The organism is Cupriavidus sp. WGlv3, from assembly GCF_023952475.1.
GTDB lineage: Bacteria > Pseudomonadota > Gammaproteobacteria > Burkholderiales > Burkholderiaceae > Cupriavidus > Cupriavidus phytorum.
The window spans coordinates 1-54,658 of record NZ_JALHRX010000027.1; the positions used below are offsets into that span (position 1 = coordinate 1).

51 protein-coding genes are annotated in these 54,658 nt (G+C 68.8%); 23 read left to right on the forward strand and 28 right to left on the reverse strand.

Features of this window, described 5'->3' with window-relative positions; translation table 11 throughout:
- Nucleotides 1-349: 349 nt before the first annotated feature.
- The 3 genes from MKD38_RS27425 to MKD38_RS27435 form a co-directional block, all read right to left on the reverse strand.
- Entirely contained in the window at nt 350-1,051 is a 702-nt protein-coding gene (locus tag MKD38_RS27425) for a DUF899 family protein (protein WP_252682038.1), read from the reverse strand.
- Nucleotides 1,052-1,257: 206 nt separating this feature from the next.
- Nucleotides 1,258-1,698 carry a YciI family protein gene (locus MKD38_RS27430; RefSeq protein ID WP_252682120.1) on the reverse strand — a complete coding sequence of 147 codons (441 nt, stop codon included), beginning with the start codon at nt 1,696-1,698 and terminating at the stop codon, nt 1,258-1,260.
- A 130-nt stretch (nt 1,699-1,828) separates the two neighbouring features.
- Nucleotides 1,829-2,011, reverse strand: coding sequence for a hypothetical protein (locus MKD38_RS27435; RefSeq protein WP_147299332.1), 183 nt, complete (start codon nt 2,009-2,011; stop codon nt 1,829-1,831).
- Nucleotides 2,012-2,406: 395 nt separating this feature from the next.
- Between MKD38_RS27435 and MKD38_RS27440 the strand changes: the two genes are divergently transcribed.
- On the forward strand, nt 2,407-2,802 hold the full coding sequence (locus MKD38_RS27440; protein ID WP_252682040.1) for a hypothetical protein: 396 nt from the start codon (nt 2,407-2,409) through the stop codon (nt 2,800-2,802).
- A gap of 33 nt (nt 2,803-2,835) precedes the next feature.
- Here the strand turns inward: MKD38_RS27440 and MKD38_RS27445 are convergent, their stop codons facing one another.
- Nucleotides 2,836-3,807, reverse strand: coding sequence for a GlxA family transcriptional regulator (locus tag MKD38_RS27445; RefSeq protein WP_252682042.1), 972 nt, complete (start codon nt 3,805-3,807; stop codon nt 2,836-2,838).
- 220 nt (nt 3,808-4,027) lie between these two features.
- On the opposite strand from MKD38_RS27445, the gene MKD38_RS27450 reads away from it, so the two are divergent.
- Complete coding sequence (locus MKD38_RS27450; RefSeq protein WP_252682044.1) at nt 4,028-4,636, forward strand: cysteine hydrolase family protein; 609 nt, start codon at nt 4,028-4,030, stop codon at nt 4,634-4,636.
- A gap of 48 nt (nt 4,637-4,684) precedes the next feature.
- Here MKD38_RS27450 and MKD38_RS27455 read toward each other — a convergent pair whose 3' ends face one another.
- The 7 genes from MKD38_RS27455 to gtdA all read right to left on the reverse strand — a co-directional run bounded on the left by MKD38_RS27455 (nt 4,685) and on the right by gtdA (nt 12,732).
- A complete protein-coding gene (locus tag MKD38_RS27455) occupies nt 4,685-5,806 on the reverse strand; it encodes a porin (RefSeq protein ID WP_252682046.1) in 1,122 nt (373 codons plus the stop codon).
- Nucleotides 5,807-5,982: 176 nt separating this feature from the next.
- Nucleotides 5,983-7,359 carry a serine hydrolase domain-containing protein gene (locus MKD38_RS27460; RefSeq protein WP_252682048.1) on the reverse strand — a complete coding sequence of 459 codons (1,377 nt, stop codon included), beginning with the start codon at nt 7,357-7,359 and terminating at the stop codon, nt 5,983-5,985.
- 174 nt (nt 7,360-7,533) lie between these two features.
- The gene (locus MKD38_RS27465; RefSeq protein WP_252682052.1) at nt 7,534-8,874 is read right to left on the reverse strand and encodes an MFS transporter; all 1,341 of its coding nucleotides are present in this window, start codon (nt 8,872-8,874) and stop codon (nt 7,534-7,536) included.
- 110 nt (nt 8,875-8,984) lie between these two features.
- Nucleotides 8,985-10,211, reverse strand: a complete 1,227-nt coding sequence (locus MKD38_RS27470) for a 3-hydroxybenzoate 6-monooxygenase (protein ID WP_252682054.1) — start codon at nt 10,209-10,211, stop codon at nt 8,985-8,987.
- A gap of 28 nt (nt 10,212-10,239) precedes the next feature.
- Nucleotides 10,240-10,881, reverse strand: coding sequence for a maleylacetoacetate isomerase (gene maiA / locus MKD38_RS27475; RefSeq protein ID WP_252682056.1), 642 nt, complete (start codon nt 10,879-10,881; stop codon nt 10,240-10,242).
- A 17-nt stretch (nt 10,882-10,898) separates the two neighbouring features.
- Nucleotides 10,899-11,597, reverse strand: a complete 699-nt coding sequence (locus MKD38_RS27480) for a fumarylacetoacetate hydrolase family protein (RefSeq protein WP_252682058.1) — start codon at nt 11,595-11,597, stop codon at nt 10,899-10,901.
- An 88-nt stretch (nt 11,598-11,685) separates the two neighbouring features.
- The gene (gtdA, locus tag MKD38_RS27485) at nt 11,686-12,732 is read right to left on the reverse strand and encodes a gentisate 1,2-dioxygenase (protein WP_252682059.1); all 1,047 of its coding nucleotides are present in this window, start codon (nt 12,730-12,732) and stop codon (nt 11,686-11,688) included.
- Nucleotides 12,733-12,888: 156 nt separating this feature from the next.
- Between gtdA and MKD38_RS27490 the strand changes: the two genes are divergently transcribed.
- Nucleotides 12,889-13,827 (forward strand): LysR family transcriptional regulator, encoded by a 939-nt coding sequence (locus tag MKD38_RS27490; protein WP_252682060.1) that lies wholly within the window; start codon nt 12,889-12,891, stop codon nt 13,825-13,827.
- A gap of 42 nt (nt 13,828-13,869) precedes the next feature.
- Nucleotides 13,870-14,775, forward strand: a complete 906-nt coding sequence (locus tag MKD38_RS27495; protein WP_252682061.1) for a YihY/virulence factor BrkB family protein — start codon at nt 13,870-13,872, stop codon at nt 14,773-14,775.
- An 82-nt stretch (nt 14,776-14,857) separates the two neighbouring features.
- Here the strand turns inward: MKD38_RS27495 and MKD38_RS27500 are convergent, their stop codons facing one another.
- Nucleotides 14,858-15,760: a LysR family transcriptional regulator gene (locus MKD38_RS27500; protein ID WP_252682062.1), complete on the reverse strand. Its 903-nt coding sequence runs from the start codon at nt 15,758-15,760 to the stop codon at nt 14,858-14,860.
- A gap of 384 nt (nt 15,761-16,144) precedes the next feature.
- Here MKD38_RS27500 and MKD38_RS27505 point away from each other — a divergent pair, with 384 nt between their 5' ends.
- From MKD38_RS27505 to MKD38_RS27525, 5 genes are all read left to right on the forward strand, one after another.
- Complete coding sequence (locus tag MKD38_RS27505; protein ID WP_252682064.1) at nt 16,145-17,398, forward strand: aromatic ring-hydroxylating dioxygenase subunit alpha; 1,254 nt, start codon at nt 16,145-16,147, stop codon at nt 17,396-17,398.
- 3 nt (nt 17,399-17,401) lie between these two features.
- The gene (locus MKD38_RS27510; protein WP_252682066.1) at nt 17,402-17,872 is read left to right on the forward strand and encodes an aromatic-ring-hydroxylating dioxygenase subunit beta; all 471 of its coding nucleotides are present in this window, start codon (nt 17,402-17,404) and stop codon (nt 17,870-17,872) included.
- Between the two features lie 13 nt (nt 17,873-17,885).
- Entirely contained in the window at nt 17,886-18,200 is a 315-nt protein-coding gene (locus tag MKD38_RS27515; RefSeq protein WP_252682068.1) for a non-heme iron oxygenase ferredoxin subunit, read from the forward strand.
- A gap of 201 nt (nt 18,201-18,401) precedes the next feature.
- A complete protein-coding gene (locus MKD38_RS27520; RefSeq protein WP_252682070.1) occupies nt 18,402-19,655 on the forward strand; it encodes an NAD(P)/FAD-dependent oxidoreductase in 1,254 nt (417 codons plus the stop codon).
- 37 nt (nt 19,656-19,692) lie between these two features.
- Complete coding sequence (locus MKD38_RS27525; protein WP_252682072.1) at nt 19,693-21,057, forward strand: MFS transporter; 1,365 nt, start codon at nt 19,693-19,695, stop codon at nt 21,055-21,057.
- A 59-nt stretch (nt 21,058-21,116) separates the two neighbouring features.
- Here MKD38_RS27525 and MKD38_RS27530 read toward each other — a convergent pair whose 3' ends face one another.
- Genes MKD38_RS27530 through MKD38_RS27545 form a run of 4 tightly spaced genes read right to left on the reverse strand, consistent with a single transcriptional unit; the run spans nt 21,117 to nt 25,343 of the window.
- On the reverse strand, nt 21,117-22,067 hold the full coding sequence (locus MKD38_RS27530) for a CobW family GTP-binding protein (RefSeq protein ID WP_252682074.1): 951 nt from the start codon (nt 22,065-22,067) through the stop codon (nt 21,117-21,119).
- Nucleotides 22,064-23,728: an amidohydrolase gene (locus tag MKD38_RS27535; RefSeq protein WP_252682076.1), complete on the reverse strand. Its 1,665-nt coding sequence runs from the start codon at nt 23,726-23,728 to the stop codon at nt 22,064-22,066. The genes MKD38_RS27530 and MKD38_RS27535 overlap by 4 nt, the downstream gene beginning before the upstream one ends.
- A gap of 10 nt (nt 23,729-23,738) precedes the next feature.
- Complete coding sequence (locus tag MKD38_RS27540) at nt 23,739-25,121, reverse strand: sodium:solute symporter family protein (protein ID WP_252682078.1); 1,383 nt, start codon at nt 25,119-25,121, stop codon at nt 23,739-23,741.
- Between the two features lie 15 nt (nt 25,122-25,136).
- A complete protein-coding gene (locus MKD38_RS27545) occupies nt 25,137-25,343 on the reverse strand; it encodes a DUF3311 domain-containing protein (protein WP_062802732.1) in 207 nt (68 codons plus the stop codon).
- Nucleotides 25,344-25,488: 145 nt separating this feature from the next.
- On the opposite strand from MKD38_RS27545, the gene MKD38_RS27550 reads away from it, so the two are divergent.
- The gene (locus MKD38_RS27550; protein WP_252682079.1) at nt 25,489-26,424 is read left to right on the forward strand and encodes a LysR family transcriptional regulator; all 936 of its coding nucleotides are present in this window, start codon (nt 25,489-25,491) and stop codon (nt 26,422-26,424) included.
- 65 nt (nt 26,425-26,489) lie between these two features.
- On the forward strand, nt 26,490-27,527 hold the full coding sequence (locus tag MKD38_RS27555) for a LacI family DNA-binding transcriptional regulator (RefSeq protein WP_252682121.1): 1,038 nt from the start codon (nt 26,490-26,492) through the stop codon (nt 27,525-27,527).
- Here MKD38_RS27555 and MKD38_RS27560 read toward each other — a convergent pair.
- From MKD38_RS27560 to MKD38_RS27570, 3 genes are read right to left on the reverse strand one after another with little or no spacing between them, the layout of a single operon-like run.
- Complete coding sequence (locus MKD38_RS27560; protein WP_252682123.1) at nt 27,524-28,231, reverse strand: sulfite exporter TauE/SafE family protein; 708 nt, start codon at nt 28,229-28,231, stop codon at nt 27,524-27,526. The genes MKD38_RS27555 and MKD38_RS27560 overlap by 4 nt on opposite strands.
- A gap of 2 nt (nt 28,232-28,233) precedes the next feature.
- On the reverse strand, nt 28,234-29,682 hold the full coding sequence (locus MKD38_RS27565; RefSeq protein ID WP_252682081.1) for an amidohydrolase family protein: 1,449 nt from the start codon (nt 29,680-29,682) through the stop codon (nt 28,234-28,236).
- A 19-nt stretch (nt 29,683-29,701) separates the two neighbouring features.
- Nucleotides 29,702-31,057 (reverse strand): uracil-xanthine permease family protein, encoded by a 1,356-nt coding sequence (locus MKD38_RS27570; protein ID WP_252682083.1) that lies wholly within the window; start codon nt 31,055-31,057, stop codon nt 29,702-29,704.
- A gap of 303 nt (nt 31,058-31,360) precedes the next feature.
- Between MKD38_RS27570 and sorA the strand changes: the two genes are divergently transcribed.
- From sorA to MKD38_RS27590, 4 genes are all read left to right on the forward strand, one after another.
- On the forward strand, nt 31,361-32,623 hold the full coding sequence (gene sorA / locus MKD38_RS27575) for a SorA family sulfite dehydrogenase catalytic subunit (protein ID WP_252682085.1): 1,263 nt from the start codon (nt 31,361-31,363) through the stop codon (nt 32,621-32,623).
- Between the two features lie 10 nt (nt 32,624-32,633).
- Nucleotides 32,634-33,290 (forward strand): SorB family sulfite dehydrogenase c-type cytochrome subunit, encoded by a 657-nt coding sequence (gene sorB / locus MKD38_RS27580; RefSeq protein ID WP_252682087.1) that lies wholly within the window; start codon nt 32,634-32,636, stop codon nt 33,288-33,290.
- A 129-nt stretch (nt 33,291-33,419) separates the two neighbouring features.
- Nucleotides 33,420-33,776, forward strand: coding sequence for an ArsR/SmtB family transcription factor (locus MKD38_RS27585; RefSeq protein WP_026164026.1), 357 nt, complete (start codon nt 33,420-33,422; stop codon nt 33,774-33,776).
- Entirely contained in the window at nt 33,766-34,251 is a 486-nt protein-coding gene (locus tag MKD38_RS27590) for an SRPBCC family protein (RefSeq protein WP_115700013.1), read from the forward strand. Before MKD38_RS27585 ends, MKD38_RS27590 begins: the two co-directional genes overlap by 11 nt.
- 123 nt (nt 34,252-34,374) lie before the next feature.
- On the opposite strand, the gene MKD38_RS27595 is transcribed toward MKD38_RS27590, so the two are convergent.
- The 6 genes from MKD38_RS27595 to MKD38_RS27620 form a co-directional block, all read right to left on the reverse strand.
- Nucleotides 34,375-35,400 (reverse strand): porin, encoded by a 1,026-nt coding sequence (locus tag MKD38_RS27595; protein WP_252682125.1) that lies wholly within the window; start codon nt 35,398-35,400, stop codon nt 34,375-34,377.
- Between the two features lie 55 nt (nt 35,401-35,455).
- Entirely contained in the window at nt 35,456-36,460 is a 1,005-nt protein-coding gene (locus MKD38_RS27600) for a Bug family tripartite tricarboxylate transporter substrate binding protein (protein ID WP_252682089.1), read from the reverse strand.
- 102 nt (nt 36,461-36,562) lie between these two features.
- Complete coding sequence (locus tag MKD38_RS27605; protein ID WP_252682091.1) at nt 36,563-37,708, reverse strand: acyl-CoA dehydrogenase family protein; 1,146 nt, start codon at nt 37,706-37,708, stop codon at nt 36,563-36,565.
- Nucleotides 37,709-37,750: 42 nt separating this feature from the next.
- On the reverse strand, nt 37,751-38,986 hold the full coding sequence (locus MKD38_RS27610) for an acyl-CoA dehydrogenase family protein (RefSeq protein WP_252682093.1): 1,236 nt from the start codon (nt 38,984-38,986) through the stop codon (nt 37,751-37,753).
- A gap of 11 nt (nt 38,987-38,997) precedes the next feature.
- Entirely contained in the window at nt 38,998-39,672 is a 675-nt protein-coding gene (locus tag MKD38_RS27615; protein ID WP_252682095.1) for an enoyl-CoA hydratase/isomerase family protein, read from the reverse strand.
- A complete protein-coding gene (locus MKD38_RS27620) occupies nt 39,669-40,901 on the reverse strand; it encodes a CaiB/BaiF CoA transferase family protein (RefSeq protein ID WP_252682097.1) in 1,233 nt (410 codons plus the stop codon). The genes MKD38_RS27615 and MKD38_RS27620 overlap by 4 nt, the downstream gene beginning before the upstream one ends.
- 199 nt (nt 40,902-41,100) lie before the next feature.
- Here MKD38_RS27620 and MKD38_RS27625 point away from each other — a divergent pair, with 199 nt between their 5' ends.
- From MKD38_RS27625 to MKD38_RS27640, 4 genes are all read left to right on the forward strand, one after another.
- On the forward strand, nt 41,101-42,033 hold the full coding sequence (locus MKD38_RS27625; RefSeq protein WP_252682099.1) for a LysR family transcriptional regulator: 933 nt from the start codon (nt 41,101-41,103) through the stop codon (nt 42,031-42,033).
- Between the two features lie 231 nt (nt 42,034-42,264).
- Nucleotides 42,265-43,518: an alkyl sulfatase dimerization domain-containing protein gene (locus tag MKD38_RS27630; RefSeq protein WP_252682101.1), complete on the forward strand. Its 1,254-nt coding sequence runs from the start codon at nt 42,265-42,267 to the stop codon at nt 43,516-43,518.
- Nucleotides 43,519-43,543: 25 nt separating this feature from the next.
- On the forward strand, nt 43,544-44,578 hold the full coding sequence (locus MKD38_RS27635) for a Bug family tripartite tricarboxylate transporter substrate binding protein (protein ID WP_252682103.1): 1,035 nt from the start codon (nt 43,544-43,546) through the stop codon (nt 44,576-44,578).
- A gap of 229 nt (nt 44,579-44,807) precedes the next feature.
- A complete protein-coding gene (locus MKD38_RS27640; protein ID WP_252682105.1) occupies nt 44,808-46,823 on the forward strand; it encodes an alkaline phosphatase D family protein in 2,016 nt (671 codons plus the stop codon).
- Here the strand turns inward: MKD38_RS27640 and MKD38_RS27645 are convergent.
- The gene (locus MKD38_RS27645; protein ID WP_252682107.1) at nt 46,820-47,749 is read right to left on the reverse strand and encodes a 2-hydroxyacid dehydrogenase; all 930 of its coding nucleotides are present in this window, start codon (nt 47,747-47,749) and stop codon (nt 46,820-46,822) included. The two genes, MKD38_RS27640 and MKD38_RS27645, sit on opposite strands and share 4 nt — an antisense overlap.
- A 2-nt stretch (nt 47,750-47,751) precedes the next feature.
- Entirely contained in the window at nt 47,752-48,534 is a 783-nt protein-coding gene (locus tag MKD38_RS27650) for a class II aldolase/adducin family protein (protein ID WP_252682108.1), read from the reverse strand.
- Nucleotides 48,535-48,671: 137 nt separating this feature from the next.
- Between MKD38_RS27650 and MKD38_RS27655 the strand changes: the two genes are divergently transcribed.
- On the forward strand, nt 48,672-49,364 hold the full coding sequence (locus tag MKD38_RS27655) for a Crp/Fnr family transcriptional regulator (RefSeq protein WP_252682110.1): 693 nt from the start codon (nt 48,672-48,674) through the stop codon (nt 49,362-49,364).
- Between the two features lie 153 nt (nt 49,365-49,517).
- Nucleotides 49,518-49,928: a hypothetical protein gene (locus tag MKD38_RS27660; RefSeq protein ID WP_252682112.1), complete on the forward strand. Its 411-nt coding sequence runs from the start codon at nt 49,518-49,520 to the stop codon at nt 49,926-49,928.
- A gap of 88 nt (nt 49,929-50,016) precedes the next feature.
- On the opposite strand, the gene MKD38_RS27665 is transcribed toward MKD38_RS27660, so the two are convergent.
- Entirely contained in the window at nt 50,017-50,913 is an 897-nt protein-coding gene (locus tag MKD38_RS27665; RefSeq protein ID WP_252682114.1) for a LysR substrate-binding domain-containing protein, read from the reverse strand.
- Nucleotides 50,914-51,025: 112 nt separating this feature from the next.
- Between MKD38_RS27665 and phnA the strand changes: the two genes are divergently transcribed.
- Both phnA and MKD38_RS27675 read left to right on the forward strand, forming a co-directional pair.
- Complete coding sequence (phnA, locus tag MKD38_RS27670; RefSeq protein WP_252682116.1) at nt 51,026-52,246, forward strand: phosphonoacetate hydrolase; 1,221 nt, start codon at nt 51,026-51,028, stop codon at nt 52,244-52,246.
- A 42-nt stretch (nt 52,247-52,288) separates the two neighbouring features.
- Nucleotides 52,289-53,941 (forward strand): Na/Pi cotransporter family protein, encoded by a 1,653-nt coding sequence (locus MKD38_RS27675; protein ID WP_252682118.1) that lies wholly within the window; start codon nt 52,289-52,291, stop codon nt 53,939-53,941.
- Nucleotides 53,942-54,658: the final 717 nt, after the last annotated feature.

Below are 54,658 nucleotides of genomic sequence, written 5' to 3' on the forward strand. Positions count from 1 at the left end.
ACGCGTACCGTGCCAGGGCCCACGCCCCGCGATAGGGCCGGCGCAGCAGCCGTAGGCGCTCCTACGACACGCCCAGCAGCAGGAACCACTCCGCGCTCTGGGCTCGTTCAAACATCATTCCAACGCTCCTCCCACCGTAGTGCACCACCGCGGCAGGCAGTCCAGCTATGTGAGGAAGCCAAGCCCCGTACGAAAACCCCCAGGCACACTACGATAAGACATGCCGCCCGCAGGGCAGTAAACGCGCTTTTTGGTTACTTTTTGGCGCTTCGGCCAAAAAGTGACCCGCCCAGCAGGGCGGAACCAAGCGGTTCAACAGCCGACAGCATGTCACCAACAGCAACAACCCCTACTTCCCATATTCCAATTCCGGATACCAATCCCCCCTCCCCTCCGGCGTCGTATCCAGCAACGTCCATAACGGATCCAGATCCGGCGCCCCGCGCGGATCCTGCCCCGGATCGCACGTCAACGCATACATCTCACTACTCCAGAAATGCCGGACCTTGCCGTCGCGCCGCGAAAAGACCGTATATCCAGGCTCATCCGCATCCTCCGCACTCACGTAATCGCGAGTGAAATCGCCATCCACATCCGCATAGACCTTCAGCTGTGTCCATCCCCGCGCCCGCTTGGCAGCGACCAGGCGATCGATCGGCGAGCGCGCCACCATGGCCAGTGCCGTGCGCTGCTCGATATCCGCAACCTTGTGGTCCCAGCCGGCCATGATGGACGTGCACATCGGACACGGCTGCTGCCGCTGCGGCCCGAACATGTAGCTGTAGACCACCAGCGTATCCTTGCCGGCGAACAGGTCTTCGAGGGTCACCGGCCCGTGCTCGCCCTGGAACGTATAGCGCTTCGTCACTTCGCCGCCGGGCGGCAAGGCGCGGCGCTGTGCGGCCACGCGTTCGATGTGCCGCCGCAATTCGATTTCTTCCGCCAGCAAGGCGTTGCGCGCCTCGCGGTACGCGGCGCTTTCATTCGGAAAGTGGACGGGATTCTGCCGGGCCAGTTCGGTCGACGGAACCAGCTTTGCCGTGGTGTTCATGTCAGTCCTCCTGGAAGATCGCGTGCCGGGCGCGGCTCGCGCCATGCGGCGATGGCCGCTTCACACGCCTGTCCTGTTTCGTTCCCGCGCGGCGCGAATCGTTCCAATACGATCGCTGCACGCCGCCTTCGCTCCGCGCTCCACTCAGCACAAACGGCGGTTCACACTCGCGTGTGAACCGCCGTCTCTCTGTGCGTAATGCCGACTTAGCCTTGCTGAGACCTGGCCGCGCGCGCAGCCTGCTCGCGCAGCCGCTCTTCCTGCTCCCGGAGTTCCGGCGTCAGCTCCTCGCCAAAGTCCTCAAGCTCGAACAATGGCCGGATCTCGATGTCGGATTCGCTTTCCATGGGATTGGGACAGCGCTTGACCCATTCCACCGCCTCGTCCATGGACTTGACCTGCCACAACCAGAACCCGGCGACGAGTTCTTCCGGCCGCGCAAAGGGTCCATCGGTCACGGTGCGCTGGCTGCCCGCGAAACGCACGCGCTTGCCTTTTGCGCTGGGCTGCAGGCCCTCGCCCGCCAGCATGATGCCGGCCTTGACCAGTTCTTCGTTGAAGTTGCCCATCGCTGCCAGCAGCTCGGTGCCGGGCATCTTGCCGGCTTCCGACTCGCTGGTTGCCTTGACGATCACCATGACACGCATCGACATGCCTCCTCAGGTACGTGTGTGGCGACATGCGCGCCGGATGGCGCGCTCCACGCACCCGCCATGGGGCGTGTCGCACACCGGTCCAGCATAGACGCGCTATTGCGTGGAAGCTATTGCCCGGACGCTATTGCTGCATCGACCAGGACGACTGCCGGCGCAGGTCTTCCTGTCCCGGCTGGCGCGGCGGCTTGCCGAGATCGTCGTCGTGCCGGGGCGGAAGCTGCTCTTCGCTCTTGCGTGAAGGATCAGCCGGCGGCACCTCGGGTACGTGCGGCCCTTCCTCTGGCCGTGGAATTTGATGTGCCATGATGCCCTCCTGCTTGCAGAGTACGACACCCTTGACGATGCAACCGCCATGCCAAGCCCGGCAGCGCGGTTTTGTGCGCCCCGACGATCCCGTACCCCGCGTCGTGCTGCGCTCGCGTATCCGCCGCGCAATCTCGGCGCGCAGAATCTGCCTGACTTTGTAATGCGGCATGCGGGTGCGCTGTCGACAGGCCGCGGTGGCGCCACGTCCAGCATGGCGCAGAGGCAGTCACGCCAGCAGCCATCGCCCGGCACGAAAGGTGCACCGCCCTCCCGTGGCGCGCCGGGTTCGCCCGGTGCGCCGCGGATACTTCAATGCGGAGGCGCACCATGGAACAGACGGAAACGACAAGCACGCCCACCAGCACATCGGGCCTGCGCCAGCAGGAGACGCGCATGTCTTCGGCATCAGGTTCGGATACGCGCAGCAGCGCGCCGTGGAAGGACACGTCGGCACGATCGTCGGCATCGCAGGACCTGGCGCGCGAGCTCGACCGGCTGATCGAGCGCCTGCCCACGTTGTCCGGCGATAACCTCGAGCAGGCCAAGGCGGAGTTCGTCCAACTTGCCGCCAGGTCCGGCAGCGCAGCGACGGAAATCGCGGCCAAGTCCGCGGAGGTTGCCCGGCACGTAAAAGGACGCGTCAAGAACGAGTGGGAAACCGGCTTAGAGCGGACCGAATCGTACGTCCACGCCAACCCCGTGCGTGCGCTGGCGATGGCGCTCGGGCTCGGCGTGGTGCTGGGCGCGCGGCTGTTCGGCGGTTCGCACCGGCATCACCGCGACATGTGAGCCGGCGTTGGTGCACCGGGGGGGCCCGCCGGCTCAGCGAGCCGGCGGGCGCGGCACCGCGGTGCCGAACTGCTTGCGGTAGGCCGACGGCGACACCGCCAGCGCCTGGGTGAAGTGCTGGCGCAGGGAAACGGCCGACCCGAACCCGACCAGTTCGGCCACCAGGTCGACGCCCTTGTCGGTTGTCTCCAGCAAACGCCGCGCTGCCGTCAGCCGGTGGTTCAGCACCCATTGCGTCACGGTGGTGCCGGTCTTCTCCTTGAAGCGCCGCGTGAAATTGCGCCGGCTCATGCCGGCCTTCTCGGCCAGCGTGTCGAGTGTCAGCGGCTCGGCCAGGTGCGCGATGGCCCAGTCCAGCGTCAGGCTGAGCCGGTCTGCGCCGTCCGCCTGCGGCAGCGGATGCTCGATGTATTGCGCCTGGCCGCCGTGCCGGTGCGGGGCCACCACCATGCGGCGCGCCATCCGGTTGGCCACTTCGGCGCCATGGTCGCGCCGCACCAGGTGCAGGCAGCAGTCCAGCGCGGCGGCGGTGCCTGCCGAGGTAAGGATCGCCCCGTCGTCGATATAGAGCGAATCGCGGTCGAGCCGCACCCGCGGATAGCGCTGCGCAAAATCGTCGGCCCAGGCCCAGTGCGTGGCCGCGGCGCGGCCGTCCAGCAGCCCGGCCTCGGCCACCACGAAGGTGCCCAGGCACAAGCCGGCAATGCGCGCCCCGCGCGCGCTGGCGCCCCGCAGCGCATCGAGCAACGCTTGCGGCGGGCGCTCGCCCGGATCCCGCCACGCCGGCATGATCACGGTATCGGCCTGCTCCAGCACCGACAGGTCGTGTTCCACCTCGATGCGGAATCCTGACATGGTCGAAATCAATCCCGGTTTCTCGCCGCAGATCAGCAGCCGGTAGCGCGGCACGCCGAGGCGGTCTAGGTCGTCGCCAAAGACGATGCAGGGCACGGACAGGTGGAAGGGGCTGATGCCTTCGAAGGCAATCACCGCGACGGTGTGCATCGCAATCTCGCTGGGTTGGGGGGCGGTTCGGGGGCGGTCTGGTGGCTGAAACGGCATGGCCACGTCGGCATGGTTTGGCCCGATTCTATCGGATGTTGTCCATCGGGCCACTTCCGGCGCTGCCGGCGACGCCGGAAACTACGCTTCATGCCGCGCCTGCGGCCAACACAGCGGCCGCCACTGGCGCCGTCCACCTACTTCCCTGTCGACGAGGACCATCATGCACCACCCGACCCTACGCACCATCGCCGGCGCGCCGGCCCGCACCGCCATCGACGCCGCCAGCACCGCCGTGCTGGTCATCGACTTCCAGAACGAATATTTCAGCGGCAAGCTGCCGATCCCCGACGGCCCGGCTGCCCTTGACAACGCGCGGCGCCTGGTCGACCACGCGGATGCCGCCGGCATGCCGGTGTTCCACATCCAGCATGTCACCCCGGCGGGCAGCCCGGTCTTCGCCGAACACGGCGCCACCGTGGCGTTCCACGGCGACCTGCAACCGGCGCCGCACCATACCGTGGTGCAAAAGACTTCGGTCAGCGCCTTCCCGACCACCGACCTGGACCAGCGCCTCAAGGCGGCCGGCATCAAGACCCTGATCATCACCGGGCTGATGACCCACGCCTGCGTCACCGGCGCGGCGCGCGACGCGGTGCCGCTGGGATACGGCGTGATCGTGGCGGCCGACGCCTGCGCCACGCGCGACCTCGATACCGCGGCGGGCACGGTGTCTCACCAGGAACTGCACCGCGCCGCGCTGGCCGCGCTCGACGACACCTTCGGCGATATCCTGAGCACCGAGCAGGTGCTGAAGCTGCCGCTGGCCTGAGCGACTGTGGCCGGCCCGGCGATACCGGGCTGGCCGCGCAGTTTCCTTTCAGAACCGGTGCCGCATCCCTGCCGCCACCGCGGTCATGCTGCGATGGCCGCTGCCGAGGAAGTAGCCGTTGGCAAAGCTCACCGCCGAGGTATCGAAGTTGATGCCGGCATGCTGCACGTAGGCGGTGGTCAGGTAGACGTCGGTGCGCCGCGACAGGCTGTAGTCGGCGATCAAGCTGACCTGCCAGGGGTTCTTCACATTGCGTCCGGCAAGCGCCTTGACGTCGTCGTAGTAGAACGCCAGCGTCAGGTCCAGCGCCGGCGTGGCGCGGTAGTTGACGCCGGCCCAGTAGTAATCGTCCCGCACGATGGTGGCGCCGTCGGCGGACTTGTTGAGGCCCCAGCGATAGCCGCCCATCAGCTTGACCGGCCCGGCGCGATAGCTGAGCGCGGCGCCGGCCTTGCGGAAGTTGCCGACGGCGCCGCCCGTCCCCAGCGTGGGGTTGAAGCGGTTGAACGCCAGCGCCGCGCCGAAGCCGCCGGCGAAGTAGTTCAGGCCGGCACCATAGCCGGTATCCCGGCGCGATTGGCCGGCGTTTTCCCCGGCGCCCAGCACGCCATTGCCGAACGAATAATTGCCGATGGCGGTCACCGCGCCGAAGGTGCCCGTGTACTTCACGGTGTTGTCCGAGCGGAAGTCCAGACCCAGCTGTGCCGCGATCGGCTCGTACTGGGTCGAATAGCCGCTGGGCGAGAAGTTGGAAAAGGCGTCGAAGATGGCCGTGTACTGGCGCCCGAAGGCAAGCCGGCCGGCGCGCTCGCTCAGCAGCCCGACAAAGGCCTGGCGCCCGAACAGCCGGCCGGATTGCGTCTGCCGGCCGTCGTCGATACCGAAGCCGTTCTCCAGTACGAACACCGCCTTGAGCGCGCTGCCCAGGTCCTCGGTGCCGCGCAAGCCCCAGCGCGAGCCCGACAGGCCGCCGGAGCCCAGCGCCACGCGACTATGGCCCGGCCCGGGAAAACCCGGCTGCGTCGGCAGCGTGGCCGACAGGTGGTTGACGTATTCGATATTGGCATCGGCCACGCCATACAGCGTCACGCTGGCGTGCGCGCCCCCGCCCGGCACGGCCAGCAAGGCCAGTGCCGTTGGCAGGATCCGCCGGTGAGCCCTCGTCTTCATGTCTCGCTCCTTGGTTCTGTTTGGTCATCGCCACGGCGGAGGCGCCGTGGCTGGATTGCGGACGGCAACCCGCGTGCGCAACCGGCCGCGCCGCCAACGCGCAGGTGCCCCGCGCACGGCCTGGCGGCGTGCGCGAGAACTTGGTGCGGGGATTTGCCGGGCGTGCCCGGCGTGGATCAGCGGCTGGCCGCGCCGACGATGGCGTGCGCCGCGGCCACCATGGCCTCTGACGATTCCAGCGCGCGTGCCGGGTCGTCGCGCTTGCGCACGGCGGCGGCGCTGGTTGCGCGCGCAGCGCCGTCGGGGCTGGCGGAGAACTTCACAACGGTCAGCCCCCTGGCGGGATTGATGTAGATCTTCTGGCCGAAGCGGCCGCTGGCCTCGATGCTGCCGTCGCCGTCGTTGCGCTGGAACCAGTAGTTGCGATAGCCATAGCCGTCGCGCCCCGCGGTGGTGTTGCCGCGCGCGAAGCGGGCCTGGTTGCCGGCGGGCTGCAGCGCGATCCGCACCGCCTGCGGCGAAATACCGAGCGTGGCATCGCCGGCCGCGGCGCGGCGCACGGTCTCGGCAAAGCGGGCGGCATCGCGCAGCGTCGAGTTCATGCCCCCGCTCGCCATTTCGGTGCCCTGACGGTCCACCTGAGTGTAGGCATCGTCATCGGCGAAGCGCGACCACAGCCGCTCGGTAACGAGGTCCGCCCAGCGCTTGCCGGTGATGCGGCGCAGCGCCCACGCCACCGCTTCGGGCGAGCCGTTCTGGTAGTACCAGACGCCGCCGTCCGGGCCCTCGCCGGCGGCGCCGGTGGCGTGCACGACCTTGAGGAAGTCGTAGATGGTGTCGGGCGCGTCGGCCTTGCGCGGCACGATGCCCACCGCGCCGAACAGCCCCAGGTCAGGCGGCAGTGCCTGCGGATAGCCGACCGGCACCTCCATGTCCAGGTTCTGCTGCACCGTGGCCTCGCCGAACGGATTGCCGGCCAGCTCGGGCACATACTGCGCCAGCCGCGCGTTGGGATCGAGCTTGCCCTCTTCGACCAGCATTGCCGCCAGCAGCCCCGTCACGGACTTGGTCATCGAGGCCCAGATATGCGGCTGGTGCGGGCCAAAGCCGGCAAGGTACCGCTCGTACACGATCCGGCCCTGGTGCAGCACGATAAAGCCATCGGTGTGCGTGTCGCGCAGGTAGTCCGCCACCTGTACCGTCTGGCCGGCAACGCTAAAGCGGACCGCGTCCAGCTCCGGCGCCGACTGGCCCGGCAGCGCCAGCGGCTGGCTCGCATGCCGGATACCCACCGTGGGCGACATCTCGCGCGCGTGCCGGAAGGCCCATCGCATATAAGGCGGGCGCAGGCCGGTGCCGCGACTGACCTGCCGGTCCGGCGGCGGCGGGAAGCCCTGCATCACTTCGCTCTCGGCCACCGCCGCGGGCTGGCCCGCGCCCTGGGCCAGCGCCAGGCCGGCCGGCGCCGCCATCAATGCCACCAGCGGCACCACCGTCCACCACGCCCGACTGCGCCGGAACTCCGTCCCGCGCGACTTCGCTTGCGCCTGCATGCTGTCTCCATGGCTGTCGAGGCGGCTGCACCTGCGGTGCGCCGCCTTCTGTGATGCGTTGCCAGCCTGCCCCAGCAGGCCGCGGGCGCCATGTTGCAGGCCGGCGGCCATGGCCACAATCCTCTGTTCGGAATAGAGCCATAACCCTTGGGAATGTCGGCGCAGCGGCCGCCTTCACACCGCCAGGCGCGCTTGCGGCCGCTCCCGCCTGACCACGCCCAGCGAGAACATCGACAGCCCGGCAATCAGCGCCGGCACGCCGATCCACGCGAACAACGCGGGCATGCCCAGGCCCATCGACAGCAGGGTCGCGCCGCCGACCGAGCCCACCACCGAGCCCATCCGGCCCACGCCGTTGGCCCAGCTGACGCCGGTGGCGCGGCAGTCGGTCGGATAGAAGCTGGCCGACAAGGCATTGGCGCCCACCTGCGAACCCGAGATGCAGAAGCCCGCGATAAAGACCGCCACGCCCGCGGCCACCGGCTCGGCGGCAACGCTGCCCACCGCGGCGATGCCCAGCGCCGCCAGCGCATAGCTGGTGGCCAGCACATGGTGCGGGTTGAAGCGGTCCATCAGCCATCCCAGCGCGATCGCGCCGACCGTGCCCCCCACCTGGAACATGGTCGTCACCAGCGCCGCGGTGCGCAGCGAATGGCCGGTGCCGCGCAGCAGCGTCGGCAGCCAGCTCGACAGCAGGTAGATCACCAGCAGGCTCATGAAGAACGTCAGCCAGAACAGCAGCGTGCCGCGCAGCAGCGCCGGCCGGAACAGGTGCCGCACCGGCGAGCTGGCGGCGCGCTGCTCGCCGACGGCAAAGGTGGCGCCGCGCAGGTCTTCGTGCGGCGCGATCTTGCGCAGCGTGGCGACGATGCGCTCGCGCGACTTGCCCGTCATCACCAGGTAGCGCACCGATTCCGGCAGCAGCCACACCAGCGCCACCGCCAGCACCAGCGGCAGCACGCCGCCGGCGACCAGCACCGAGCGCCAGCCGAAGGCGTCGATCAGCCCGGCCGAGGCCAGTCCGCCCAGCGCCGAGCCCAGCGTGAAGCCGCAGAACATGGTGGTGACCAGGAACGAGCGCCGCTTCTCCGGGCAGAACTCCGAGGTCAGCGTGATCGCGTTGGGCATGGCCCCGCCCAGCCCGAGGCCGGTGATAAAGCGCAGCAGCACCAGCGTCCACAGGTCCGGCGACCACGCCGACGCCAGGCTGGCGGCGCCGAAGCACAGCACCGACAGCACCAGCACCCCCTTGCGGCCGAACCGGTCCGCCAGCGGGCCGAACAGGAACGCGCCGGCCATCAGGCCGCCCAGCCCGGCGCCGAACAGCGGCGCCAGCTGGGCCGGCGTCAGTTGCCATTCGGCGCGGATGGCGGGTGCGATAAAGCCGATCGCGGCGGTATCGAAGCCGTCGACGGCGACGATCAGGAAGCACAGTACGACGATGGTCACCTGGAACGCCGACAGCGGCTGGCGGTCGATGAACGCGGTGACGTTGAGCGGTTGGCTGGCAGGCATGGTGTCTCCTCCTTGTTGCCAGGATTAGGGCGAGTGAGGGCCGGCGGCTTCGTCGGCCGCCAGTTCGCTATCAGGGTTTTCAGCGCGCAAAGAACGCCGCGCTCAGCCATTTACAGCCAGGGCGTGGGGCTCAGGCACTTGTCGGCGCGCCAGCCGTGCAGCCATTGCAGCGCGTCGTAGAACTGCGCCTGCGTGCGGCCGGTCCACAGGCTGTTGCGCACCAGGCGGTCGACCCCCTTCGCGTGGTAGACGCGGCCCATGTCGCGCGCGGCGTAGAGCACGCGTGCGGTGCGCGGGATGCGGGCCTGCTCGTACAGCTTGAAGGCCGCGGCGTAGTCGCCATCGGCGGCCTGCACCGCAGCGCCCAGCGTGACCGCGTCCTCCAGCGCCTGGCAGGCGCCCTGCGCCACGTACTGGGTCATCGGGTGCGCGGCATCGCCGAGCACGGTGGCGCGGCCGAAACTCCAGCGCTCGACCGGGTCGCGGTCGGCGGTGGCCCAGCGCTTCCATGAGGTCGGGCGGTCCAGCATCTGGTGCGGCAGCGGGTGGATGCCCTCGAAGTACGACAGCACTTCTTCCTTGCTGCCCTCGCGCACGCCCCAGGTTTCCTGCTCGCGGCTGTGGAAGGTCACCACCAGGTTGTACTGCTGGCCGCCGCGCAGCGGGTAGTGCACCAGGTGGCAGTGCGGGCCGGCCCATACCACGGGTGCGTTGACCTGCAGGTCCTGCGGCATGTCGGCCACGTCGACCACGGCGCGGTAGACCACGTGCCCGGTCACGCGCGCCTCGTCGCCGATCAGCGCCTGGCGGATCGCGGACTTGACGCCATCGCAGCCGATCACCGCATCGCCGCGGTGGTGCTCGCCATGCTGGTCGACCACGGTGACGCCGTGCTGGTCCTGCAGCAGTTGCTCCACGCGGGTGCTGGTGCGCATCGTGATCAGCGGATGCTCCTGCACGGCCTCGAGGATGGACAGGTGGATGTCGGCGCGATGGATCACCGCATACGGGTTGCCGAAGCGCTCACGGTACGCCTGCCCGACATCGACCTGCGCGATGACGCTGGTGTCGATGGCGTCGCGCAGGCTGATGTAGTCGGTAAAGACTGCACGGCCGCGCGCGGCCTCGCCCACGCCCAGCGCGTCGAGCGCGGCGAAGGCGTTGGCGGCCAACTGGATGCCGGCGCCGATCTCGCCGATCTGCTCGGCCTGTTCCAGCAGTTCGACGCGGATCCCCTGGCGTGCCAGCGCCAGCGCCGCGGCCAGGCCGCCGATGCCGCCGCCGATGATGAGGACCTTGCCGGTCGTGTTGTGGGTCTCGTTTTGAGTGCTGCTCATTGCTGTCTCCTGGCCTGCGCCGCTGGCGTCAGGCGATGTAGTCCGGCTGGCGTGCGGGCGCGGCCTGGGCGAAGGCGGGATGGGCGCTGGCGTGGGCAAAGATGGCCATCGCGCGCTCGTAGCGATCCAGCTCGCAGCCCATGCGCAGCGCGTTGGCCACCTGCGGCACCAGCACGACATCGGCCAGCGTGGGTGCATTGCCGAAGCACCACTTGCCATGGCCATGGCGCGCCAGCAGCCGCTCGACGCCGGCCATGCCTTCGTCGATCCAGTGGCGGTACCAGGCGTCCTTCTGCTCGGGCGTAACCTTCAGCGTGTCCTGCAGGTAGCGCAGCACGCGCAGGTTGTTGACCGGGTGCATGTCGCAGCCGACCAGCATCGACAGCTCCAGCACGCGCGCGCGCTGCTCCGGATCCCGTGGCAGCAGGCGCGGCTCGGGATGGCGCGCGTCCAGGTAGTCGATGATCGCGAACGACTGCCCCAGCGTGAACTCGCCATCGACCAGCGCGGGCACGGAAGCGGACGGGTTGATGCCATCGACATACTCCGCGTGGCGATGCTGGCCGGTGCGGATATTGACGGCCAGATAGTCGTACGGCAGGCCCTTGAGGGCCAGCGCGATGCGCACGCGGTACGAGGTGGAGCTGTTGAAGAAGCTGTAGAGCTGCATGATTCGGCTTGCCTGTTTCAGACCACGCGCACGGTCAGTTCGCCCAGGCCGTCGACGCCGGTGACCATGGTGTCGCCGGCCTTGACCGCGCCCACGCCCTCGGGCGTGCCGGTGAAGATCACGTCGCCCGGTTCCAGGCGGAAGAACTGCGACAGGTAAGCCACGGTCTCGGCCACCGACCAGATCAGGTGCGACACATCGCTGCGCTGCTTCGTTTCGCCATTGACCGTCAGCCAGATGCCGGCCTGCTGCGGGTGGCCGATGGCGCTGGCGCGGTGGACCGGGCCGACCGGCGCCGAGGCGTCGAAGGCCTTGCCGATTTCCCACGGGCGGCCCATCTCGCGCATCTTCATCTGCAGGTCGCGGCGCGTCATGTCGAGGCCGACGGCGTAGCCCCACACGTGCTCGAGCGCCTGCCCGACGGGGATATCCGAGCCACTCTTGCCGATCACGGCGACCAGTTCGGCCTCGTAGTGATAGTTCTGCGTTTGCGCGGGATACGGCAGCTCGAGCGCAGTGCCGGCCTGCACCGGGACGATGGCGTCGGCCGGCTTGCAGAAGAAGAACGGCGGTTCGCGCTCGGGATCGAAGCCCATTTCGCGGGCGTGGGCGGCGTAGTTGCGGCCGACGCAGTAGACGCGGCGCACGGCGAACTGGTCATCGCTGCCGGCAACGGGAATGGCAACGGTGGCGGGAGGCGTGAAGACGTAGGACATGGTGGGGCTTCCAGTGATTTGCAGGTAAGCGCCGGCCCGGCGGTACCGCATGGCACCGCCGGGCAGCGGCTTGGTCGGGGTTGCCGGCTCAGCTGCGCGCTTCGCGCAGCAGGTTCAGCGCGGACAGCACCGGCCGGTCGGAATAGCTGAACAGCACGGCGTCTTCCAGCGCGCCGAGCTGCACCGGCGCCCATGACGGCGCCACGAACACGTCGCGCGGCTCGAACTGGAACTGCGCATCGCCGATGCGCACCGTGCCGCGCCCTTCCACCACGCTGTACACGGTGGCGTCGGTGCTGCGATAGGTCTTGCCCTGGAAGCCGGCCGGCAGGTACTGCATGAAAGTGGCGATGGTGGGCATCGGCCAGCCGCCGGTGGCCGGGTTGACGTAGCGCAGCTTGACGCCGTCCCAGGGATCGAGTTCGCCGTTGCGGTAGAGCTGGTCCAGCGCCTCGCGCGAGCGCGCATACGGGTAGCTGAAGACCGGCGAGGTGGGATCGGTCACGCGGTGCCGCACCGGCACCATGTTGTGGCCGAAGCGGGCAAAGCTGTCGCCTTCGGCGCGGGTCACGGGCTGCTGCGACTCGGGGTAGTTCTCGGCAAAGCCGGCGTCGAACTGCTGCACCAGCGGGATATCCAGGCCGTCGAGCCACACCACCGGCTCGCCGCCGTCTTCCACGGGGGGATTGCCATGGTCATGCCAGGTCCACGACGGCGTGATGATGAAATCGCCGGGATGCATGGTGGTGCGCTCGCCGTTGACCGCGGTCCACGCGCCCTTGCCTTCGACGATAAAGCGCAGCGCCGACTGCGTATGGCGGTGGCTGGGCGCGATCTCGCCCGGCAGGATCAGCTGCAGGCCGGCGTACAGCGTCGAGGTGATGCTGGACTTGCCGGGGATGCCAGGGTTCTCCAGCACCAGCACGCGGCGCACCGCTTCCTCGGTGCTGATGACGCCGCCGGCCTGCATCACCAGCGGGCGGATCTGCGCGTATTTCCAGATGGCGGGAACGATCTGCGGCCGCGGCTGCGGCGGCACCAGGGCGTGCAGCGACTCCCACAACGGGGTCATGTGGCTGCGGCCGATTTCTTCGTAGTAGGCCTGGCGGGCCGGGTCTGGGGTGTGCTCGGACATGCTGTCTCCATAACTTTGTACAAGGCGTTCGGGAGCGCTTTGGGCGGGTGCCTGCATCACTGCGCACCGTCTGTGTTGTCGTTATACGCCCCGCCCTATAAGATCTGAAATGAAGTTTTCATCTTATCGATACGATTTACCGTATAGGTCACCCCCATGGATTGGACCCAGAGACTGCGCCTGCGCAACCTGCAGATGCTGCTGAGCCTGGCCGAGACCGGCAACATGAGCCAGTCCGCCGCCATGCTGAACACCACCCAGCCCGGGCTTTCCAAGTGGCTGAAGGACCTCGAGGACGATATCGGCCTGCCGCTGTTCGAGCGCCAGGCGCGCGGCCTGCGGCCCACGCCCTACGGCGAGTCGCTGATCGAGCACGCGCGCCGGATCGAGGCCCAGCTCGATACCGCCCGCGACGACCTGCAGGCCATGCGCGACGGCGGCAGTGGCATCGTGGTGGTGGGCACCTCGGGGGCCTCGGCGGCCGACACCGTGCCGCTGGCCGCGCTGCAGCTGATGCAGCGCATGCCCCGCGCCAGCGTGCGGCTGCTGGAAACCACCATGGACCGGCTCATGAGCCAGCTCGCGCGCAGCGAGCTGGATATCGTGGTAGGCCGCTCTGCGCCGGAGCTGCAGGACGCGCAGCTGCGCACCGAATCGCTCTACATGGAGCCGATCCACTTCGTCGCGCGGCCGCGGCACCCGCTGCTGCAGGGCGGCAAGGTGGCGTGGGACGACCTGTACCGCCACCGCTGGGTGGTATGGCCGCGCGGCACGCCGATCCGCAATGCGCTGGAGGGCGCGCTCGCCAGCGCCGGGCGCGCGCTCCCGGCGGACTGCGTGGAGAGCAATTCCACCGTGCTGAACCTGACCCTCTTCAACAACAGCGACATGGTCGGCCTGGCCTCGCACCGCACCGCGCGCCGGCTGGAAGAGCTGGGCGCGCTGCGCATCGTGCCGCTGCGGCTGGCCGGATTCGGCTCGGTGTCGATGTACTGGCGCGCGGACGGCGAGTCGCGCGCGGCGGTGGCGACGATGCTGGAATGCCTGAGGGTGGCGGCGGGCGTGGCCCAGGCACCCGCTGCAACCCAGGCCTAGCGCGCCGCATAATGTCGTCAACCGCCACTTCCGGTGCCTGACATGCACCTTACCGACACCCGCGTCAGCGGCCTGCTGCGCCATCCGCTGCGCTTTGCCTGGCACACGCTGCGGCAGTTTCGCGCCAACCAGGGCCTGCTGCTGGCCGGCGCGGTGGCCTACTACGCGCTGCTGTCGATCGTGCCACTGCTGATCCTGATGGTGATCGCGCTGTCGCACGTGATCGAGCCCGAGCTGCTGCTGTCGACACTGGCGCGCTATCTCGAATGGATCGTACCGGGCCAGTCGCGCGCCCTGGTCACCGAGCTGGCCGGCTTCCTGCGCAACCGCGGCACCATCGGCTGGGTGCTGCTGGGCACCATGCTGTTCTTCAGCTCGCTCGCGTTCACCGTGCTGGAGAACGCCATGTCGGTGATCTTCGAGCACCGCGTGGCGATCCGGCGCCGCCATTTTTTGGTCTCGGCGCTGCTGCCCTATTGCTATATCGCCGTGCTCAGCATCGGCCTGCTGCTGGTCACCGTGGTCTCCGGCGCGCTGCTGGCGATCGGCGAGCGGCACGTCGAAGTGCTGGGCCACGACTGGTCGCTGGACCGGCTCTCCACCGGCCTGCTTTACCTGCTCGGCTTTATTGGGGAGGTACTGATGCTGACCTCGATCTACCTGGTGATGCCGGTCGGCCGGCTATCGCTGCGCCATGCGCTTACCGGCGCGGTGATCGCCGCGGTGCTGTGGGAGATCTCGCGCCACGTGCTGGTGTGGTACTTCACCACACTGTCGCAGGTCGGCCGGGTCTATGGCTCGCTGACCACGGCGATCGTGGTGCTGCTCAGCCTGGAAATCGCCGCGACGCTGCTGCTGCTCGGCGCGCAGGTGATCGCGGAATTCGAGCGCGGCGCCTGGCACAAGCTGCCGGGGCGCAGCGGAAGTCCCGAGGAGTTCCACACCTGAGGGCAACGACGCCGTCGGACAAGGGGCAGGCCAGCGCCGCCGCCATGCACGCGCGGCAAGGTCGCGCCACGCCCCGCCCCAGCTATTCCGAAAACAGCTCAAACACCTGCGTGCGCAGCCACTGATTGGCCGGATCGCGATGGTAGCGCGCATGCCAGAACAAGTTGATCTGGATTTCCGGCAGGTCTACCGGATGCTTGACATACCTGAGGCCAAAGTACTGAGCGCTGCGTTCAGCAAACTTCTGCGTGACGGTCGCGATCAGGTCTGTACTGGCAACAATATCCGCCAGCGCGACGAAATGCGGCACACGCAGCCGGATACGGCGTTGCACGCCCTGCCTGGCAAGAATTTCATCGGCCCGGGCATGTCCCGTCCCTGCGGCCGTCACCACGACGTGGTCAGCTTCGAGAAAATCCCGCAAGCGCAGGGTGCGCTTGTCCAGCGCATGCCCCGGCCTGAACATGCAGACATAGCGCTGACGGAAAAGCCGCCGCTGAAAGAACTCGGACGTCAGCTCCGGAAGATGCCCTACCGCCAGATCCACTTTGCCCTGACTCATCTCTTGCACAAGGTCCACCGCGGTATTGCGAACGGTGGCCACCGAGACGCCCGGCGCCAGCTCGCGCAGCGCGCCCATCAGCCGGGGGATGAAATGGATTTCGCCGATATCCGTCATCGCGAGACGAAAGTCGCGCTCGCTGTGCCCGGGATCGAATGATACCTTCCGATTCAGCGCGGTCTGCAATGCCTCCAGGGCGTACGACACCGGCTCCGCCAATTCCTGTGCCAGCGGTGTGGGCAACATACCCCTCGCGCTCCGGACAAAAAGCTCATCGTCAAAAATGCGACGCAAGCGGGCAAGGGCGTTACTGACCGCAGGCTGGCTCAGGCCGAGATCCCTGGCCGTGCCGGAGACGGTCCGCAGTCGCAGCAAATGCTCGAACACGACCAGCAGGTTCAGGTCGACCTTATGCAGCTCCATGCCTGGCTCCGCGCGCGCTATAGGCGCTGTGAATGATGAAGACGATCGGCATTTTATGCCCTTATCGCGACCCGTAAGGCGATCGTTGCGAAGTCCCATCCAGGTACCGAACAGACAGCGCGGCCGGCCTGCAACCGGCAATGGCGTGTTATTGATCTTGTGAATAGGGACTATCTCCCGGATTCTATTGGCTAATTCCCTTCCTCCCACCATCATTCATCCCATACCAATGCCCCCGCCGGAGACAACATGCAAAGCCTTCGCCACCGCGCTTTCCCGCGTTTGTTGTAACGGATCCATCGGTTCCTGCCACAGGCCCACCCGGACGTCCTCCGTCGCGACGCAACCGGCTTGCCGCTCATACAGATTTCTATGGAGACCCGCATGGAAAAACCCTGCGTCCAGGACGGCCCGGTTTGGGCCGGCGACAGCATCAGCCGCATCCCGTTTCGCGTTTATACCGACGAGCCGCTGTACCAGCGCGAACTCGAGCGCTGCTTCTATCGCGGCCATTGGAACTACGTAGGGCTCGAGGCAGAAATCCCCAATCCGGGCGATTTCAAGCGCACCACGCTGGGCGAGCGCTCCGTGATCCTGGTGCGCGACCAGGAGGGCGGCATCAACGTCGTCGAGAACGTCTGCGCGCACCGCGGCATGCAGTTCTGCCGCGAGCGCAGCGGCAATCGCAAAGACTTCCAATGCCCGTACCACCAGTGGAGCTATGACCTCAAAGGCAACCTGCAAGGCGTTCCGTTCCGCCGCGGCGTGAAGCAGGATGGCAAGGTCAACGGTGGCATGCCGGCGGACTTCAAGACGCAGGAGCATGGCCTGACCCGGCTCAAGGTGGCAACTCGGGGAGGGGTCGTATTTGCCTCGTTCGACCATGCCGTGCAAACGCTGGAAGATTATCTCGGCCCCGACATCCTCGGCTACTTCGACCGCCTCTTCAATGGGCGCAAGCTGAAGGTCCTGGGCTACAACAAGCAGCGTATTCCGGGCAACTGGAAGCTGATGCAAGAGAATATCAAGGACCCCTACCACCCCGGCCTGCTGCATACCTGGTTTGTCACGTTCGGACTATGGCGGGCCGATAACAAGTCGCGCCTGGTGATGGATTCGCAGTTCCGCCACGCGGCCATGGTGTCGACCCGCGGACAAGGCGGCAAGGGCGAAGTGACCACCGGGGTCTCCAGCTTCAAGGACCAGATGGCGCTGCATGATGACCGGATTCTCGACATCGTCCATGAGCCCTGGTGGGGCGAACCTACCGCGGTGATGATGACGGTGTTCCCGAGCGTGATCTTCCAGCAGCAGGTCAACTCGGTTTCGACCCGCCATATCCAGCCCAATGGGCCTGACTCCTTCGATTTCGTCTGGACGCATTTCGGCTTTGAAGACGACACCGAGGCAATGACCCGTCGCCGCCTGCGCCAGGCCAATCTCTTTGGCCCCGCCGGCTTCGTCTCGGCCGACGATGGCGAAGTCATTGAATGCTCGCAGGCAGGCTTCGCCCAGAAGCCATGGCATCGCGTAATCGCCGAGCTTGGCGGAACGTCCGCCGAGAACACCGAGCACATGGTCACCGAGACACTGATCCGGGGCATGTACGACTACTGGCGCAAGGTGATGGAGGTCTGAGCCATGAATTTCACGGACTATCACGCCCTGCTTTCCTTGTACGCCGAGTACGCCTGGGTCGTGGACAGCGGCGACTGGGACCGCTGGCCAGACTTCTTTACCGACGATTGCGTGTACCGGGTGCAGCCCCGCGAGAACCACGAGCGTGGCTTGCCGCTCGCCACGCTGTCGCTCGAGAGCAAGGGAATGCTGAAGGACCGCGTCTATGGCATCCGCGACACGCTGTTCCACGATCCGTACTATCAGCGCCATATCGTCGGCACGCCGCTGATCCGGTCGGCGCACGACGACAGGATCGTGTCCGAGGCCAACTACGCAGTGTTGCGAACCAAACCGGATCAGATGACCGAAGTGTTCAACGTTGGCCGTTACCTCGACACCGTGGTGCGCACGGCGCAGGGCTTGCGTTTTGCCTCGCGCCTCTGCGTCTTCGACAGCGAGATGATCCCGAATTCCCTTGTCTATCCCATCTAGCCGGAGACTCGCCATGAATCAGACCTGGACCGAGGCCGCGCCGCTGGCCAGCGTGCCGCTCGATGACGTCGTCGCCATCGAAGTGCAAGGCAAGGATATTGCCCTGTACAGCGTCGACGGCGAAGTCTATGCCACCGACAATCTCTGTACGCATGGTCACGCCCGACTCTGCGACGGATTTCTCGATGGACACGAGATCGAATGTCCCCTCCACCAAGGAAAGTTTGACGTCCGTAGCGGTGCCGCGGTCTGCGCCCCGGTAACCGAGAGCATTCGTACGTATCCGGTTCGAATCGAACGGGACAAGGTATTCCTTGACCTGAGCTAGCCGGCGCGGTCAGAGGTCCTGCCTCGACGCCGCGGCAGTGCAGTTCCGGCTGCCCACTGCCCCGCCTTGCTTACCCGACCCACATTGCCTGTGCCCCGATTGCCGCGGCACACGGCAACCCTCGTGGTAACGGACGATGGCGAAGCCCCCCGCTCGCCCCCCGCACCACAGTACCCAACGATCACCATTGCGGAGAAACCCATGAATTCCGATGCCACTGCGGGCGGGGCTGCCGCGGCATGCGCCAATACCATCGTCATCATCGGCGCCGGCCAGGCCGGCGGATGGGCCGCCCAGACGCTGCGCAAGGAAGGCTTCAGGGGCCGTCTGGTGTTGATTGGCGATGAGTCCCACCCGCCTCATGAACGGCCACCGCTGTCAAAAGCCATCCTGGCAGGCGAAGCCGCTCCCGAAAGCCTGAGGCTGCTCAAGCCAGAAGCCTTCGAAGCGCTATCCCTGGAGTGGCACCCGGCAGTACCGGTCACCCGGATCGACCGGGCAGTGAAATCCATCGAAACGGCCAACGGTGCGTCGATTCCCTACGACAAGCTGATTCTTTGTACGGGCGGCACGGCCCGTCACCTTGCGATCCCTGGCGCCGACGCGGCGCCGGTCCACACCTTGCGCAGGATCGAGGATGCCCTCGCGTTGGCGCCCGTGCTTGGCCCCGGCCGCGCCATCGTCGTCATCGGCGGGGGATGGATTGGATTGGAAGTTGCGGCGACAGCGCGGAAGAGAGGTGCGGGGGTGACGGTGGTCGAAGCCCAGAGCCGGTTGTGCGAACGGACCGTGCCGGGCCCGGTCTCCCAACATTTGCTGGCGCTGCACCGCTCGCATGGCACCGGCGTGATGCTCGATGCCAGCGTCGAGCGCATAACCCGCAGCCCGGACGGCCGGTCGGTTGTTGAACTCACCGATGGTGCCAAATTGCCCTGCGACGCAATCGTCGTCGGGGTGGGTCTCGTGCCGAACGACCACCTTGCGCGCGACGCCGGGCTGGAGTGTGACGGCGGCGTAATCGTCGATGCCTGCTGCCGGACGTCCGATCCAGACATCTTTGCAGCCGGCGATGTCGCGGTGACGCCGAACCCATGGGCGGGCCGGCGGCTTCGACTCGAATCCTGGCAGAACGCCCAGGATCAAGGCATGGCGGCCGCGCGCTCGGCGCTGGGCCTGGCGGTCAAATATCAGCCGCTGCCGTGGTTCTGGTCGGATCAGTACGACATGAACCTTCAGATCTACGGCATGCCCTCCCCCGCCCATCGTGTCGTCTCGAGAGGGTGTGCGGGCACAGCCAGCTTCGTGCTGTTCTACCTCGACGGCAATGTCGTCAAGGCTGCGATCGGACACAACGCGGCACGCGACCTGCGCTTCGCGCGCCGGCTGATTGAACAGAACAAGACGGTCGATGCCGCCCGATTATCCGACGCGGAAGTTCCGATGTCCAAGCTCTAGCCCGGCCAGCCAAACATAATTATCAGGAGACCACAGCATGCGTCAAATCGACATCCATCAGCTGGCCGATGAGGCGAGCTTTAACCGGTTCCATCTCCGCGTGCTCCTGTGGTGCGCACTGATCATCATCTTCGACGGCTATGACCTTGCCGTGGTGGGGATCGCGCTGCCCTCGATCATGAAAGACCTGGGGGTCGCCCCTGCCCATGCAGGGTTCATGGTGAGCTCGGCCCTGTTTGGCATGGTCTTCGGCGCAATCTTCCTCGGCACGATCGCGGACAAGATCGGTCGCCGCCGGGCCATTGCGATCTGCGTGGTGCTGTTCAGTGTCTTCACGGCCGCAGCGGGGCTGGCCAGAGATCCACTGACCTTCAGCGTCGTACGCTTCCTTGCCGGGCTTGGTATCGGCGGCGTGATGCCAAACGTGGTGGCCGAGATGACCGAGTACGCACCGAAAAAAATGCGGGCCACCCTCGTCACCACCATGTTCAGCGGCTATGCCGTGGGCGGCATCGTGGCCGCCGTGCTGGGCAAGAGTCTGATTGAAACCTGGGGATGGCAGTCCGTGTTCTTCGCGGCCGGCGCACCGGTGCTGCTGGTTCCCCTGATCCTCGGGGCGCTGCCGGAATCGATGCCGTTCCTGCTGGCCAGGGGCCGACACGATGTGCTGCAGCAGATCGCCGCGAAGCTGGAGCCGGCTTACCGTGCCCACCCGGCTGACCGTTTCGCCGTGCCGGCACAAGACAAAGCCGATAGCGCGCCAGTTCGCCACTTGTTCAGTGATGGCCGCGCCTTCAGCACGCTGATGTTCTGGGTCGCCTTCTTCATGTGTTTGTTTATGGTCTATGCACTGAGCTCCTGGCTGACCAGGCTGATGGCGGAAGCGGGCTACAGTCTCGGCTCGGCGCTGACGTTCGTGCTGGTGCTGAACTGCGGGGCAATGATCGGCGCGGTCGGTGGCGGCTGGCTAGCCGACAGGTTTCACATCAAGTATGTGCTGGCCGCGATGTATGGCATCGCCGCGATCTCGATCACGCTGCTGAGCGTCAAGATGCCGACCGGAGCCCTGTTCCTCGTGGTAGGTCTCGCGGGTGCCTCGACCATTGGCACGCAAATCGTTGCCAATGCTTACACGGGACAGTTCTACCCCATGGCAATCCGCTCCACTGGCCTGGGCTGGGCACTGGGCATCGGCCGCAGCGGTGCCATTCTCGCCCCGATTGTGATTGGCGTGCTTGTCGGCATGGAACTGCCGCTTCAGCAGAACTTCATGGCAATCGCCATGCCGGCCGTGGTTGGCATGGTTGCGGTCTTGCTGATCGACCACCGGCGCTCGGCATCCGCACATCGCGATATCGAAAGCGCACCGCACGCCGAACCAACCGGACCTCTGTCCTGCTGAGCGCATCGCATGTTCATCTGGCGCATGGCGCGGGACCCAGCCACGCAGCACAACGCGGCTCAGGCCAGCGCCGCCTCCATGCTGGCACGGATGTTCTGTTCCGCCACCGCATCGAAGGCCCCGATGAAGACCAGCGCCGAGCCGCGGAAGTCGGCACGCTCCGCCGGGCGCAACCGTATCCGGCCGCCAACCAGATGCAACTCATGCAGTCGTGGATCGGCATCGAGCCAGACCAGTCCCTTGGCACGCAACAGGCGCACCGGCACCGTCACCAACGCCTCCCGCAGCCGCGCCTTGTTGAAGCGGCGAAGTGTCTGGTAAGCGACGCTGCGGATGCCCGCGTGACTGGCATCCTGGACGCGCTGCCAGCGTGCGCCTGCCAGCAGCGCCCCGCTGCCGCGCGATGGCGGCAACGCTGCATCGAGGAAGACTGACAGCGGCAACTCGCCGGATTGCCCCCATAGCACCGCCGCGCGCGGCGCCAGGCGACCGACAGCGTCCGCTGCCCGTGCCCCGGCGCCGGACTGGGCAAGATCGACCTTGGTCAGGACCACCGCTGACGCTCCCATGACTTGCCGGCGCACCATGTCTCCCACCAGCGGGTCGTTCAAGCTGTGGTGCAGGCCGGTCACGTCTACCGCGACCAGCACCGCATTGAGCCGGAAAGCCGGATCCAGCAGGCCGACCTGCGCGATACGCAGCGGGTCGGACACACCGCTGGCTTCGATCACCAGCAGCTCCGGCCGCTGCGCCCGCGCGGCGATGGCCACCAGCGCCTCGGCCAGCCGGCCGCCGATCGAGCAGCAGATACAGCCGTTCTCCAGCTCGATCACGTCGTCGCTGCGCGCGCGCACCAGCGCGGCATCGATATTGACCGCGCCGAAATCGTTGACCAGCACCGCGATGCGGCACCCGCGCGCATTGGCAAGCAGGCGGTTGAGCAAGGTGGTCTTGCCGGCGCCCAGGTAGCCGCCCACCACCACCAGCGGAATCGGCGCGCGCGCGTTCATCGTGCCGGCGCCTGAAATACGCGCCCGCCCAGCACCGTGCCCCAGACGCGCACGTCTTTCAGGCTTGCGGGCGCCACGGCGGTGGGGTCGTCCTCCAGCACGGCGAAGTCGGCAAGCTTGCCGGGCGCGATGCTGCCGATGCGGTGCTCCAGCTTCAGCGTATAGGCCGCGCCCATGGTGATGGCGTAGAGCGCGTTGGCCAGTGTCAGCCGTTCGGCTTCGCCCAGCAAGCGTCCGGAAGCGGTCTGCCGCTGCATCGCGCACCATGCCGTGAACAGCGGGTTCAGCGGCGTGATCGGGGCATCGGAATGGATCGCGAACGGGATCCCCAGCCGCCGCGCCGTGGCGGCCGGGTTCATGCGCGCGGCCCGCGCTGGCCCCACGGTTTGTTCGACGTGCGCATCGCCCCAGTAGTACAGGTGATTGGAGAAGAAGTTGATGCACAGGCCCAGCCGCGCCGCGCGCGCCAGTTGCGTGGCGTCGGCCAGCTGGCAATGCTGCAGCGTATGGCGATGGTCCGCGCGGGGGTGGCGCGACAGCATGGCTTCCAGCACGTCCAGCACCACTTCGGTGGCCTCGTCGCCATTGGTGTGGATATGCAGCGGCAGGCCGGCGAGGTGGAACGGCGTGAAGGCGTCGGCCAGCTGCTGCGGCGGGATCAGCCACAGGCCGTTGGGCTGGCCGCCGGCATAGCCCGGTGCGCGCAGGCGTGCGGTAAAGCCCTGGATCGAGCCGTCGACGATGAACTTGACCGGACCGAAGTGCAGCTTGTCGGTGCCCGCGGCCGCGGCGGCTTGCACGCGCGCCGGCCCGCCGTGCGCATTGCGTTGCGGCGCGAACGCCGGCACGATGCGCAGCGGGAAATCCGCTTCGGCCGTGACCGCGCGCAGCGTCTCCAGCCCCCTTGGCGAGAGGTCGTTGACCAGGTCGGTGGCCGTGGTCACGCCCGCCAGTTGCGCCACGCGGCCGAAGCGGCGCACCGCCTCGGCGTTCTCGGCGGCGGCCAGCGACAAGCCGCTGCCGAGCACGCGCTGGACCGGGAACATCGCCGCGAACTCCTGCAGCTCGCCGGTGGGCTGGCCGTGCGCGTCCTTGTGCACGCCGTCGATATCGGTGTCCGCGTCGATGCCCGCCTGCGCCAGCATCGCGGAATTCACGTTCATCAGGTGCACGCTGGCATGCATTACCACGATCGTGCGCGTCGCCGACACGCGGTCCAGCTCGCGCACCGACAGCCGTCTGGCGCCGAAGTAGATCGGGTCGAAGCCCCACGCCAGCAGCGGCGCATTGGCGTCGCGCATCTGGCTGGCGGCGCTGGCGAGGCGATCGATCACCTGCTCCAGCGTACGCAGGCCGCGCCACAGCCGGCCATCCGGATCGCGGCGGTCGAAGTAGCCGACGTAGACCGCGTCCCACATCGCGCCCTCCATCAGGTGGCAGTGGCCCTCGACCAGCCCCGGCATCAGCACCTTGTCGCGCAAGGTGTCGACCTGCAGCGCACCGGGCCAGGCGGCCATGTCGGCGGGGCCACCGACGGCCAGGATCTCGCCGTCGCGCACCGCGACATGGGTCGCTTCGGGCCGGTCCGCCTCCATCGTCAGGATCTTGCGCGCCACGAATACCTGCGTGCGCGCCGTGTGGTGTGGAGTCATTGATTGCATGGATAGGTCTTCAGGCCGCCTGCACGCGGTCCAGGCGGGGGGCGTAGTGCACCAGCGCGGTCACCAGCAGGTTCACGCCCAGGCTGATCAGGCCGAGGTTGAAGCCGCCGAAGTCGGCCTGCTGCACGTACAGCGCGATCGCCAGCAGCTGGCCGGTGACGATGCCCAGCGCAATTGCCAGCGGCCGCACCTTGAGCGAAAACAGGATCACCATCACGCCGGGAAAGAACTGCGTCACGCCGTAGTAGGTGGTGTTGATCAGCGTCAGCATCAGGTTGGGCGTAGCCAGCGTCATGGCGATCGACAGCACCAGGTAGATCACGATCACCACCTTGGCGCCTTGCTTCTGGCGCGGCTCCGGCAGGCCCGGCAGCAGGTTGCGCGTGACGATGGGGCCGATCGCCAGGCAGATGCCGGCCAGCACCAGCAGGCCCGACAGCGCCGCGCCCGCGGCCACCAGCCCCAGCAGCCAGCCCGGCAGCAGCCGCACCGCCGCGGCGAAGAAGGCCTCGTTGGGCGACGCCAGCTGCAGGTTCTGGCTGATGGCGTAGTACGAGGCCAGCACCAGGAACGGGTACATCAGCATGTACAGCGGCATCGCCACCTGGGTGCGCCGGATGGTGTTGGCGCTCCTGGCCGTGAAGAAGTTCTGCACCGCGAACGGCATCACGTAGAAGCCCAGCGCCTGGAACAACATGGTGCTCATCGAGAAGCGCAGCTGGGTCTCGCTCATCTGGTTGCTGACCTGCACGCTGGCGGCGTGGAACACCTCGCCGACGCCGGCCTTCCAGCCCACCGCAACGCCGGTGGCGACGATCGCCACCACCATCAGGATGTCCTTGAGGATGGCGATATAGGCCGAGGCGCGCACGCCGGAAATGGCGATGTAGGTGAAGGCCAGCGCCGCGGAAATCAGCACCAGGTACATCGGGTCGAAGTCCCAGCCCAGCCCCTTGAGCGCCGCCACCAGCCCGGTGAACTGCAGCTGGCCCCACGGCAGCAGGAACAGGATCGACGAGCCGGCCACGATCAGTTCCAGCGCGCGGTTGCCGTAGTGGCCCTTGAACAGGTCCGGCAGCGTGATCGCGTTGTAGCGCGCGCCGGCCTGCCAGATTTTCGGGCCCAGGAAGTAGCCGAGCGGATAGGCCAGCAGGATATAGCCGAGAAACCACACGCCATAGGTTGGCCCCTTGGCATAGATGCCGCCGGGAAAGCCCACCATGGTGCCGATGCTGTAGATCTCGCCGGCGGCCAGGAAGAACACCAGGAACGCGCCGAACTGCCGCGACGCGACGAAGAAGTCATGCATGCTCTGCGCGCCGTGGCCCTTGCCGGAGCGGATGGCGAGATAGAGCGAGAACACGATGAAGCCCAGGAACACCGCTGTGGTCATGGCCGGCTCCCCGCGTCAGGCTTCGGGCGCCGCGTCGGCGCCGTGGCGGTCGAACAGCAGCCAGCACGCCAGCATGCAGCCCGATGTCAGCACGAACCACGCGAAGATCCACGCGTAGATAAAGGGCACGCCGAGCACGAAGCGCTCCACCGATGCCACCCACGGCAGCATCCCGATCACGCCGATATACGGCAGGCCTAGGCCGATCAACAGCTTGAGCATGTCTTGTCTCCGATGTCCGATGGACGTTGTTGCGGTCTCCCGTGCGGGTCCCGCTTTTTTGTTCCGCTCATCATAGGGAGCGCCAAGGTATGATTCAAATGCAAATGTTGAACCGCTCCCATAACCAATGCGCATGGTTTTCCGCATGGACACCCAGAAACTTCTGCATCTGCTCGCGGTGGTCGAACACGGCACCTTCTCCGAAGCCGCCCGCGCCGTGCACCTGACCCAGCCGGCGCTGAGCCGCAGCATCCGCGCGCTCGAAGACGAGCTGAAGGCGCCGCTGTTCGACCGTGGCGCGCGGCGCGCCACGCTGACCGTGTTCGGCGAGCTGGTGGCCGAGCGCGCGCGCCGCATGCGGCTGGAAGAGCGCCAGCTGCGGCGCGACCTGGAGCTGCTGCGCGGCGGCGAGGAAGGCTCGCTCGCGATCGGGGTGGCGCCGGCGCCGGCGGCGCTGTTGCTGACGCCGTTCCTGATCCACATGGCGCAGGCCCACCCGCGCATCAAGGTGCGCACCGAGACCGGCGCCACCAGTGCGTTGCTCGAGGCCCTGCGCAACGAGACCATCGACGCCATCGTCGGCGACGCCTACGTGCTGCGCGCGGCCGACGACGTCGAGGTGGAGCCGCTCGGCGAACTGCCCGCGGGGCTGGTCTGCCGCGCCGGGCATCCGATCCTGCGCAAGCGCCGCATCGACATCGACACCATCCGCGCCTACCCCGTCGCCACCACCACGCTGAGCACCGTGGTCAGCCGGCAGCTGGCGGAACTGTGGGGACCCGACGCCGCGCAGGAGCGGCTCTTCACCCTGCATTGCGACAACCTCGACATGCTGCGCAGCGTGACGCTGGCGAGCGATACGCTGCTGTTCGGCGTGCTCTCGATCACGCGGCAGGAGCGCGCCGCCGGGCTGATGGCAGAAGTGCCGATGCCGCCCGATGCACGCCGCTGCGGCCGCTACGGCATGGCGCGCATGGCGGCGCGCTCGCTGTCACCGGCGCTGGAAGTGCTGTACCGGTTCACGCGCGAGCACTGGAAGGCGCTGTCGTCCGAAGCCGGCGGCGGCAACCGGCGCCGCTGAGCAGCCGCTGCGGTATGCTCCCCCTGATCCATCGCCCGCCATCGCCCCCATAGCCCTTGTCCCGCATGACCGAAGCCACGCCCGACCGCCCCCGCCGCATCACCATCCACGACGTCGCCCGCGCCGCCGGGGTCTCGCTGACCACGGTGTCGCACGCGCTCAACGACCGCGGCGTGCTGGATCCGGCCACGCGCGCGCGCGTCAAGCGGGTGGCCGCCGAGCTGGGCTACCGGCCCAGCGTGCGCGCGCAGCGGCTGCAGTCGGGCCGCGCCAACTGCATCGCGCTGCTGTCGTCGATGCCGTTCGCGGTGGCGGGCGGCACCTCGCGGCTGGGCTTCATGATGGAGGTGGCGGCGATCGCCGCCGAGGCGGCGATGGGGCGCGGGCTGGGGGTGGTGCTGGTGCCGCCGCTGGAGGGCGCCGGCGGCCTGCTCGATACGCTCGATATCGATGGCGCCATCGTGATCGAGCCGATCGCCGGCGATGCGCATATCGCGCGGCTGCGCGAGCGCGGCGTCAGCATCGTGTCGATCGGGCGCGAGCCGCTGACCGAGACCCCGGTGCCCTGCGTCGACCTGCAATCGGCCGAAACCGCGCGGCTGTTGCTGGCGCACCTGCACGGCCATGGGCGGCGCCAGATCGGCCTGATGATCGGCGCCGCGCCGCGGCAGTCTTATGTGGAAACGGAGCGCGCCTACCGCGAGTTCACGCAGACGCTGGGGCTGCCCTGCCATGTCGTCAAGGCGGCCGAGGAACACGGCGAAGCCGCGGGCGCTGAGGCCTGCGCGCAGCTGCTGGCGGTGATGCCGGGGCTGGATGCGCTGTGCGCGCCGGTGGATGCCTTCGCGGTCGGCGCGATGGCGCACCTGCAAGGACTGGGCAAGCGCGTGCCCGACGATGTGCTGGTGGTGACGCGCTACGACGGCATCCGCGCGCGCAGCGCGCAGCCGCCGCTGACCGCGGTCAACCTGCACCTGGAGCGGGTGGCGTCGCTGGCGGTGGAACTGCTGTTCGCGCACCTGTCGGGCGAGCGCAGCCGCAGCGTGATTGCCGGCCCCGCGCCCGAACTGGTGGTGCGGGCCTCGTCCACGCCGAGCGCCTAGCCGCGCAGCAGCACCACCGCGCCCGACACCAGCGCGAACACCAGCACGCCGATGCGCAGCATGCGCTGGTTGATGCGCTTGTGCACCATGTGGCTGGCGACCATGCCGACGCCGAGCACCGGCAGCAGGCCGGCGGCATAGAACACCTGTTCCATGCCGAGCCGGCCGCCCAGCGCCAGCACCACCAGCGAAATCACCTCGCCCACCAGGAAGCACAGCGCCACGGTGGCGCGCAGTGTCGCCACCGGCGCGTGCTGGTAGGCCAGCGCCAGCGGCGGGCCGCCGACGCCGGTGGCGGTCTCGGTGACGCCGGTGATCAGGCCGGTGGAAGCAAAAGTCAGCCGTCCCGGCGTGAACGCCGGCGCCAGCAACGACACCACCGCCGCCGCGATGGTGCTGCCGCCGACCAGCGCGTTGAGCCACGCCATCGGCATCGCCACCAGCACCCACAGGCCGCCGAAGGTGCCGGCCACGCGCCCGGCGCTGATCCAGCCGGCCCCGCGCATGTCGATGGCGTGGCGCTCGCGCCAGGCCACGTAGGCGTTGAGCGGCAGCATCGCCAGCAGCAGCGCGCCCGGCAGCATTGCCGGCGCGGCCAGCGCCAGCACCGGCACCACGATCAGCGCAAAGCCCATGCCGGTGGCGCCCTGGATCAGCGCGCCGGTAAACACGGCAACGCCGACGCTGAACAGGGTCATGTCCATGCTCATGCCGCCTCCGTGCCGGCATGGCGGGCGCGGTGCACGTCGGCGGCGTCATGCAGCTTGCGGATCGGCGCGCCGGCAACGGTGTGCTCGGCCATGGCGTGGATGTCGCGCATCAGCGCGCGCGCGTCCCAGTCGGTGGGCCAGCCCTGCCACAGGCGCAGGCTGCCGTCGACAAAGACCGCGCGGATCTGGTCGCGGTTGGCCAGCCGCACCAGCTCCCAGGTCAGGTCCCACGACGGCGTCAGCTCCGGCACGTCGAGATCGACCAGCAGGAAGTCGGCGCGCTTGCCGGCGGCGATCTCGCCGGTGAGCGCGCCCAGCCCGGCCACGTCGGCCGCATCGTGCGTGGCCATGTCGACCCAGCGCCAGCCCGCGCCGCAGGACGAATCGCCCACGCCGATGCCGAAGGCGAAGCGCTGCGCGGCCTCGGCATAGTCAAGCAGGCGGAAGCCGTCGCTGCGGGTGCCGTCGGTGCCCAGGCCCAGGCGCACGCCGAAGGTGGCCATGGTCTCGGCCGGCGCCACCGCGTTGCCCTTCCAGGCGCTGGCCACGGGGTTGTAGGCGACCGCGGCGCCGCTGTGGGCCAGCAGCCGGATTTCCTGCGGCGTCACCAGCGTGGCGTGCGCCAGCAAGGCCGCAGGGCCGAGCGCGCCGATCGCGGCCAGATGCTCGATCGGCCGGCGCCCGCACGCGTTGAGCGAGCGCTCCACCGCCACCAGGTGCTCGTTGGCATGGGTCTGGAAGATGCGGCCGGACTCGGCGCACAGCTGGTAGACGTGATGCAGCATCGCGTCCGAGGCCACCTCCGGGATCGAGATTGCCAGCGACGGCGCCACCAGCGCATCGCCGGCGTAGCGGTCCAGGTGCGCGGCGGCGCGGCGCAGGATCGGCGCGGCGTCGAGCGTTTCGGTGCCGGGCTTGTCGTTGCAGATCAGCCCCAGCACGCAGCGCACGCCGGCATCGGTGACCGCGCGCGCGACCGCGTCCAGCCCGGCCTCGCTGCGCGTGCCGGCATCGACCACGGTGGTAAAGCCGCCGCGCAGCGCTTCCAGCGCCGCCAGCTTGGACGACAGGTACAGGTGCTCTGCCTTCAGGCTGCCCTCCAGCGGCACCCACACGCGCCGGAAGATCTCCGACGGCTCGCCGAACACCAGCGACTTGCCGAACGACTGGGTCAGGTGGTGGTGGGTGTCGATCATGCCCGGCATCAGCAGCATGCGCGGCAGCGGCAGGGTCTCCAGTTGCGGAAAGCGCGCGGCGATATCTTCGGCGGGGCCGACCGCGGTGAAGCGGCCGCCCTCCACCACCACCGCGTGGCCGCGTACCGCGCCCTGGCGCAGCAGGGTCCATTCCGGCAGCAGGATGCGCGGACGCTGGAAGCTCTCCGGCGCCAGCGCCGGGTTAAGGTCGCCGGGCCAGGCCGGCGTCGAGGCATAAGGTTCAGTCATGGCAATGCAGGAAGCGGGGTCAATGCGTGGCGGCGGCATCGTCGCGCGCGATCGCGCCCGTGTCAGCCGTCGCGGTCCGCAGACCCGTATGGAAAAACAGGAAGTTGAGCAGCGCCGCGGTGATGGCGCCCATCGCCACGCCATTGCCCACCAGGATGCGCAGGTTGGCCGGCAGGCCGCCATAGATGCCCGGCACCAGGATCGGCAGCAGGCCCACGGCCAGCGCCACCGCCACCACGTACATGTTGGCGTGGTCGCGCAGGTCCACCTTGCGCAGCATGTCGATGCCCATGGTGCCGACGATGCAGAACACCACCAGCCCGGTGCCGCCGACCACGGCCTCGGGAATCGCGCTGATCAGCGCCGACACCGGCACCAGCAGCCCGAACGCGACCAGGATCGCGCCCGACATCGCTGTGACAAAGCGCGAACGCACCCCGGTGGCCCGCACGATGCCGATGTTCTCGCCGCTGGTGATGATCAGCGAGGTGCCGAACATCCCGCCCAGCAGCGAGGTCAGCGCGTCGGCGCGGATGGTGCGCGGCACGTCGCGCTGCTGGTCCACCGGCCGGCCCACGGCATCGCTGATCGCCAGGGTCTGGCCGGTGGCCTCCACCATCGAGATCACGGCGAACACCATCAGCGGGATCGCGGCCACCACGTCGAAGGTGGGCCAGCCGAACGGGAACGGCGTCGGCAACGCCAGCAGCGGCGACATCGACACCTGGCCGAAGTGGAACGCGCCGGCCAGTCCCGCCACCAGCGCCCCGCCCAGCAGCCCGAGCAGGATCGCCAGCTGCGCCAGCATGCCGCTGAGCCAGCGCGACGCCGCCACGGTGCAGGCGATGGTGGCAAAGGCCAGCAGCAGGTTGAGCGGATCCACCGCGTTGCCCGCGGCCGGGTGGCCGGCGACCAGCTTGCCCGATACCTGCGCCAGGTTGATCGCCACCAGCAGCAGCATGGTGCCCACCACCACCGGCGGGAAATAGCGCAGGCAGCGGCGGAACACCGGCAGCACCAGGAAGTAGAACACCCCGGTCAGGATCACCGCGCCGGCCGCGGTCTGCACGTCGGTCTGCTGCGCGATCAGGATAAACAGCACGATCGGCGCCCCGCCGGGCAGCATCACGAACGGCAGGCGCGCGCCGATGCCGCGCTTGCCCAGCGACTGCAGCAGCGTGCCCAGGCCGCAGATCACAAAGGTGGCGCTCAGCAGCTGTACCGCCAGCGCGGGCGGGAAGTTCAGCGCCTTGCTCATCAGGAAGACCGACGCGATCGGCGACGCGGCCATGACCAGTACGTGCTGAAGGCCGAAGACGAACAGGCGCCGCCATGGCAGCCGTTCATCCACCGGCGCGGGGGCGGGGTGGGACATTGCTTTGCTCCTCGTTTGGTGTGTCGGGCGTTGTGCCGGTGGCGCATCGGCCACTGGCTGCGTCTGTGCGCAATTCGCCGCAGATATTATCGATTTCCGCTAACAAAAACGTTTTGGTAAGTGTAGGGAAACCCAATTTGCGATGCAAGCGGTTTTATCGGCGAGGCGGCCGTGGTCTTCCCCTATATCGAATAAATCGATAACGGCTAGCAGCAAAACCCGTTTCACAAGTTGATGACGCGGCGTCAAAGTACCCGCCACAGCGCCTTGTGCGCCACAACACGCCCCCGAAGGAGACGCCCCATGCGAGACAAGAACCGTCCGGCGCAATCTGCCGACCACGACCGGCCGCTATCCAGGCGGCGCCGTTTGGTGCAGGGCGCAGGCCTGCTGGCGCTGGGCGCTTCGCCGCTGGGCGCGCTGGCCGCGCGCGCCACCGATGGCGTGACGCTGGCCGACGGCCCGCGCCCGCTGGTGCGCTATCCGGGCAAGCGCGCGCTGGTGCGCGTCAGCACCCGCCCGCCGCACCTGGAGACGCCCTTCTCCGCCTTCAACGAGGGACCGATCACCGCCAACGACGCCTTTTTCGTGCGCTACCACCTGGCCAACCTGCCGCTGTCGGTGGATCTGGCCACCTACCGCCTCAGCGTCGGCGGCCACGTCGGCAAGCCGCTGCAGCTGTCGCTCGATGAATTGAAGCGGCTGGCGGAGCCGGTGCACGTGGTCGCCGTGAACCAGTGCTCGGGCAACAGCCGCGGCTTCTCCGAGCCGCGCGTGTTCGGCGCGCAGCTGGCCAACGGCGCGATGGGCAATGCGCGCTGGACCGGCGTGCCGCTGCGCAAGGTGCTGGAGCATGCGGGCGTCAAGGGCGGCGCCAGGGTGGTGACCTTCAACGGCATGGACACGCCGGTGCTGCCGGGCACGCCGGACTTCCGCAAGTCGCTCGATATCGCCCATGCGATGAACGGCGAGCCGCTGCTGGCGTGGGGCATGAATGGCGAAGACCTGCCGCTGCTCAACGGCTACCCGCTCAAGCTGGTGGTGCCGGGCTACTTCGGCACCTACTGGATCAAGCACCTGCACGAGATCGAGGTGCTCGACCACCCGTTCGAGGGCCATGATGCGTTCTTCATGACCAAGGGCTACCGCGTGCCGGACAACGATTGCCAGTGCGTGGCCCCCGGCACGCCGGCGGCCAAGACGCGGCCGATTTCGACGCTGGCCGTGCGCAGCTTCATCACCAGTGTCGAGAGCGGCAGCAGGTTGCCGGCCGGCCGCGCCGTCGAACTGAAGGGCATTGCCTTCGACGGCGGCTCCGGCATCCGCACGGTCGAGGTGTCCGTCGACGGCGGGCAGAACTGGCAGGCCGCGAAGCTGGGCGAAGACCTCGGCCGGTTCTCGTTCCGCGCCTGGCACTTGCCGGTCAGGTTCCCGCGCAAGGGCCCGGCGGTGCTGATGGTGCGCGCCACCAGCAACAACGGCGAGACCCAGCCGGCCAGGGCCAACTGGAACCCCGCCGGCTACCGCCGCAATGTCATCGAAGCCACGCCGGTCACCATCGCCTGAGGAACGCGCCATGAAAGCAACCATCGCCCCCGCGCTGCTGGCGCTCGTCCTGCTCGGTGCCGGCCATGCCGGCGCCGCGCCGCAGGACATCAAGCTGCCGGCGGAAAACGTCAAGCTCAAGCCGGCAAAACTCCCCGGCTACGGCATCGCCACGCAGAAATGCGCAATCTGCCATTCGGCCGACTACGTCTCGTACCAGCCGCCCGGGCTGACGCTGGCACAGTGGACCGCCGAGATGAAGAAGATGCAGCAGGCCTACGGCGCGCCGATCGATGACGCCGAGGTCGAGCAGCTCGGCGCGTATCTGGCGGTGGCCTACGGCTCCGCAAAAATCAAGGACCCGGAGATCGTGGCGATCGCGCAGAAAGCCGGCAAGCCGGCGGGTTCGGAGGCCACGCCGGCGGCAACTGCCACGGCAGTGGACGTGCAGGGCCTGCTGGCGAAGAACGCCTGCCTGAGCTGCCACGGCGTGACGCAGAAGATCGTCGGCCCCGCCTATCACGAGGTCGCGCTCCGCTACAAGGGCGACACGCAGGCCCAGGCCAGGCTGGAAGCCAGCATCCGCGGCGGCAGCAGCGGCAAGTGGGGCGCGGTGCCGATGCCGCCGTTCGCCGGCCTGAAGCCGGAGGAAGTGAAGGCCCTGGCGGCCTACGTCCGCCAGCAATAGGCTCGCACGCACTGCCCTGACTGCAAGGCGCCCCGGCTGGTCCGGGGCGCCTTGCATTTGGGGCTTGCAAGTTTCGGCCGGCTCCTTATACTTAGCCGCGTGGCTAACCATTGTGCCGAGTTTGCAGACGTGTCCCAGGCTGTCGATCTTTCCCCGCTGTCCGGCGTGTTCTACGCGCTGGCGGACCCGACCCGCCGCGCCATCGTCAGCACCCTCGGGCGCGGGCCCGAAACGGTGTCCGCGCTGGCGGCACCGTTCGCGATGGCGCTGCCCTCGTTCATGAAGCACCTGCAGGTGCTGGAGCGCAGCGGCCTGATCCGCTCGCGCAAGACGGGGCGCGTGCGCACCTGCGAACTGGTGCCGCAACCGCTGTCCGACGCGCAGCAATGGCTGGCCGACCAGCGCGCCCTGTGGGAGGCCCGTACCGACCGCCTGGCGGCCTTTGTCGAAGCACTTCATCAAGAGGAACAGTCCCATGACGAATGAAAACGCCGCCGGCCCCGAAAGCCACGATCTGGTCATCTCGCGCCTGCTCAAGGCCCCGCGCGCCAAGGTCTGGCGCGCCTGGAGCGATCCGCAGCTGCTCAAGCAATGGTGGTGCCCCAAGCCCTGGACCACCGAAGTCCGCGCTTTCGACATGCGCCCCGGCGGCGCCTTCCATACCTTCATGCAGGGGCCCGATGGCGGCACCAGTGACAACCCCGGCTGCTTCCTCGAGATCGTGCCGATGGAGAAGATCGTCTCCACCTCGGCGCTGGTCGCCGGGTATCGGCCCGGCACGCCGTGGCTGTCGATGACCGCGGTCATCACCATGGCCGACGAGGGCGACGGCACCCGCTACATCGCGCGCGTGATGCATCCCGACGAGGCTACGCGCAAGCAGCATGAGGAGATGGGGTTTTATGAGGGCTGGGGGATCTGCATTACGCAGCTGGAGGAGTTTGCGCAGCAGTTGAAGTAACTGGCATGGCTCGGGCCGCTTGCACGCTGGCGGTGTGCTCCCCTCTCCCGCTTGCGGGAGAGGGGAGCGTATGCAAGCGGCGGCGCCTTTCGCTGACGCTCCCGGTTGCTACGCGCATGCCTTTCAAAACCGGTGCCGCAATCCCACGCTCACCGATTTCGCATCATCCCCACTGCCCGGATCGATCACGATGCTGTTGTTGCTGACACTGCCGCCGGCGCTGTTGTGCACCAGCACCGCGCGCACGTAGGCCGTGGTGCGCTTGCTCAGGTCGTGGTCCCAGCCCAGCGTGACGGCCAGCGGCCGCTGGCCGCCGCCGAGGATCTGGCGCTTGAGCGCGGCGGCCTTGAAGGTGTCGCGCTGGGTCACCGCCCAGCTGAAGGTCACGCCATAGTGGCGCGCCGAGCGGGTCTCGGGCCGGTCGCTGCTGGCCGCGCTGAACAGCAGGCCGATCTCCACCGGCTTGAAGCGGTAGGAGCCACCGACGAAATGGTTGGAGGTCAGCGTCGGCTCCACCGGCACGTTGGCGCCCGAATACATCCCCTGGTAGCTGTAGAACGCATAGGCGTTGCCCGCCTCCCAGGTCGCGTTCATGCCGAAGTTAAGCCCCGAGCGCGCCGACCCCGGCACCTCGCCCGGCGCCACCGCGGCGCCGAAGCCGAAGCCGCCCCACTTGGGCGAGAAGTACTGCACCGCGTTGTCGAAGCGCGCGCCGTAGGCCACATGTCCGGTGCCTTGCGATGCGGTCGCGCTCAGCAGGTTGAACGGCGACACCGCGCCATTCAGCAGGAATGGGTCCAGCCGCAGCAGCGCATAGAACGACGGCGTGTACTGCCGCCCCAGCCGGAGCTCGCCCCAGCCGCCCGACAGGCCCAGGTAGGCCTGCCGCCCGAACAGCCGGTTGTTGCCGAAGAACTCGGTACCGGTGTCGATATTGAAGCCCGACTCGACCAGGAAGTTGGCCTTGAGCCCGCCGCCGAGGTCTTCGATGCCGCGGATGCCCCAGCGCGACGCGGCCTGCTGGCCTTCGCGCATGCGCACCACGCTGTCCGAGCCCCTGGCGTATTCGATCGACGCATCGACCACGCCAAACAACTGCATGGTGCCGGCCACGGCATTGCCCGCGGCCAGGGCCACGCCCATCGCCATCCACTGTGTTGCCTTCACGCTCTCTGTCTCCCGTCCTCGTTGTTGTGTGTCTGCCCTACTTCGCCTGCAGCCCCGCCACCTTCACCACCTCGCCCCATGCCGCCAGGTCGGCGCTGAGCAGCTTGCCGAGGTCGGCCGGGCTCGACGGCGCGGCCGGCTGCAGGTTCATCGCGGCGAATTTGGCGCGGTCGGCCGGGGTCTGCAGGATGCGGTTGACCTCGGCGTTGAGCCGCTCGACGATCGGCGCGGGCACGCCCTTCGGCCCGAAGATGGCGACCCAGCTGGCCTGCTGGAACGGCACGCCCTGCTGCGACATGGTGGGCACGTCGGGCGCGGTCAGCAGGCGCTCCGGCCCGGACACCGCGATGCCGCGGATGCGGCCGGACTTCAGGTGCGGCACCGAAGAGATGGCATCGGTAATGCCGATGGTGACGTGGCCCGCGGCCAGGTCGTTGCTGCACTGGGTCGCGGTCTTGTACGGGATGTGGCGCAGGTGGATGCCGGCCCTGGCCTTCAGGTATTCCATCGCCAGGTGGCCGCCGGAACCGACGCCCCACGAGCAATAGGCCAGTTCCGTCTTGCTGCCTTTGGCATAGGCGATCAGTTCCTGCAGGCTGCGCACCGGCACCTCGGCGCTGACCGCCAGCAGGTTGCCGCCGGGCTGGCTGGGCCGCGCGATCGGCGTGAAATCCCTGACCGGGTCGTACGGCAGCGACGGCGTGGTCCACGGGTTCACCGTCATGGTCGCGGCATAGGTGAACAGCAGCGTGTACCCGTCGGGCGCGGCGCGCGCCACGGTCTCGCTCGCGATGATGCCGTTGGCGCCGGGGCGGTTGTCGACCACCACCGGCTGCTTCAGCCCCGCCGTCAGGCGCTCGGCCACCAGCCGCGCGGTCTGGTCGGTCACGGTACCCGCGCCCGACGGCAGCACCATGCGGATCGGCTTGCTGGGGTAAGGTGCCTCGGCGTGCGCGCTGGCGGCGCCCGCCAGGATCAGCGCCGCGGCCAGGGCCGCGCGCGTGGCGCGCGCCTTGCGGGCGCCATTGTGCTGGCTGCTCATATTGCTGTCTCCGTTGCGGCGCATTGGCCGCGCATGCCGGTACGTTGCCGGCGTGTCGTCAGCGGGCGCGCCGGCTGTCCCGGGCGCCCGCGCTGAACCGGCTCAGGCCTGCGCCTGCGCCGCGTGATCGAGTGCCGCCAGCCGCTCGTAGTGCCAGTCGGCATCGCCGAACAGGTTGGCGTGTGCCGCCAGACGCTTGTAGCAGTGGCCGACTTCCACCTCGTCGGTCATGCCGACGGCGCCGTGCAGCTGCACCGCGTCCTCGCCCAGCGCGCGCCCGGCCTCTGAAACAAAGGCCTTGGCATGCGAGACCGCGCGCATGCGCGCCACCGCATCGCCCGGCAGCGCGTCGGCCGCGGCTTCGGTGATGGCGCGCGCCTGCTCGACGCTGACATAGAGGTCCACCAGCCGGTGCCGGATCACCTGGCTGGCGGTCAGCGGCCGGCCGAACTGCTCGCGCGTCGCCAGGTAGTCGCGGGTCAGGTCGAAGGCGCGCGACATGGTGCCGACGGCCTCGGCGCAGGCCATCACGATGGCGCGGTCGATGGCGGCCTCCACCAGCGGCCAGGCGCCGTCGCGCGCGCCGATGCGCGCGCTGTCCGGCACCACGACGCGGCGCAGCGTCACGCTGGCGGTCTGGCGGCCGTCGTAGGTCGGCAGCGCCTCGACGCTGACGCCGCGCGAGTCCGCCGGCACCGCGAACAGCGTCAGGCCATGGCGCTCGCGGCGCTGGCCGCCGGTGCGCGCCAGCACCAGCAGCAGGCTGGCGCTGCCACCGCCCAGCACCAGCGTCTTGCGGCCGTCCAGCGTCCATTGCCCCGGGGCGTGGGCGTGCGCGGTGGTGCTGATATCGAAGGCGTCGTAGCGTCCCTGCGTTTCCCACGCGGCCAGCGCCAGCATCGCGCCGCCTTCGGCCATCGCCGCCGCGGCGGCCACGTGCGCGGGATCGCCGCAGGCCGCCAGCAGCGGCGCGCACAGCGCGGCATTGGCCAGCCACGGCTCGGCCGGCTGGGCCCGGCCCAGTTCTTCCGCCAGCAGCGCCTGGTCGGTGGCGTCGCCCAGGCCGCCGCAGGCTTGCGGCAAACCCAGCGCCAGCCAGCCCATGTCGGCAAACGCCCGCCAGTGCGTGCGCGAGAAGCCCTCGGGCCCGGCCAGCGCGGCGCGACGCTGCTCGAAGCCGTAGCCGCGTTCGAGATAGCGCCGCACGCTGTCGCGCAGCATGCGGCGATCGTCCGTTGCATCGCTCATCTGTTGGTGTCCTTATGCAGAGGTTGCAGCCACGTGGCCGCGCTACAGGCCCAGCACCTGCTTGGCCAGCAGTTCGTGCTGGATCTCGCTGGAGCCGCCGGCGATGGTGTAGCCGCGCGTGACAAAGCGGCGCGCCGAGGCCGCCGCGGCGTACGCGGACTGGCCCGGTGGCGGCACCGCCGGCTCGAAATGCGCGGCACGGTCATAGGCCAGCGTGTCCGGTCCGAGCGCGTCGACCGCCAGGTTCTCGATGTCCTGGATCAGCCGGCTGCCCAGCAGCTTGAGCATGCCGGTCTCGGGCCCCAGCGCCTGGCCCGCGCGCGCCTGCCGCCGAAAGCGCAGCACGGTGGCCGCCAGCGCCTCGAGCCGCACCTCCAGCGCGCGCAGCCGGCGCGCAAACCACGGGCGCTGCAGCAGCGGCTGGCCGCCCTCCTCCAGCTCCACGCCGATGGCGCGCACCTTGGCCAGGCGGCGGCGGTTCTCGGCCACGCGCGCCAGGTTCAGCCGTTCGTGCTCGAGCAGCGACTTGGCGATGGACCAGCCCGCGTTCTCGTCGCCGACGCGGTTTGCCACCGGCACCTCCACCTCGTCGAAGAACACCTGGTTGAACAGGTGCCAGCCATGGATGCCGACCAGCGGCCGCACGCTCACGCCGGGGCTGCGCATGTCGATCAGCAGGAAGCTGATGCCCTGCTGCGCGCGCGCCGCGGTATCGGTGCGCACCAGGCAGAAGATCCAGTCGGCGTACTGCGCGTACGAAGTCCAGATCTTGCTGCCGCTGACCACGTAGACCTCGCTGCCGTCGGGCCGGGTCTTGCGCACCGCGCGCGTCTTCAGCGAGGCCAGGTCCGAGCCGGCGTTGGGCTCGGAATAGCCCTGGCACCACCAGTGCTCCTGGTTCAGCATGCGCGGCAGGAAATACTGCTGCTGCGCCGGCGTGCCGTAGCGGATCAGGATCGGCCCGATCATCTCGAGGGTGATGCCGCCGCTCTCGGGCGCGTGCGCCAGCACCAGTTCCTCCTGGAACACGGCGCGGCGCTCGGCGCTCCAGTCGCAGCCCTGCCAGGCCGCCGGCCAGTGCGGCACCAGCCAGCCGCGCTCGGCCAGCCGGTGCTGCCAGTCGACCAGCTCCTGCTTGCTGAGTTCCAGCCCGAGGCGGACCTTCTCGCGCACGGCATGCGGCAGCGCCCGCGCGACGAACGCGCGCACCTCGCCGCGGAAGGCCTGCAGCGAGGCCTCGTCGTCGTTGTGGTTTATGTTGTCAGGGGAATCGGTCATGGTGTCTGCCTTCAAGCGTTCCTGGCGCGCGCAACCGAGGCCGCGCGCATGCCGCCCTTGATCGCCGCCACGCCCTCCGCCGGAAAGCCGCCGATGGTGGCGGCCAGCCCGCGCGCGCGGTCCAGCACCTGGTTGTCGTCGACCATCTCGGTGGCGATGCCCAAACGCAGCAGTTCCGGCGCGGGCACGCGGTCGCCCAGCAGGCACAGGCGCGCGGCCACGGCTTCCGCATGGCGCAGCGCCAGCCACTCGGCATTGCGCGGCGCGGCCATGCCCAGGCGGATCTCGCCGATCTGCAAAAAGGCGCCGGCGCCGCACACCAGCAGGTCGCCGGCCAGCGCCAGCGCCGCGCCGCCGTTGATGGCATGGCGCTCGAGCGCCACCACCCAGGCCTTGCGGCTGTGCCGCAGGCCCTGGTGCACGCGCTCCCACACCGGCGCGAACGCCGCCAGCCCGCCGGCTTCGGCCTGCAGCGCCTGCAGGTCGAGGCCGGAACAGAAGCCGCCGTCGGCGCCGCGCAGCAGCACCGCGCGCACGCTGTCGTCGGCGGCCAGGGTCTCGATCGTGTCGCCGAGCGCGCGCGCCAGCGCCATGTCGATGGCATTGCGGCGCGCGGGGCGGTTCAGCACCAGCTCGGCCCAGCCGGCGTGGCGCTGCAGCAGGACGGCAGGCTGCGGCGCGTTCATGCCGCCTCCTGCTCGACGTGTTCCATGCCGATGCAGCCGGCACGCGCCATGGCGCCGATCTCCGCGGCGCCGTAGCCCAGTTCCGCCAGCACCTCGGCGGTATGCTGGCCAAGCCGCGGCACCGCGGGCAGGCCGCCGGCGGGCAGGCCCGCCATGGTGAAGGGCAGCCCGGGCAGTTCCAGCCGGCCGCCCTCGCCGTCGTCGACGGGCCGCAGGATGCCGCTGGCATGCACGTCGGCGCTGGCCTTGACCTGGTGGTAGTCGCGCACCACGCCCACCACCACCTGGTGGCGCTCCAGCAGCGCGCGCGCGGCATCGCCGCTCAGGTGGCGCAGCGCGTCTTGCAGGATGGCCAGTAGCGCGGCGCGGTTCTGCACCCGCAGTGCGTTGCTGGCAAAGCGCGCGTCGTGCGCCAGCGCCGGCTGGCCGATGGCTTCGCACAACCGCGTCCAGTGTTCGTCGAGATAGGCCGACAGCACGATATGCCCGTCGGCCACCGCGATCACGTCGGCCGCCGGCGCCGCCTTGGGCTGGCTGTTGCCGCTGCGCACCGGCAGCGCGCCGGAGCACTGGTATTCGGCCCACAGCTGCGCCTGCAGCTGCACGCCCACCGACAGCAGCGAGGTCTCGATGGTCTCGCCGGCGCCGGTGCGCTGGCGCCGGAACAGTGCCGCCAGGATGGCATTGCCGGCCGCCAGCGCGGTGGCCGCGTCGATCAGCGCGAAGCCGGCCTTGAGCGGTTGCCCGCCGGCCTCGCCGGTGACCGACATCATGCCGCTCTCCGCCTGCGCGGCGATATCCAGCCCGGGCCGCGTGCGCGATGGCCCGCGCGTGCCGAAGCCGCTGATGGAAGCGTGGATCAGGTCGGGACGCGCGGCGCGCAGCGTGGTGGCGTCCAGCCCCAGCGCTTCCATCACGCCGGCGCGGGTGTTGTGCAGCACCACGTCGCTGGCCAGCGCCAGCCGCCGCGCCGCATCGAGCCCGCCGGGCGTGCGCAGGTCCAGCGCGATGCCGCGCTTGCCGCGGTTGTAGGCCAGGAACATCGGGCTTTGCGGGCTGGTGCCGTCGAAGCGCCGCGCGCTGTCGCCGCGCAGCGCCTCTACCTTGACCACGTCCGCGCCCAGGTCGGCCAGCATCATGGCCGCGCCCGGCGCCGCGATGAACTGCCCGAACTCCGCCACGCGGATGCCTGCCAGCGGCAGGTCTTGCCGGTTTGCCGTGCTCGCCATGTGGTTTCACTCCTCGAAGTAGCCGGCGCGGCCGGCGGTTGGCGTCGATGTGGAGCGATCATGCGTGAGCGCCGCGCATCACGGCAGATGCCAAAACGGCTGCGGTGCAAACCATGGGTTAGCACCGCGGGTTATCCCGAACCCCGCGGATTGCCGCTATGCTGGGCGCCCCCGGGGCATCGTCTGAATTGGATCTTCCATGCGTCTGAACCAGCTGCAGGACTTCATCGCCGTGGCCGAGCACGGCAGCATCCGCGCCGGCGCGCGCGCCCGCGACGTGTCGGCGCCGGCACTCACCAAGAGCATCCGCCAGCTCGAGGAAGAGCTGCACGTGCCGCTGCTGACCCGCACCACCCGCGGCGTGGTGCTGTCGCGCTACGGCGAGGCCTTCCTGCGGCGCGCGCGCCTGATCGCCACCGAGGCGCGCAAGGCCAGCGACGAGATGCGGCAGATGCTGGGCGCGCGCAACGGCGTGGTGCGCGTGGGCGCCACCGGCGGCCCGGCGCACCTGCTGCTGCCGGCGGTGCTGACGCGCTTCCGCGCCCAGCATCCGGACGTGCTGGTCTGCATCGACAGCGGCGTCTACCCGATGCACCTGGACGACCTGCGCGCGGGCGTGATGGACATGGCGGTGAGCCCGGTGCCGGACGAGGGCATCGAGCGCGAATTCACCTGCGAGCCGCTCTACAACAACGATTCGGTGGTGGTTGCGCACCGCGAGCATCCGCTGCGGCATGCGCGCCGCCTGCACGAGCTGGTGGGCTCGGACTGGGTGCTGACCGGCCAGCGCATGCAGGGCCCGGGCGCCGCCATCCTCGATGCCTTCCGCGAGCACGACCTGCCGTTGCCGCGCGTCGCGGTGCGCTGCGACACCATCGGCATGATCCAGTCGCTGCTGCAGGACCGGCATCTGCTGTGCATGCTGCCGCGCCAGCTGGTGCCGGGCCAGCTCGCCGCCGCCGGGCTGGTGCCCTTGCCGATCGAAGACCGGCTGCCCAGCCACCGCGTCAGCCTGATCTACCGCGCCGATTCGCCGATGACGCCGGTCGCCGCGCAATTTGCCACGCAGCTGCGGCGCGAAGTCCACTACCTGACCCACCTGCCCGACAGCCCGCTGCGCCGCCCCGCCTAGCGCTCGCGCCTGGCGCGCGTTAGCGCAGCGGACGGCTCGCGGGAACTGCCAGCAGCGGCACGGTGCTAACCAGCGGTTTACACCTGAAATTCCCCAACCGCCGCCGAGCCGCGCCGGCGCGGGCTTTGCGGCCGGTGCGCCGCGGCGCGGCGGGATTTTCCCCAATCCCTGCGCGGCACCTTCTTGCCTGACAGTGGCGCTGGACAACAACCGGACCGCAGGGAGGCAAGCATGCAGGACATCGAAGACCGGCCGTCGGCGCTGGTCACGGGCACGGGGATCGACAGCGCCGGCGACGGCGTATGGCTGCTGCACGGGCAGGGCCAGAGCTTCGTTGCCGATATCGGCGACGGCCTGCTGGTGGTCGACAGCGGCCCCGGCGGGCGCGTCACGCGCGGCATGATCGAGGCGCTGCGCACGCAGACCAGCCTGCCGGTGCTGGCAATCTGCTACAGCCACGGCCACCTGGGCTACAACGCCGGCCTGCAGCAATGGCTGGACCACGCCGCCGCGCGCGGCGAGCCCGCGCCGCGCGTGCTGGCCCACGTCAACGTGCTGGCGCGCCAGGCGCGCTACCGCGAGACCCGGCGCATGCAGGAGCGCATGGCCGAGATCCAGTTCCGCCAGCCGGCTGGCGCGCTGGCGGGCAAGCTGGTCCACGTGGCCCCCACCGAAACCTTTGCCGACGGCGTGACGCTGGGCCACGGCGAGCGCCGCGCCGAAATCCTGTGGGCACCGTCCGAGACCGACGACGCCGTGGCGGTCTGGCTGCCGGGCCGGCGCGTGCTCTACGGCGGCCCCGCGGTGATCGACTCGATCCCGAATATCGGCACGCCGTTCCGCACCATGCGCGACACCGTGCGCTGGGCCGATACGCTGGAACGCCTGGCGGCGCTGCAACCGCTGGCGGTCGTGCGCGAGTTCGGCGCCACCGTGCAGGGCGAGGCCGAATGCCAGCGCGTGCTGGGCGAAACCGCGCGCGCCCTGCGCTGGCTGCGCGCCGAGGTGGTGCGGCTGATGAACGCGGGCTGCAACGAACGCCAGATGCTGGCCGCGCTGCGGCCGCCCGCAGCGCTGTTCGACCAGCCCTGGATGCGGCCCACGTATGGCGACCCCAGCTACATCGCGCGCGACATCTACCGCTCGGAGAACGGCTGGTGGGACCGCAACGCGACCACGCTGCACCCGGCGCCGCCGCAGCAGGCGGCAGCGGAGATCGCCGCCGCCGTGGCCGATCACGGCGCGCTGCTGCGCCACGCCCAGGCGCTGGCCGAACGCGGCGACACGCAACTGGCCTTGCACGTGATCGACGTGCTGGCGCTGGCACCGGATCAAACCCCGAGCGTGCGCGAGGCGCGCCGGCTCAAGGCGACGTGGCTGCGCCAGCGCGCCACGCAGGTGCGCAGCTATGTATCGCGCAGCCTGTACGGCGCGGCCGCCGACGCGCTGGAGAGCGAGGCCGCGGACAACTTCGGCCTGCACTAGCAAGCCTTCTGCACAGGGAGACACCATGGAAGATGCCGTGCCATTCAGCATCCTTGCCTCTGCGGCCACGCCACTGACGGATCCACGCCGGCGCACGCTGCTGCGCGGCCTCATCGCAGTTGGCATGGGCGCCGCGGCCGCCCCGATGTACGCCGCCAACGGCTGGCCGGCGCGACCGATCCGGCTGGTGGTGCCGACACCGCCGGGCGGCGGCACCGACCTGTTCGCGCGCACGCTGGCGGCATCGCTGGGCCAGGCGCTGGGCCAGACCCTCGTGGTCGACAACAAGCCGGGCGCGAACGGCATCATCGGCAACGATGCCGTGGCCAAGGCCAGCCCCGACGGCTACACGCTGCTGTTCACCTACGCCGCCGCGGTGGTGATCAACCAGACCTTGCAGTCCAGGCTGCCGTATGACGGCCTGCGCGACCTGCAGCCAGTGGCGCAGATCGGCGCGGGCGGCAATTTCCTGGTGGTGACGCCGGACTTCCCGGCGCGCACGCTGAAGGCATTCGTCGAGCAGGTGCGCAAGCGCCCGGATGCGTACGACTACGGCTCGTGGGGCATCGGCTCGGGCGGGCACCTGACCATGGCGGCGCTCGCCATGCAGACCGGCATCCGGCTGCGCCACGTGCCGTACAAGGGCGTGGCGCCAATCCTGGCCGACCTGCAGGGCGGCGTGATCAAGGCGGCGTTCGTCGATACCTCGTCGTCGCTGCCGCTGATCCGCGCCGGCAAGCTGCGCGCGCTGGCCGTCAGCGGCACGCGCCGCGCCCCGGCCACGCCCGAGGTGGCGACCATGACCGAGCAGGGCTATCCGTTCGACACCGACAGCTGGTATGGCCTGTTCGCACCCGCCGGCACCAGCGCCTCAATCGTGCAGCGGCTCAATGCCGAGGTAAGCCGGCTGCTGGCGGACGCGGCCATGCGCGAGCGCTTCCTGCAGCTGAACATGGGCATGGCGCCGCCGAAGACCCCGGAACAGTTCGCGCAGACGGTGCGCGCGGATGTGGGGGTGTGGGGCAAGGTGATACGGGCCAACAATATCAGCGTCGACTGAAGCCGGGGACAAGCGCGAAGGCCGGCGCGCTGCCGTGAGGCGGCGGCGCCGCCAGCCAGTCGACTTCTTCCTATACCGATGTCGGAGCCTCACCGACAGCGCGCGCCCTACCCAGCCACTAGTATCGATTCAGAAAAACAGCACGCCCCACGAAGACCCGGTGCCGCAAGCGGCGCCCGGGCACGGCTGCGCGCTGCATGGAGACCGCAATAACAGAAGGAGGAGCGCCATGGACCGCCGCCAGTTTCTCAAGTGGGGGAGTTTCCTGACCGTTACCGTTGCCACCGGCGGGCTCAGCGCCTGCGGCGGCGGCGATGACCCGGCGCCGGAACCGGATACCGGCAATCCCGAGAACTTCAATTTCGTGCACGGCGTGGCCTCGGGCGACCCGCGCCCCGACAGCGTGATCGTGTGGACGCGCGTGGAAGGCAGCAACGGCAGGCGCCCGGTGGTGGTGCGCCTGCAGGTGTCGACGCAGCAGGATTTCGCGCCGCCTACGCTGCTGGTCAACCAGCCGCTGATGGCCCTGCCGGACTGGGACTACACCATCCGCAACAAGGTCACGGGCCTGAGCGCGGGTACGCGCTACTTCTACCGCTTCCTGCTGGGCAACCGCCCCAGCACCACCGGCCGCACGCGCACGGCAGCCGCCGCGGGCACCCCGCTGGAACAGCTGCGCTTCGCCTTTGTCAGCTGCCAGGACTGGAATGCCAACCACTGGGCCGGCATGGAAGAGCTGGTGCAGCAGGACCTGGACTTTATCGTCCATGTCGGCGACTACATCTACGAAGCCGTCCCGGGCGGCTCGCGCGCCGGCAATGTCGAGGACCGCCACACCGTGCTGCAGCTGCCCAACGGCACCGCGCTGCCGGATGGCAGCGTCTACGCCACCACGCTGGACGACTACCGCTTCCTGTACCGCAGCTACCGCAGCGACGCACGCCTGCAGGCGCTGCACGCGGCGTTCCCGATGATCGCGATCTGGGACGACCACGAGTTCTCGGACAACTGCTGGCAGGACCGCCAGACCTACAACATCACCGACGACCAGACCCCGCGCACCGCGCGCCGGCGCGCCGCCAACCAGGCCTGGTTCGAGTTCATGCCGGCCGACGTGACCCTGGACCCGGACAATCCGTCGTTCCAGAACATCCAGATCTACCGCGCCTTCACCTTCGGCAATCTGGCCACGCTGCTGATGACCGACGAGCGCCTGTACCGCGCCGACCATATCATTCCCGAGGCCTCGGTCGGCCGCTCGATCGGCAGCCTGTATTTCGTGCCGACGGCAACGCTGGCGGCGGCCGAGGCGCAGAAGATCGCGGCCGCTGGCAACGCGCTGACGCCGGTGTCGATGCTGGGCGACACCCAGCGCGCCTGGTGGCAGGACCGCATCGGCGCCGACGCCACCACCTGGAAGCTGTGGGGCAACCAGCTGTCGCTGCTGCGCATGCAGGTCGACGTACCGCTGGCGGTGGCGCGGCTGATCGCGCGCGCGCTGGTGCTGGCCAACAACGCGCTGGCCTCGCTCGAGACCGCGATCGCCAATGCGCTCGCCGACGACCTGCGCGCGGCGCGCATCGCCGGCACCTATGCCAACCTGGCCTATATCGCGCTGCGCAACGTGCTGGTGCAGGCCGGCATCGACAGTGCCACGTTCGACGCCAGCATCAAGCCGCTGATCGAAGCGCGGCTGCCGGCGGTGACGCTGCTCGAACGCTTTATCCTCAATGCCGACCAGTGGGACGGCTTCAACGCCGAGCGCAAGAACCTGATGGCGTTCCTGAAGACCAACGCCATCCGCAACGTGGTGGCGCTGAGCGGCGATATCCACGCCTTCTTCGGCGGACAGGTGATGGACGACTACGATGCCGCGGCACCGGTGCCGGTGATGGTGGACCTGGTCTCGGCCGGGCTGTCGAGCAACACGCTGCTCAGCTCCTTCCGCACCGTCGTTGATACCGACGCGGCCTTTGCCGCGCTGCGCGAGCTGATCTACAGCAACGTGGGCGGCACCATCGTCAATACCTTCGATGCCACCCTGCGCGCCTTCAACCCGTGGCTGCGGCATGCCGACACCAATGCCGAGGGCTATGCGCTGGTCACGCTGACGCCGCAGAAGCTGAGCTGCACCTTCCACACCATGAAGCCGCTCGCCGGCGGCACGGCGCCGGCGCTGCCGGCCACCGCCAGCACGCGCTTGCTGGAAGTTGCGGCAGGCACACCCGATGTGACCGTGACCTAGTAGCCGGCCTGCCGGTCCACCAGGTTCAGCAGCGCGCGCCCGTCGCGCGCGCGCCGCAGGTTGTCGAGGCATTGGCGGGCCACCAGCGGGTACGAGGGATCGGCCGCGATATGCGGCGTGGCCTCGATGCGCGGATGGTTCCAGACCGGGTCGTCCGCTGCCGGCGGTTCCTTGGCGAACACGTCCAGCGCCGCACCGGCCAGGTGGCCTTCATCGATCAGCGCGACCAGGTCGGGCTCGACCACGTGTTCGCCCCGGCCGACGTTGATCAGGTAGGCGCCCCGGGGCAGGCGCGACAAGGTGCGCCGGTCGAGCAGCCCCTCGGTGCGCGGTGTCAGCGGCAGCGTGCAGACCAGGATGTCGCTCTGCTCAAGCATGGCGTCCAGGCCGTCGTCGCCAGTGAAGTCCGTCACGCCCGGCAGGTGCTTGGCGGCGCGGCTCCAGCCGTTGACCGGATAGCCGATAGCGACGAACATGCGCGCCACCTCGCTGCCGATCTCTCCCAGCCCCAGCACGCCCACGCGGCACTGCGCGGCATCGCGCCCCGCATGGCGCTGCCATTCGCCGCGGCGCTGCTGCTCGGCGTAGAGGCCGAGCGCGCGGGTATGGCGCAGCGCCATCGCCAGCACGAAGCGGGCGATGCCGGCCTGCTGGCCAGGATCGACGATGCGCGTCACCGGGATGTGCGCGGGCAGGTCGGGCGCGGCCAGCAGCTTGTCGACGCCGGCGGTGGCGGCGCATACCAGCCGCAGGTTGGGATAGGTCGGCACCACGCCGGGCTTCAGGCCCCACGCGATGATGGCCTCGACCTGTTCCGCGACGGCGGCCTCGCGGCCGTTCCATACGGTGATGTCGGGCGCCGCCTCGCGCAGCAGCGCGGTGATGGGAACCGCCATGAACGACGGCAGGTGGACGAGGATGGCCATGGTCAGTTGCGGTAGTCGGGGTTGATGCGGTCGAGGCGGCGCAGCAGGCCGGGCCAGGCCAGGTTGGAACCCTTGCCCTTGGTGGCCTGGCGCGCCTGCTGGCCCATGTTGGCGCTGGCGGATTCCGGCACCCGCGTCAGCGCCGTGCCGCCGCTTTGCGCCAGGATCTGGATGCGGCACGCCGACTCCAGCGTGTACATGGTCAGGAACGCATCCGCCACCGTGCGCCCGCAGGTAAGCAGGCCGTGGTTGCGCAGGATCATCTGCTTGCAGCGGCCCAGGTCGGCCACCAGCCGCGCCTTTTCGTCCTCGCGCAGTGCCACGCCCTCATAGTCGTGATAGGCCAGCCCGGTCAGCGCGAACATCGCCTGCTGCGAGATCGGCAGCAGCGCGTCCTGCTGCGCGGACACGGCGACTCCGTGCGCGGTATGCGTGTGCATCACGCAGCCGACTTCGGGGCGGGCCTCGTGCACGGCGCTGTGGATGATGAAGCCGGCCGGGTTGACGTCATACGGCGTGTCGAGCACGGGCTCGCCGTGGTGGTCCACCTTGACCAGGCTCGAGGCCGTGATCTCGTCGAACATCATGCCGTACGGGTTGATCAGGAACTGGTCCGGCGCATCCGGCACGCGCGCCGAGATATGCGTGAAGATCAGGTCGTCCCAGCCGAAGTGGGCCACCAGCCGGTACGCGGCCGCCAGGTCCACGCGCATCTGCCATTCGGCGTCGGAGACGCGGTCTTTTACTGGGTCTATTGCGGCTTCGACAAGCTGGACTTGCGCCATGTGCGGCCTCCCGGGGGCATGTGAGTGAGTCATTGAACCGCTGCATTGTCCCGGCGCCCCGGCCCAAAGTCTGTTAAGTATTGGACAATCTCGGCTCCGGCAAGGAGGGCGATGTGGGGCGTCAGGTGAAGGGTAAGGTGAAGCATGCGTCGAAAGCGGACGAACCCGTGCGCGCGCTGCCGCGCAGCGTGCTGGCCAGCGGCTGGCTGCGCAACGCGCCGCCGCGCGTGCTGGATGCCGTGGCGCAGGCCGCACGCCGCCAGCGCTTTGGCGACGGCGCGATGATCTTTGCGCGCGGCGACCCGCCCACGTATTTCTGCATGGTGGTGTCCGGGCGCGTGCGCATGAGCCGGGTCAGCAGCGGCGGGCGCGAGTCGGTGTACTCGGTGATCGGGCGCGGACGCTGGTTTGGCGAGATCTCGCTGCTCGACGGCAAGCCGCGCACGCACGACGCCTTCGCCGTCGGCAACACCGAGCTGCTGGTGCTGGGCCAGCGCGATTTCCACCGCATCCTGGCGACGCATCCAGAAGGCATGCAGCTGATCGTGCAGCAGATCTGCGCACGCCTGCGGGTAGCCTTCGACCATGCGCAAAGCGCGGCGCAGGCCCCGGTCGACGCGCGCATGGCGGCGCGCCTGCTGGAGCTGGCCGACCGCACCGACCATGTGGTGCGCATCAGCGCGGAAGAGCTGGGCGACATGGTCAGCCGCTCGCGCCAGACCGTCGCCAAGACGCTGCAGGCATGGCAGGACGCCGGGCTGATCCGCCGCGCCTACCGCCAGATCGAACTGCTGGACCCGGCCGCGCTGAAGCGCCTTGCCAGGCGATGACGCCGCGCACAGCCACCCGCGTGCGCAAATAACCTGCCTTGGCCGCGATGGCAAGACTGGTTAACGACCGTTGCAAAAACAAACAGAATGTCAGGTGCCCCGGCGCTACAGTGGCCATTCCCTTGCCTGTAGGCGTTTCTAGGAGGTACACGAATGAAGCAACATCTGGCGAAATCCCTGGTCATGGCTGGCGCGATGATCGCGTCCTATCCGCTGTTCGCGCAGCAGGCCCAGCCGCTGCAGCCGAGTCAGCCGATGCCGATGACGCAGCCGATGCAGCCGATGCCGTCCACCCCGCCGACGCAATCCGCGCAGCCGATGCAGGCGATGCCCGCGGCGCCGTCGGCCGCTTCGGCCCAGATGGCTCCGGTGGCCCCGGGCGCCGCTGGCAGCTATGCGCAGGCCCCCGTGCCGCCAGCCCAGCCCGGCATGGCGCCGGTGCCCGCCGATCCGTCGCTGCCAGGCGGCACGGTGTCGGCGGTGGACCCCGCCAGCATGAGCCTGGCGCCCGATGCGCTCGGCACGCGCATGGGCCAGCGCAGCGCCTTCCTCGACGGCGCCTGAGCGCCGGCCGGCGTGGGCCCGCGGCGCGCGGGCCGCGCGCCACGCCTCCCCTCATCACGACACACGTAACAAGCGGGCGCGCCCCGCTTCAGTCTTGCCCGGCAGCCGCGCCCTGCTGCTGCAGCCATTCCAGGAAGGCGCGCAGGTGCAGCGGCTTGTCGGCATCGCGCGGCACCAGCGCATGGTAGGTGTTGCCCGGCGCGCGGATCGCGCCGAACGGCGTGGCGATGCGCCCGCTGGCGCGATCCGCCTCCAGCGTGGGAAAGGTGCCGATGGCAAACCCCAGGCTGTCCGCCACCGCCTGCAGCGTGACAAAGAAATGGTCGAAGCGCAGCGTGCGCACCGGCAGCAGCGACGCATGGCCGGCCTGCTGCAGCCATGACTCCCAACTGCCCGGCCGCGTTTCCGTATAGAGGAACACGCCCTCCACCAGGTCCTCCACCCCTTGCAGCGGCAGTTGCCGCAACAGCGCCGGGCTGGCGATCACGGTCTGGTATTCGGCAAACACCGGCATCGACTCGAACTGCTCGCCGCGCTCCAGCGTGCGCCGTATCGCCACGTCGAAGGTGCCGTTGAAGCCGGCCTCATTGCTGAAGGCGGTCGAGACCCGCACGTCGACCTCCGGCTGCAGGCGCCGGAAATCATCCAGCCGTGGGATCAGCCAGCGCATGGCAAAGGTGGCCGGCGCGTTGACGCGCACCACCTTGCGCGTGGCAATGCGGCCATAGCGCTCGGACGCCGCGCTGATCTGGTCGAACGCCGTGCTGATCTCGCGCGCGAACGCCTGCGCGTGCACGGTCGGCACCATGCGCTGGCCCTGGCGGATAAACAGCGGCTGCCCCAGCCATTGCTCCAGGATCTCGATCTGCCGGCTGACCGCGCCATGGGTCAGGTGCAGCTCGCGCGCCGCGGCCGAATAGCTGCCGGCGCGGGCGGCTACCTCAAAGATGCGCAAGGCGTTGAGCGGGGGCAGCTTGTGCGGCATTGTGAGATTTCCTGACAGAATCTGGAAAATAAACTCGATTGTGAGAGTTTATCGTCTAACTTAGCATCGGTCTCAGGCAAAACCTTTCGCCAATTCCGCCCAAAGAGACCCCATGAGCACCCAGATCCAGGCCAACGGCCATACCTACCAGCTGCCCGCGCGCCCCACCGTCATCGTCTGCATCGACGGCTGCGAGCAGGAATACATCAACCTCGCGGTGCAGGCCGGCGCCACGCCGTTCTTCGCCAGCCTGGCCCGGCGCGGCACCGTGCTGACGGGCGACTGCGTGGTGCCGTCGTTCACCAACCCCAACAACCTGTCGATCGTGACCGGCGTGCCGCCGTCGGTGCATGGCATCTGCGGCAACTTCTTCTACGACACCGAAGCCGGCGCCGAGGTGCTGATGAACGATGCCCGCTACTTGCGCGCGCCCACCGTGCTGGCCGCCGCGGCACACGGCGGCGCAAAGGTCGCCGTGGTCACCGCCAAGGACAAGCTGCGCGCACTGCTGGGCCACGGCCTGCAGGGCATCTGCTTCTCGGCGGAGAAAGCCGACCAGGCCACCCTCGCGGAAAACGGCATCGACGATGTGCTGCGCAAGGTCGGCATGCCCCTGCCGTCCGTCTACAGCGCGGACCTGTCCGAGTTCGTGTTTGCCGCCGGCGTGGCGCTGCTCGAAACCGAGCGGCCGGACCTGATGTACCTGTCCACCACCGACTACATCCAGCACAAGCATGCCCCCGGCACGGCCGGCGCCAATGCCTTTTACGCGATGATGGACAGCTACCTGCAGCGCCTCGACGCGCTGGGCGCGGTCATCGGCGTGACCGCCGACCATGGCATGAACGCCAAGACCGATTCGCTCGGCAAGGCCAACATCCTGTTCCTGCAGCAGGTGCTGGACCAGCACTTCGGCACCGATGCCACCCGCGTGCTGCTGCCGATCACCGACCCCTACGTCGCCCACCACGGCGCGCTGGGTTCCTATGCGACTGTGTACCTGCCTGCCGGCACCGACCAGCGCGCCGTGTATGACGCCATCGCCGCACTGCCCGGCATCGAACTGGTGCTGGACAAGCGCGCCGCCAGCGAGCGCTTCGAACTGCCGCCCGACCGCATCGGCGACCTGGTGGTGGTCAGCGAGCGGCTGACGGTGCTGGGCACCACACCGGCGCGCCACGACCTGAGCGGCCTCGATGCGCCGCTGCGCTCGCACGGCGGTCTGTCCGAGCAGAAGGTGCCGCTGCTGTTCAACCGCAAGGTCAGCGTGCCGGCCGGCCAGCGCCTGCGCAACTTCGACATCCTGCGGCTGGCACTGAACCACGCCGACTGAAGTAGCCAGGCCGGCCACGGCCGGCCACACACGCGAGGCGCCATGCAGATCCTGCTATCCCTGATGTCCGGTGTCGCCCTGCTGATCTGGGGCACGCACGTCACCCGCCACGGCATGCTGGAGGTGCTGGGCCCGCGCCTGCGCCTGGTGCTGGCTGCCGGCACCGCCAGTCCGCTGCGTGGCTTCCTGGCCGGCCTGGGCGTCACCGCACTGATCCAGAGCAGCAGCGCCACCGCGCTGATGACCAGCGCCTTCGTCTCCGGCGGGCTGGTATCGCTGCCGGCGGCGCTGCCGATCGTGCTCGGCGCCGATGTCGGCACCAGCGCCATGGCGCGACTGCTGGCGGTCGATATCGCATGGCTGTCGCCGCTGCTGCTTCTCGTCGGCATCGCGCTGCGCCTGTCGGGCAAGGCCAGCGTGCGCGGACAGGTCGGCGAGGTCGTGGTCGGACTCGGGTTGATCACGCTGGCGCTGCAACTGATCCGGCTCTATACCGCCCCGCTGCTGCATGCCGATATCGTGCGCGCCGTCTTTACCGCGCTCGGCAGCGACGCCTTGCTGGCGATGGTGGTGGGCGCGTTGGTGACCCTGCTCGCCTATTCCAGCGTGGCGGCGGTGCTGCTCACCGCCACGCTGGCCATGGCCGGCGTGATCGCGCCGGCCACCGCGCTGCCGCTGGTGCTCGGCGCCAACCTGGGCAGCGGCCTGATTGCGTGCCTGGCCAATGCCGGCGGCGCACCGGCCGCACGGCGGGTATCGCTCGCCAACCTGATGTTCCGCATCATCGGCGTACTGGCCTGCCTGCCGCTGCTCGATGCCGTGCCACCGTTGCTGGCGCGTCTTGGCAGCCAGGCCGGCACCATGGCGATCGATTTCCACATGGCCTTCAACCTGGCGCTGGCCGCGACGCTGATCTGGTTCGTCAATCCGGTGGCGGCGCTGTGCATGCGCTGGCTGCCCGATGCACGGCACGATGCGGAGCCCCGCGGGGCCCGTTACCTGAGCCAGGGCGACTTGCAGCATCCATCGGTGGCGCTCGGCAATGCGGCGCGCGAGGTCGTGCGCATCGGCGACGTGATCGAAGAAATGATCAGTGGCATGAAGCTCTCGGTGGTTGGCAACGACCGCGTCATCAATGCCCGCTGCAGGGCGTTGGATGACCGTATCGACGACCTGTATTCGTCCGTCAAGATGTACCTGACCGACGTCGACGCCAGCCGCCTCGACCATGACGATACCGCGCGCTGGGACGAAATCATGCTGGTCAATATCAACCTGGAATATGCCGGAGATATCGTCGAGCGCATCCTGGCCGACCTGGACCAGCGCAAGCTGAGCCGCAACTACCGGTTCTCGGACGAGGGCAGCGCGGAGGTGCTTGAGTTGTGCGACATGCTGGTCGCGAACTTGCGGACCAGGCTATCGCTGTTCGTTGCCAACGACCGGGAAGCCGCGGGATTGCTGCGCGAGTGCGCCAGCGATTTCCAGGCACGCGCCGAACGCTTCATTGCGCGCCACATTGCACGTGTGGCGCAACGCCGCGCTGCCAGCGTGGAGACCAGTGGCCTGCATCTGGACGTGCTGCGGGAGTTGTCGCAGATGAATGCGCTGTTGTGTGTGGCACCGGCGGGTGTCCCTGGCGTTCTGCGTGGCACGGTTGGCGAAGGCAGGCCGATTCTTGCGGCTGGTGGTTGAGGGTGCGCGAAGACCTGTCTGGCGTGTTGCCATGCGATTGGTCGTCGCGCTTGGCTGGCGTGGCTGTTGCGCCGGCGTAGCTCTGCGACCTACCTTTTTGTCCGACGTTGGCGCTATTTGGGGTGGTCGCTGTTGGTGACATGCTCTCGGCTATTGAACCGCCTGGTTCCGCCCTGCTGGGCGGGTCACTTTTTGGCCGAGCGCCAAAAAGTAACCAAAAAACGCGTCGCCTGTGCGGCTGGCAATCAATTTGACGGCGTGGGTGGTTCGGGCGGTGGTGCTTTCCGTTTGGGCGTGGGTGCCAGTTCGGCCCTGCTACGCTATGTGAGTCAGGGGCGGTGCCTGCGATCACCCACTATTGAACAATCCCAATGAGGGTGTAGGCAGCCTGCTGCCGGCCGTATCGCGGGGACGCCTACGGCTGCTGCGCGGGCTCAATTGCGCTGGCCGGGCATTTGGCATTTGCGCGATTTCGCCCCACGTCACCGGTCGGCAGCGCCAAGCGAGCGCAGCGACGCGTACCGTGCCAGTGCCCATGCCCCGCGATAGGGCCGGCGCAGCAGCCGAAGGCGTTCCTACGACAAGTCCAGCAGCAGGGGCCACTCCGCGCTCTGGGCTCGTTCAACCATCATTCCAACGCCCCTCCCACCGTAGTGCACCACCGCGGCAGGCAGTCCCGCTATGTGAGGAAGCCAAGCCCCGTACGAAAGCCCCCAG

Bases quoted from the DNA above. Each gene is read 5' to 3' on its own strand.
- MKD38_RS27425 (WP_252682038.1), bottom strand. From the start codon at position 1,051: ATGAACACCACGGCAAAGCTGGTTCCGTCGACCGAACTGGCCCGGCAG.
- MKD38_RS27430 (WP_252682120.1), bottom strand. From the start codon at position 1,698: ATGCGTGTCATGGTGATCGTCAAGGCAACCAGCGAGTCGGAAGCCGGC.
- MKD38_RS27435 (WP_147299332.1), bottom strand. From the start codon at position 2,011: ATGGCACATCAAATTCCACGGCCAGAGGAAGGGCCGCACGTACCCGAG.
- MKD38_RS27440 (WP_252682040.1), top strand. From the start codon at position 2,407: ATGTCTTCGGCATCAGGTTCGGATACGCGCAGCAGCGCGCCGTGGAAG.
- MKD38_RS27445 (WP_252682042.1), bottom strand. From the start codon at position 3,807: ATGCACACCGTCGCGGTGATTGCCTTCGAAGGCATCAGCCCCTTCCAC.
- MKD38_RS27450 (WP_252682044.1), top strand. From the start codon at position 4,028: ATGCACCACCCGACCCTACGCACCATCGCCGGCGCGCCGGCCCGCACC.
- MKD38_RS27455 (WP_252682046.1), bottom strand. From the start codon at position 5,806: ATGAAGACGAGGGCTCACCGGCGGATCCTGCCAACGGCACTGGCCTTG.
- MKD38_RS27460 (WP_252682048.1), bottom strand. From the start codon at position 7,359: ATGCAGGCGCAAGCGAAGTCGCGCGGGACGGAGTTCCGGCGCAGTCGG.
- MKD38_RS27465 (WP_252682052.1), bottom strand. From the start codon at position 8,874: ATGCCTGCCAGCCAACCGCTCAACGTCACCGCGTTCATCGACCGCCAG.
- MKD38_RS27470 (WP_252682054.1), bottom strand. From the start codon at position 10,211: ATGAGCAGCACTCAAAACGAGACCCACAACACGACCGGCAAGGTCCTC.
- maiA (WP_252682056.1), bottom strand. From the start codon at position 10,881: ATGCAGCTCTACAGCTTCTTCAACAGCTCCACCTCGTACCGCGTGCGC.
- MKD38_RS27480 (WP_252682058.1), bottom strand. From the start codon at position 11,597: ATGTCCTACGTCTTCACGCCTCCCGCCACCGTTGCCATTCCCGTTGCC.
- gtdA (WP_252682059.1), bottom strand. From the start codon at position 12,732: ATGTCCGAGCACACCCCAGACCCGGCCCGCCAGGCCTACTACGAAGAA.
- MKD38_RS27490 (WP_252682060.1), top strand. From the start codon at position 12,889: ATGGATTGGACCCAGAGACTGCGCCTGCGCAACCTGCAGATGCTGCTG.
- MKD38_RS27495 (WP_252682061.1), top strand. From the start codon at position 13,870: ATGCACCTTACCGACACCCGCGTCAGCGGCCTGCTGCGCCATCCGCTG.
- MKD38_RS27500 (WP_252682062.1), bottom strand. From the start codon at position 15,760: ATGGAGCTGCATAAGGTCGACCTGAACCTGCTGGTCGTGTTCGAGCAT.
- MKD38_RS27505 (WP_252682064.1), top strand. From the start codon at position 16,145: ATGGAAAAACCCTGCGTCCAGGACGGCCCGGTTTGGGCCGGCGACAGC.
- MKD38_RS27510 (WP_252682066.1), top strand. From the start codon at position 17,402: ATGAATTTCACGGACTATCACGCCCTGCTTTCCTTGTACGCCGAGTAC.
- MKD38_RS27515 (WP_252682068.1), top strand. From the start codon at position 17,886: ATGAATCAGACCTGGACCGAGGCCGCGCCGCTGGCCAGCGTGCCGCTC.
- MKD38_RS27520 (WP_252682070.1), top strand. From the start codon at position 18,402: ATGAATTCCGATGCCACTGCGGGCGGGGCTGCCGCGGCATGCGCCAAT.
- MKD38_RS27525 (WP_252682072.1), top strand. From the start codon at position 19,693: ATGCGTCAAATCGACATCCATCAGCTGGCCGATGAGGCGAGCTTTAAC.
- MKD38_RS27530 (WP_252682074.1), bottom strand. From the start codon at position 22,067: ATGAACGCGCGCGCGCCGATTCCGCTGGTGGTGGTGGGCGGCTACCTG.
- MKD38_RS27535 (WP_252682076.1), bottom strand. From the start codon at position 23,728: ATGCAATCAATGACTCCACACCACACGGCGCGCACGCAGGTATTCGTG.
- MKD38_RS27540 (WP_252682078.1), bottom strand. From the start codon at position 25,121: ATGACCACAGCGGTGTTCCTGGGCTTCATCGTGTTCTCGCTCTATCTC.
- MKD38_RS27545 (WP_062802732.1), bottom strand. From the start codon at position 25,343: ATGCTCAAGCTGTTGATCGGCCTAGGCCTGCCGTATATCGGCGTGATC.
- MKD38_RS27550 (WP_252682079.1), top strand. From the start codon at position 25,489: ATGGACACCCAGAAACTTCTGCATCTGCTCGCGGTGGTCGAACACGGC.
- MKD38_RS27555 (WP_252682121.1), top strand. From the start codon at position 26,490: ATGACCGAAGCCACGCCCGACCGCCCCCGCCGCATCACCATCCACGAC.
- MKD38_RS27560 (WP_252682123.1), bottom strand. From the start codon at position 28,231: ATGGACATGACCCTGTTCAGCGTCGGCGTTGCCGTGTTTACCGGCGCG.
- MKD38_RS27565 (WP_252682081.1), bottom strand. From the start codon at position 29,682: ATGACTGAACCTTATGCCTCGACGCCGGCCTGGCCCGGCGACCTTAAC.
- MKD38_RS27570 (WP_252682083.1), bottom strand. From the start codon at position 31,057: ATGTCCCACCCCGCCCCCGCGCCGGTGGATGAACGGCTGCCATGGCGG.
- sorA (WP_252682085.1), top strand. From the start codon at position 31,361: ATGCGAGACAAGAACCGTCCGGCGCAATCTGCCGACCACGACCGGCCG.
- sorB (WP_252682087.1), top strand. From the start codon at position 32,634: ATGAAAGCAACCATCGCCCCCGCGCTGCTGGCGCTCGTCCTGCTCGGT.
- MKD38_RS27590 (WP_115700013.1), top strand. From the start codon at position 33,766: ATGACGAATGAAAACGCCGCCGGCCCCGAAAGCCACGATCTGGTCATC.
- MKD38_RS27595 (WP_252682125.1), bottom strand. From the start codon at position 35,400: ATGGCGATGGGCGTGGCCCTGGCCGCGGGCAATGCCGTGGCCGGCACC.
- MKD38_RS27600 (WP_252682089.1), bottom strand. From the start codon at position 36,460: ATGAGCAGCCAGCACAATGGCGCCCGCAAGGCGCGCGCCACGCGCGCG.
- MKD38_RS27605 (WP_252682091.1), bottom strand. From the start codon at position 37,708: ATGAGCGATGCAACGGACGATCGCCGCATGCTGCGCGACAGCGTGCGG.
- MKD38_RS27610 (WP_252682093.1), bottom strand. From the start codon at position 38,986: ATGACCGATTCCCCTGACAACATAAACCACAACGACGACGAGGCCTCG.
- MKD38_RS27615 (WP_252682095.1), bottom strand. From the start codon at position 39,672: ATGAACGCGCCGCAGCCTGCCGTCCTGCTGCAGCGCCACGCCGGCTGG.
- MKD38_RS27620 (WP_252682097.1), bottom strand. From the start codon at position 40,901: ATGGCGAGCACGGCAAACCGGCAAGACCTGCCGCTGGCAGGCATCCGC.
- MKD38_RS27625 (WP_252682099.1), top strand. From the start codon at position 41,101: ATGCGTCTGAACCAGCTGCAGGACTTCATCGCCGTGGCCGAGCACGGC.
- MKD38_RS27630 (WP_252682101.1), top strand. From the start codon at position 42,265: ATGCAGGACATCGAAGACCGGCCGTCGGCGCTGGTCACGGGCACGGGG.
- MKD38_RS27635 (WP_252682103.1), top strand. From the start codon at position 43,544: ATGGAAGATGCCGTGCCATTCAGCATCCTTGCCTCTGCGGCCACGCCA.
- MKD38_RS27640 (WP_252682105.1), top strand. From the start codon at position 44,808: ATGGACCGCCGCCAGTTTCTCAAGTGGGGGAGTTTCCTGACCGTTACC.
- MKD38_RS27645 (WP_252682107.1), bottom strand. From the start codon at position 47,749: ATGGCCATCCTCGTCCACCTGCCGTCGTTCATGGCGGTTCCCATCACC.
- MKD38_RS27650 (WP_252682108.1), bottom strand. From the start codon at position 48,534: ATGGCGCAAGTCCAGCTTGTCGAAGCCGCAATAGACCCAGTAAAAGAC.
- MKD38_RS27660 (WP_252682112.1), top strand. From the start codon at position 49,518: ATGAAGCAACATCTGGCGAAATCCCTGGTCATGGCTGGCGCGATGATC.
- MKD38_RS27665 (WP_252682114.1), bottom strand. From the start codon at position 50,913: ATGCCGCACAAGCTGCCCCCGCTCAACGCCTTGCGCATCTTTGAGGTA.
- phnA (WP_252682116.1), top strand. From the start codon at position 51,026: ATGAGCACCCAGATCCAGGCCAACGGCCATACCTACCAGCTGCCCGCG.
- MKD38_RS27675 (WP_252682118.1), top strand. From the start codon at position 52,289: ATGCAGATCCTGCTATCCCTGATGTCCGGTGTCGCCCTGCTGATCTGG.